The organism is Noviherbaspirillum malthae (assembly GCF_015352985.1).
Classification (GTDB): Bacteria; Pseudomonadota; Gammaproteobacteria; order Burkholderiales; family Burkholderiaceae_D; genus Noviherbaspirillum; species Noviherbaspirillum malthae.
Genome location: NZ_JACYXF010000051.1, coordinates 1 through 47,177, shown reverse-complemented (window position 1 = coordinate 47,177; position 47,177 = coordinate 1). Strand labels below are relative to the sequence as shown.

44 protein-coding genes and 1 pseudogene are annotated in these 47,177 nt (G+C 56.5%); 29 read left to right on the top strand and 16 right to left on the bottom strand.

Going from position 1 to position 47,177, the window contains the following annotated elements; translation table 11 throughout:
• Positions 1-122 precede the first annotated feature (122 nt).
• Positions 123-563: pseudogene (locus IGW03_RS28935) on the top strand (GGDEF domain-containing protein); the annotation flags it as partial.
• A gap of 230 nt (positions 564-793) precedes the next feature.
• Here IGW03_RS28935 and IGW03_RS28930 read toward each other — a convergent pair.
• Positions 794-2,059, bottom strand: a complete 1,266-nt coding sequence (locus tag IGW03_RS28930) for a type II restriction enzyme NmeDI-related protein (protein WP_151638618.1) — start codon at positions 2,057-2,059, stop codon at positions 794-796.
• A gap of 348 nt (positions 2,060-2,407) precedes the next feature.
• The gene (locus IGW03_RS28925) at positions 2,408-3,451 is read right to left on the bottom strand and encodes a YVTN family beta-propeller repeat protein (RefSeq protein ID WP_151638619.1); all 1,044 of its coding nucleotides are present in this window, start codon (positions 3,449-3,451) and stop codon (positions 2,408-2,410) included.
• Between the two features lie 559 nt (positions 3,452-4,010).
• On the opposite strand from IGW03_RS28925, the gene IGW03_RS28920 reads away from it, so the two are divergent.
• The gene (locus tag IGW03_RS28920; RefSeq protein WP_192805256.1) at positions 4,011-4,343 is read left to right on the top strand and encodes a DUF4148 domain-containing protein; all 333 of its coding nucleotides are present in this window, start codon (positions 4,011-4,013) and stop codon (positions 4,341-4,343) included.
• 108 nt (positions 4,344-4,451) lie between these two features.
• Entirely contained in the window at positions 4,452-5,171 is a 720-nt protein-coding gene (locus tag IGW03_RS28915) for a FadR/GntR family transcriptional regulator (RefSeq protein WP_151638621.1), read from the top strand.
• Positions 5,172-5,365: 194 nt separating this feature from the next.
• On the opposite strand, the gene IGW03_RS28910 is transcribed toward IGW03_RS28915, so the two are convergent.
• The gene (locus tag IGW03_RS28910; RefSeq protein ID WP_151638622.1) at positions 5,366-5,719 is read right to left on the bottom strand and encodes a copper-binding protein; all 354 of its coding nucleotides are present in this window, start codon (positions 5,717-5,719) and stop codon (positions 5,366-5,368) included.
• 236 nt (positions 5,720-5,955) lie between these two features.
• Between IGW03_RS28910 and IGW03_RS28905 the strand changes: the two genes are divergently transcribed.
• The 18 genes from IGW03_RS28905 (at position 5,956) to IGW03_RS28820 (ending at position 19,801) form a co-directional block, all read left to right on the top strand.
• Entirely contained in the window at positions 5,956-6,393 is a 438-nt protein-coding gene (locus IGW03_RS28905) for a YqaA family protein (protein WP_151638623.1), read from the top strand.
• Between the two features lie 351 nt (positions 6,394-6,744).
• Positions 6,745-7,074, top strand: a complete 330-nt coding sequence (locus IGW03_RS28900) for a DUF4148 domain-containing protein (protein WP_151638624.1) — start codon at positions 6,745-6,747, stop codon at positions 7,072-7,074.
• A 377-nt stretch (positions 7,075-7,451) separates the two neighbouring features.
• Positions 7,452-7,895 (top strand): hypothetical protein, encoded by a 444-nt coding sequence (locus IGW03_RS28895; RefSeq protein WP_194725962.1) that lies wholly within the window; start codon positions 7,452-7,454, stop codon positions 7,893-7,895.
• Between the two features lie 103 nt (positions 7,896-7,998).
• On the top strand, positions 7,999-8,328 hold the full coding sequence (locus tag IGW03_RS28890) for a hypothetical protein (RefSeq protein ID WP_151638625.1): 330 nt from the start codon (positions 7,999-8,001) through the stop codon (positions 8,326-8,328).
• An 11-nt stretch (positions 8,329-8,339) separates the two neighbouring features.
• Positions 8,340-9,758, top strand: coding sequence for a TolC family protein (locus IGW03_RS28885; RefSeq protein ID WP_225984882.1), 1,419 nt, complete (start codon positions 8,340-8,342; stop codon positions 9,756-9,758).
• A gap of 13 nt (positions 9,759-9,771) precedes the next feature.
• Entirely contained in the window at positions 9,772-11,169 is a 1,398-nt protein-coding gene (locus IGW03_RS28880; RefSeq protein ID WP_151638626.1) for a multicopper oxidase family protein, read from the top strand.
• Between the two features lie 35 nt (positions 11,170-11,204).
• Complete coding sequence (locus IGW03_RS28875) at positions 11,205-11,723, top strand: cupredoxin domain-containing protein (protein WP_194725961.1); 519 nt, start codon at positions 11,205-11,207, stop codon at positions 11,721-11,723.
• Between the two features lie 5 nt (positions 11,724-11,728).
• On the top strand, positions 11,729-12,172 hold the full coding sequence (locus IGW03_RS28870) for a DUF411 domain-containing protein (protein WP_151638628.1): 444 nt from the start codon (positions 11,729-11,731) through the stop codon (positions 12,170-12,172).
• Between the two features lie 22 nt (positions 12,173-12,194).
• Positions 12,195-12,542, top strand: coding sequence for a copper-binding protein (locus tag IGW03_RS28865; RefSeq protein WP_151638629.1), 348 nt, complete (start codon positions 12,195-12,197; stop codon positions 12,540-12,542).
• A gap of 228 nt (positions 12,543-12,770) precedes the next feature.
• Entirely contained in the window at positions 12,771-13,130 is a 360-nt protein-coding gene (locus tag IGW03_RS28860; protein WP_194725960.1) for a DUF305 domain-containing protein, read from the top strand.
• A 91-nt stretch (positions 13,131-13,221) separates the two neighbouring features.
• The gene (locus IGW03_RS28855; RefSeq protein ID WP_151638631.1) at positions 13,222-13,968 is read left to right on the top strand and encodes a DUF305 domain-containing protein; all 747 of its coding nucleotides are present in this window, start codon (positions 13,222-13,224) and stop codon (positions 13,966-13,968) included.
• A 92-nt stretch (positions 13,969-14,060) separates the two neighbouring features.
• Positions 14,061-14,267: a heavy-metal-associated domain-containing protein gene (locus tag IGW03_RS28850; RefSeq protein ID WP_151638632.1), complete on the top strand. Its 207-nt coding sequence runs from the start codon at positions 14,061-14,063 to the stop codon at positions 14,265-14,267.
• A gap of 53 nt (positions 14,268-14,320) precedes the next feature.
• Complete coding sequence (gene fdx, locus IGW03_RS28845) at positions 14,321-14,659, top strand: ISC system 2Fe-2S type ferredoxin (RefSeq protein ID WP_151638633.1); 339 nt, start codon at positions 14,321-14,323, stop codon at positions 14,657-14,659.
• Positions 14,660-14,791: 132 nt separating this feature from the next.
• A complete protein-coding gene (locus tag IGW03_RS28840) occupies positions 14,792-15,112 on the top strand; it encodes a hypothetical protein (RefSeq protein ID WP_151638634.1) in 321 nt (106 codons plus the stop codon).
• Between the two features lie 52 nt (positions 15,113-15,164).
• On the top strand, positions 15,165-15,458 hold the full coding sequence (locus tag IGW03_RS28835) for a DUF2933 domain-containing protein (RefSeq protein WP_151638635.1): 294 nt from the start codon (positions 15,165-15,167) through the stop codon (positions 15,456-15,458).
• 21 nt (positions 15,459-15,479) lie between these two features.
• Complete coding sequence (locus IGW03_RS28830; protein WP_151638636.1) at positions 15,480-17,852, top strand: heavy metal translocating P-type ATPase; 2,373 nt, start codon at positions 15,480-15,482, stop codon at positions 17,850-17,852.
• A gap of 90 nt (positions 17,853-17,942) precedes the next feature.
• The gene (locus tag IGW03_RS28825; RefSeq protein WP_225984883.1) at positions 17,943-19,214 is read left to right on the top strand and encodes a hypothetical protein; all 1,272 of its coding nucleotides are present in this window, start codon (positions 17,943-17,945) and stop codon (positions 19,212-19,214) included.
• Between the two features lie 71 nt (positions 19,215-19,285).
• Complete coding sequence (locus IGW03_RS28820; RefSeq protein WP_151638638.1) at positions 19,286-19,801, top strand: protein-disulfide reductase DsbD N-terminal domain-containing protein; 516 nt, start codon at positions 19,286-19,288, stop codon at positions 19,799-19,801.
• 104 nt (positions 19,802-19,905) lie between these two features.
• Here the strand turns inward: IGW03_RS28820 and cueR are convergent, their stop codons facing one another.
• Both cueR and IGW03_RS28810 read right to left on the bottom strand, forming a co-directional pair.
• The gene (cueR, locus tag IGW03_RS28815; RefSeq protein WP_151638653.1) at positions 19,906-20,322 is read right to left on the bottom strand and encodes a Cu(I)-responsive transcriptional regulator; all 417 of its coding nucleotides are present in this window, start codon (positions 20,320-20,322) and stop codon (positions 19,906-19,908) included.
• 78 nt (positions 20,323-20,400) lie between these two features.
• Positions 20,401-22,815, bottom strand: a complete 2,415-nt coding sequence (locus IGW03_RS28810; RefSeq protein ID WP_151638639.1) for a heavy metal translocating P-type ATPase — start codon at positions 22,813-22,815, stop codon at positions 20,401-20,403.
• Between the two features lie 198 nt (positions 22,816-23,013).
• Here IGW03_RS28810 and IGW03_RS28805 point away from each other — a divergent pair, with 198 nt between their 5' ends.
• Positions 23,014-23,934 carry an alpha/beta fold hydrolase gene (locus IGW03_RS28805; RefSeq protein ID WP_151638640.1) on the top strand — a complete coding sequence of 307 codons (921 nt, stop codon included), beginning with the start codon at positions 23,014-23,016 and terminating at the stop codon, positions 23,932-23,934.
• Positions 23,935-24,291: 357 nt separating this feature from the next.
• Here the strand turns inward: IGW03_RS28805 and IGW03_RS28800 are convergent, their stop codons facing one another.
• Both IGW03_RS28800 and IGW03_RS38375 read right to left on the bottom strand, forming a co-directional pair.
• Positions 24,292-24,621: a DUF4148 domain-containing protein gene (locus IGW03_RS28800; protein ID WP_194725959.1), complete on the bottom strand. Its 330-nt coding sequence runs from the start codon at positions 24,619-24,621 to the stop codon at positions 24,292-24,294.
• A gap of 547 nt (positions 24,622-25,168) precedes the next feature.
• A complete protein-coding gene (locus tag IGW03_RS38375; protein WP_500048345.1) occupies positions 25,169-25,519 on the bottom strand; it encodes a four-helix bundle copper-binding protein in 351 nt (116 codons plus the stop codon).
• A 999-nt stretch (positions 25,520-26,518) separates the two neighbouring features.
• On the opposite strand from IGW03_RS38375, the gene IGW03_RS28795 reads away from it, so the two are divergent.
• Positions 26,519-27,190, top strand: coding sequence for a heavy metal response regulator transcription factor (locus IGW03_RS28795; protein WP_151638642.1), 672 nt, complete (start codon positions 26,519-26,521; stop codon positions 27,188-27,190).
• A complete protein-coding gene (locus tag IGW03_RS28790; protein WP_225984884.1) occupies positions 27,187-28,593 on the top strand; it encodes a heavy metal sensor histidine kinase in 1,407 nt (468 codons plus the stop codon). Before IGW03_RS28795 ends, IGW03_RS28790 begins: the two co-directional genes overlap by 4 nt.
• Before the next feature lie 127 nt (positions 28,594-28,720).
• Here IGW03_RS28790 and IGW03_RS38370 read toward each other — a convergent pair whose 3' ends face one another.
• On the bottom strand, positions 28,721-29,470 hold the full coding sequence (locus tag IGW03_RS38370) for a cupredoxin domain-containing protein (RefSeq protein WP_225984963.1): 750 nt from the start codon (positions 29,468-29,470) through the stop codon (positions 28,721-28,723).
• Between the two features lie 286 nt (positions 29,471-29,756).
• Entirely contained in the window at positions 29,757-30,503 is a 747-nt protein-coding gene (locus IGW03_RS28780; protein WP_225984964.1) for a copper resistance protein B, read from the bottom strand.
• 29 nt (positions 30,504-30,532) lie between these two features.
• Here IGW03_RS28780 and IGW03_RS38365 point away from each other — a divergent pair, with 29 nt between their 5' ends.
• On the top strand, positions 30,533-30,679 hold the full coding sequence (locus IGW03_RS38365) for a hypothetical protein (protein ID WP_225984965.1): 147 nt from the start codon (positions 30,533-30,535) through the stop codon (positions 30,677-30,679).
• 216 nt (positions 30,680-30,895) lie between these two features.
• On the opposite strand, the gene IGW03_RS28775 is transcribed toward IGW03_RS38365, so the two are convergent.
• Positions 30,896-32,941, bottom strand: coding sequence for a copper resistance system multicopper oxidase (locus tag IGW03_RS28775; protein ID WP_151639337.1), 2,046 nt, complete (start codon positions 32,939-32,941; stop codon positions 30,896-30,898).
• Between the two features lie 433 nt (positions 32,942-33,374).
• On the opposite strand from IGW03_RS28775, the gene IGW03_RS38725 reads away from it, so the two are divergent.
• The 3 genes from IGW03_RS38725 (at position 33,375) to IGW03_RS28765 (ending at position 36,365) form a co-directional block, all read left to right on the top strand.
• Positions 33,375-33,500, top strand: coding sequence for a hypothetical protein (locus IGW03_RS38725; RefSeq protein WP_264158769.1), 126 nt, complete (start codon positions 33,375-33,377; stop codon positions 33,498-33,500).
• Between the two features lie 572 nt (positions 33,501-34,072).
• The gene (locus IGW03_RS28770; protein WP_228536161.1) at positions 34,073-35,200 is read left to right on the top strand and encodes a glycosyltransferase family 4 protein; all 1,128 of its coding nucleotides are present in this window, start codon (positions 34,073-34,075) and stop codon (positions 35,198-35,200) included.
• A gap of 214 nt (positions 35,201-35,414) precedes the next feature.
• Entirely contained in the window at positions 35,415-36,365 is a 951-nt protein-coding gene (locus IGW03_RS28765; protein ID WP_194725958.1) for a CAP domain-containing protein, read from the top strand.
• Positions 36,366-36,437: 72 nt separating this feature from the next.
• On the opposite strand, the gene IGW03_RS28760 is transcribed toward IGW03_RS28765, so the two are convergent.
• The 6 genes from IGW03_RS28760 to IGW03_RS28735 all read right to left on the bottom strand — a co-directional run bounded on the left by IGW03_RS28760 (position 36,438) and on the right by IGW03_RS28735 (position 44,596).
• Complete coding sequence (locus IGW03_RS28760; protein WP_151639339.1) at positions 36,438-36,860, bottom strand: transcriptional repressor; 423 nt, start codon at positions 36,858-36,860, stop codon at positions 36,438-36,440.
• A gap of 689 nt (positions 36,861-37,549) precedes the next feature.
• Complete coding sequence (locus IGW03_RS28755) at positions 37,550-40,726, bottom strand: efflux RND transporter permease subunit (protein WP_151639340.1); 3,177 nt, start codon at positions 40,724-40,726, stop codon at positions 37,550-37,552.
• Positions 40,723-42,339 carry an efflux RND transporter periplasmic adaptor subunit gene (locus tag IGW03_RS28750; RefSeq protein ID WP_151639341.1) on the bottom strand — a complete coding sequence of 539 codons (1,617 nt, stop codon included), beginning with the start codon at positions 42,337-42,339 and terminating at the stop codon, positions 40,723-40,725. The genes IGW03_RS28755 and IGW03_RS28750 overlap by 4 nt, the downstream gene beginning before the upstream one ends.
• Positions 42,336-43,670, bottom strand: a complete 1,335-nt coding sequence (locus IGW03_RS28745; protein WP_228536160.1) for a TolC family protein — start codon at positions 43,668-43,670, stop codon at positions 42,336-42,338. Before IGW03_RS28745 ends, IGW03_RS28750 begins: the two co-directional genes overlap by 4 nt.
• A 74-nt stretch (positions 43,671-43,744) precedes the next feature.
• Positions 43,745-44,155 carry a hypothetical protein gene (locus tag IGW03_RS28740; RefSeq protein ID WP_151639342.1) on the bottom strand — a complete coding sequence of 137 codons (411 nt, stop codon included), beginning with the start codon at positions 44,153-44,155 and terminating at the stop codon, positions 43,745-43,747.
• Between the two features lie 303 nt (positions 44,156-44,458).
• Positions 44,459-44,596, bottom strand: a complete 138-nt coding sequence (locus IGW03_RS28735; RefSeq protein WP_192805321.1) for a hypothetical protein — start codon at positions 44,594-44,596, stop codon at positions 44,459-44,461.
• A 469-nt stretch (positions 44,597-45,065) separates the two neighbouring features.
• Between IGW03_RS28735 and IGW03_RS28730 the strand changes: the two genes are divergently transcribed.
• Positions 45,066-46,763, top strand: a complete 1,698-nt coding sequence (locus tag IGW03_RS28730; RefSeq protein ID WP_225984968.1) for a multicopper oxidase family protein — start codon at positions 45,066-45,068, stop codon at positions 46,761-46,763.
• Positions 46,764-47,177: the final 414 nt, after the last annotated feature.

Genomic DNA, 47,177 nt, shown 5'->3' with positions numbered 1-47,177 from the left:
CCGTGGACGATATCGAGACGCTGCTGCCCTGGAAAATCGTCCTGCCGGATTGATCTCCCTATCACTGCAATTTACCTTACTCGTCTTAACTCTCGCCGGCAAGTACGGGTTTAACGGACCGCTTACAATCGAGACTGAAGCGACGCCCGATGTCGGTATTAATCATTGATCTCGACAATTTCAAGGAGGTCAACGACCGCCATGGGCATTTGACGGGCGACCAAGTGATTATCGATTTCTCATCGAAGGTGCGGCAACTTCTTCGCCGCGGCGACGCCATAGGACGCTATGGCGGCGAAGAATTCCTTGTGCTGTTGCCCGACACGACTCAAGACGATGCCTATTCAGTTGCCGACCGCATTCGTGCTATGGCAGCTGAAGTGTGGTCCAAGGAGGTTCCTGCTTATACCGTCAGTATTGGGGTGGCTCCGCTGGTGGCCGACTATACCGATTCTGCCACCCTGATCGACGCGGCGGATAAGGCACTGTATGCGGCTAAGAAGGCCGGCAAAAATCACGTAATGCTCGCCTGTAGTCAGTCGTACGGAATCACTCCCAGTTGAAACACGTTTCTGGCACCGGGAAGCATGCCATTACTGCCCGTCGTTATCCATCACACCAGCACCTGCCGAACCAAGGCGCCTATCGTTGCCAGTGCACCTCACTCAAGCGAGTCCTCTCGAGAACCAAGACCAGAGCGTCGACCGTCATCTTGACGGACACATTGTCTGAGCACGCAAACCGATGGCTGTCCTGCGTACTCCTGATGAGCAACGAGTCCAGTTTCGGAGAATCAGTGCAGGCCCTGTGAAATCTCCAGAAGCGGTTTAATACCTGTTCCAAAGCGGGCGATCGCTCCACGATGCTCTTTCAACTGGCTGTAAGGCAAGTACTGGATGTTCAGTTCGGACACGCGTGAGAATGCCGGCCGACGCAACTGCACCTTGACTTCATCACGACGATTGTCTGGAGCAACCAAAAATAGCGTGCAGTTTTTGCCGACCTCGGTTCCAAGGGCAAGATCAAGCATTCGAACAATGCCTGAGTAGATCGACGTCGAGTGTTCAACTTCGAACGCGCCGGCCACGTTGTGTTGGCCCTTGGTGAGCCAAACAACATCGATGAGCCGTACCGAATCCATGCCCTTGGTGACCCCATCGGGAAGCTGTGCGAGACACTTATCCCCGAGCTTGCCATCCAGGTAGGTGCGGCTCTTGTCATTGGCAGCGACCCAGACATCAAACCCGAGCGCCAATCCCAAATCGCGCAACCATCCCTGGATTTCCGTATGGGTTGCGTCGCTCTCACGTGCAGCCTCCCATTGTTTCTGGGCAGCCGCCGACTCCACTCTTACGCGCTCCAGATCGGCCTCCCATGCAGAAAAAGCGGCGGCGTCATCAAGACGAGGCGGTGCGGCGTAACGTCCTGCGCCCACATCAAACATCAGTCCGGCAATCGCGCCCAAATCATTGGATAGCAGCGTCCGATACTCTTCATTCAGGCGAATCAAACCTTCCCGCATCGATAAATAATGATCCCAGCGCCCCAGCTTCACGTTGCCGCCGGTGACGGCGTTGAAGCCTTTTACGATGGCTGTATTGAAGGGTGAGACGAAGGTGGGATGAATGAAGTAAAGAAGGTTGGCCACCGCGGGGCCGAGCCCTTTGATAGCCAGCGCATCGATGCGCTGTATTCCTGCGATAACTTCTTCAGCCGTATTGCAGCAATCGCAATGATGAAGTAATTGGGCGAAGGCCGCCTGATTCTTTGGGTTTTCGTAGATGTCCGGGATGCGGAGCTTTGGCTTCCAGAGAAAGGCATGGTCCGCACCCTTGAATACCTGTCGCTGTTCGGCAATAGACCCGACCACGGTCTCCAACGAAGAGCCGCGGTACGCGTTGCCAAAGGTACCAGCCTGTATGTCGCGCACGACTTGGCCAATGCCACGCCGGATGGAGCGGAAGTTCTTGATGCGCTCTTCCCAAAGAAACCACGTGTTATAAGTGCTGTGCGCATCGGCCTTCCAATGCTCAATCAGTTTTGCCAGCGCGTCACCCATCCGTCAATCCTTTATCGCTCTTGTTGTACGGGTGTATTGTAGCGATTTCCTCTAAAATCAGGCCGGCAAGCGTTGCCATTCTCCACGATGTGGCCACCGTTGTTGTCCATCGATATAGCTGCCCTAGCGGCCGCAGTAGCGTCAATAGCCTTCTCGGAGCGGCAGGATACGTCCGTTCGTCTCAAGATCATCAAAGTCAAGCACCTGTTGGTGCTCACCAGGATGAGGAGCGGCGACAGTCCAGTATAGTGGAGACACAGTGTCCGCCACACCGTGCAGGCACGTGCTAACTGGACCAGGCTGCGAGTTGGCCGCCTGACCCGGTCTCTAGCCACCTCAATGCAGCCTTCATGGCAGCACGCTTATACCATTGGGCGCTTCGCCAACCGGCGTCGTTGCGACGACTTTACCCGAACGGATATCGATTGACGATACAGTATTCGCATAGGTATTAGAAACGTACGCACGATCGCCTCGTTCATCCACGACTACGCCATGCGCGCCTTTCCCGGTTTCCACCGTTTTAACCACCCTTCGGGTAGCGATATCAATGAAGCTTACCGTCTTGCCTGGATTTGCTTTGGAACCTTGGTTTGCAACGATCACGGTCTTGCTGTCTGGCGTCGCGTACACCTGGATCGGCACCGATTCAACGCCAACTTTCGAGATCATCTTTCTCTGCCGTGGGTCTATCAACGCGACTTTTGCCTCGCCTGACAGTGACACAAAAGCGGCTGATCCATCAGGCGTGAAACCGACCTGCGCCGGCCCTTTCCCTACAGTGATTTCAGCCACCTGCTTCCGTGACGCCGTGTCGATAACCGAAACGGTACCGCTTTTCAGGTTCGCCACATACGCCTGCTTTCCGTCGGGGCTAATTCGTATTCCGTGGGGATAATTCCCTACCTTGACAGTAGCGATTACCTTCTGCGCTTGCAGATCGACGATGCTGACTGTACCCTCGCCGCCATTGGTGACATAGGCCTGAGAGCCGTCAGGAGTGAGCACCACATGCGCTGGATGAACCCCTACAACGATCTGTGCAACCACGCGATCGGTTTGCGTATCAATCGCCCAAATCTCACCGCCGGAGCTCTCGGTGGTCTGGCCGTGTTTGTCCGCGTCCTGATGTGTATTTCCATCAGGCTTGTGGGGCCCGTCATTGGTGACCCATGCGAACTTCCCATCCGGGCTTAACTGTACGTTGTGAGGATTCCGGCCGACTTGGATGTTTCTGACTGGCCTGAATGTCGCAATATCAACTACACTGACGGTCGAATCGCCCTCGTTCGCAACATAGATACTATTGGGGGCCGCGATCGCTGCATTGGCGAGGGTTAGCAATGCAACCTGAACTAATGATATCGCTCCGACTCGTTGTAGATTCTTCATAATGGATCGTCCTAAGTAAAATGATGCAAGGCCCCAGCCTGGCTGTTGACGCCGTTGCTCAACGCGTCGAATAGCGAACCGAGAATATCCCTTCACCAATGCTGGCGAATATGATTCAGATCAAGTTTCACCTTATCGGACGAGCGACCTCCTACCCATAGACAGGGGTCGCTTCCTGGTTATTCGGGAAGCGCCGTGATGCGCAGGTATCCCGTGCCTAAGCGCCGTCCACAGGAAATTGCGCTCGCCCACTTAGGTGAGCGTCGGCGAACGTCACGCGATGCCGGATTGAGATGCGCACCCGGCTTGACTGGCTAACGTCACTGGACGGCTTATTCTGCTTTGACGCGGTGACCACTACGCTTAGCAGCAGCATGGTCATGGTTAACTGGATCGCACTCTGCAGATTACAGGTGTGTAATGTTCGCCATTCCCATTTAGCGTGTATGACAAGGTTGTAATGTCGGTGTCACGTTGTCGTTGCCTTGCGGCTTCTATACTTCCTCCATCAATGAAGCAAGTCACGGGATTGATGATCTTATTAGCAAAGGAATGCACCATGAAAAAGAAACTGTTGTTCGCAATTGCAAACTTGGTAATGATTGCTGGCGTAAGCTCGAGCGCGCTGGCGGACGATAAATGGTTAGGTAACCGCGGCTCGAACTGGGAAGACCATGTTAAGTCGACGAAGTCCCGCGCGGAGGTGCGCGCTGAACTGGAAGAGGCCCGCAGAAACGGTACGCTCCAGGTCAGCAACGGTGCGTTCTATCCCCAAGCACCCCAAGCACCCCAAGCATATCAGGGGCGCTCACGCGCAGAGGTCCGCGCCGAAGCAGTACAGGCTAACCGCCAGGGGAACGAGATCTTCGATTCGATTTATTTCGGAAGCTGATCATCTTCTTCCAAAAGAATGGGCCGTCTACCGGCCGGATAGAAGGCGGGTTGGCGTTCCATCGAACTTGCTGCGGTGCTCGGCAAATGGATTAGACTATGTTTTGTTATGAGCCTCGACAAAACTAACCCTTTGTCCCTCCGCAACAATCTTGTAGACGTAGTCCATCATGCCATCCTACAGCAGATTGAAAGTGGCGGGATCAAAGCAGGTGAGCGCCTCCCGACCGAAGAGGCGCTATGTCACCATTATCGTGTATCCAGATCAACCGTACGCGAGGCACTTATACGCTTACGCGCCGCCGGCTTAGTGATTTCGCGACCGAGGGCAGGTACCTTTGTTAGTACGCTTGCGAAAGCAGCGACGCTAACCCTTCCTTCGATTGCCTGCGTCCAGGACATCCAGCGATATTACGAGTTTCGCTGCTGTCTTGAGACAGGCGCGGCGAAACAGGCTGCCTTGATGCAAGATTCTCGGGACATCACTTCAATTAGAAGTGCCTACCATGCAGTTTCCTGCTCATCCGCCTATGGGGATTGGTGCGTTGACGCAGACTTTGCCCTTCACAACGCTATTGCCGTTGCATCTAAAAACCCAATGTACGTTACGGGGTTGATCGCGCTGCGACCGCACATGTTATTTACGATGCAAATGTCATTCGAACTCTCGGCGCCGCAATGGACTCAACGGTCGTTCCAAATTTGCAGCGAGCATCATGACATAGTGGAGGCAATCATCAAGAGGGATTGTCGCGCGGCGTCGGATGCGATGCAAACACATATCAAGAATTCGATGCGGCGTATCCTGGGGGATGCGGTCAAGGTGTAACGATCGTCGCCCCGCCTAAGTGAATCTTTCTGGTCTAGCCAATTAGAACAGCCCATTCTACTGCGCCGCAGTGGCAGCCTTTGTCGATAACGTTGCGCCGTTAAGGTACATTGCAATCCCCAGAGCGCCTCAATGATGCAGTTGATGCGCGCAAAGTCCTTCAGTCAATGGCCCGAGAAGCATGCTGGCCCAACCTATCTCAGGACTTGCAGTGTAACTATCGTCGGAAAGCCATCAAGGTATTCGGCGATGAACTTGACTTTGTCGCCCGCCTTCACCCCCGCCAGCAATGCGGCATCCTTGACCGCGAACGGCATGGTCATTGGTTCCATTTCCATCGTTTTGCTCTTGATAGGTCCATGCCTGAGCGTGATGCTTGGGGTGGCCAGGTCCACGTCTTCTACTTCGCCCTCCGCCATGGTAGAGGCACTGGCCGCTTTTTTCATAGTTCGGCCGCCTTGGTCGCCGGCTTTTTGATCTGCGAGTGCTACCAGGGTGAATGACGCAAGGCCGACGATCCACAATGCCTTATATATCGACTTTTGCATGGCTTGACTCCTTGGAGCAAAAGAAGGAACGGCATGCGCCGTCCCAGCCTGTGCATTTGAATAACAGACTATACTGGAGCAATAACCAACGATAATCGCCAGATTACAGTCATCGTACCATCTATCATGATGAACATAGTACTGTGGACGTGCCGCCCCCTCCTTCGGCAATTACTTCTATCAATGAGCGATGTACGACAATGGTGAAAGGTTGAGCAGCTTGATGGTCCCAACGCATGAATGACTGGGCGGCCTATAGTGGCATGTTTTCGGCTGCCTTATTGGCAGCCACCATCCTGCCGGCGCAATCCGAAGCAGTGCTGGTTGCACTGCTATTGGCGGGCAAGCAGCAACCATGGTTGCTGATACTGGTCGCCAGTATTGGTAACACGATAGGGTCTTGCATCAATTGGTGGCTAGGACGGTATCTTGAACATTTTCGTGGCAGGAGATGGTTTCCAGCCAATGATGACGCACTCACGCGTGCGCAGCGGTGGTACGGGAAAGTTGGCCGATGGTCGTTGCTGCTATGCTGGCTACCGATCATCGGGGATCCGCTCACACTGGTTGCAGGTCTGATGCGCGAGCGCTTCTCCATTTTTCTGAGCCTTGTCGCAATGGCGAAGACCGTGCGTTATATCGCCTTGGCTGCCGTTACCCTAGGAATCACATAAAGCACAGATCCTACCGGTCTATTCCCGTCAACGCGGATGGCATTCGTCTATCGGTTGCGTTCGGATAGTTCCCCGTTATCAAGAGCCAGCCTGGGTCAAATGCCCTCCAGCTACAATGCCCGATTAGCGTTCTGTTATTACCGCATGATCACCGGGCCGCTGCTCGCCTAGCTGTCCCCCTTTGAAGATTGCAGTGTTGACACCTTGCTCAATGCCCCCCACACGCCCCTCGCTGCTACATTACATAGTTGTAATGTAGGCGTCACGTAACTGTTTCCCCGCGGCTCTTAAACTGGATGCATGGATTGAGATGACATGTCAGTCCACCAACCACCAGCGTAGGAGTGCAATATGAAAACGAAGCAATTGATGATGTCGGCTGTAGCCGGCCTGGTGTTAATCACTGGAATGAGCACCAGTGCCTTGGCAGATGACAAATGGCTGGGTGACATCGGCACAAACTGGCAGGATCATACACAGTCGACCAAGTCGCGTGCCGAGGTGCGTGCCGAACTGGAACAGGCACGCAAGGATGGATCGCTGTATGTTGGTAACGACTCCTCGTATCCGCCGGAACCCACTTTCGTCGCCGGCAAGACTCGTGTCCAGGTGCAAGCGGAAGCGGTGCAAGCCAACCGCTACGGGAATTCAAATTTCAATTCCATGTATTACGGTAGCTAACAGCTGACCGCGAAAGAAGGGCGCACTGCCCTTCTTTCCGGTTCCGAGCGCTTGAAATTTCGCCGGTATGACGCAATATCTATATGTTGAAAGTGCTAATTTTTCGTGGCTACGATTTCCTGTGAATCAGGTGATTAGTGTTTTACAGGCAGATCCGCCATCGAGAGCATCTTTCCAGTGCACGTTTATACGCCGGGCCCGCACGCTCCTCTTTTTCGTAGAACCAATACAGGAAAATGCTTTCGAACACATTATTCGTCACAAGCGAAAAGTGTCATCCCGCATTAAGATCGCTTGACCTTGCCACCGTTGGAAGGTCTACACTGACTGTGGTAAAAGTTGCTTTAAATCACGTACCCTTGTGCTAAACTGAACAAATGAACCGGGTCTTCAAGACATTTTTGCTTTGGCTGCTGATTGCCGCTATGCCGATTCAAGGCGTGGCGTCTGTCATCAAAGCGTCTTGCGGGCCCAATCATCACGCTATTTCACCGGCAATCATGTCAGGAGCAACTGAGCATCATCATATTGATGGTCAAGGCGCTCATGAGCATGGCGACCATGGCACAAGCATGGCCCTGCCAGACGTCTACAAGGTGGATAGTGGGGGTGACCAGGTATCTGACATCCAGCCCTTCCACAAAACATCGTATTGCAGCGCCTGTGCGGCATGCTGCTATGGTGCGACTGCACCTCCGGCCTCCGTCTCGCTGACGCCTGTCTTCAGTACCATCCACACTGTCGTCCTTCCCCCTGTCGTTTCCTTCACCGGCTTCATCCCGGCCGGGTTGGAACGCCCCCCAAGGCTCCTCTCCGTTTAATCACGACCGGGCGCCGACTACAAGCATTTACTGCTTGTTCGGTTAGTACCCAAGTAAGTTCGCGTGTCTTCGCACGTCTGTTCTGCCGATTTTGAGGAAAATAATGTCATCCAAGCAATGGCTTGCCGTCGCCGCATGGGTATGCGTACCCCTTGCCGCGTCTGCACAACAACAAACCCAACCGAACCCGCTCGACGCCAACGCACCGACTGCTGCGGTCAGCTATGAGTCCGCCTTTAAGAATTTCCGTGCATCAAATGACGAAGGCACGACTCCCGACAAGCTCTGGCGTTCGGCCAACGACGAAATGGGCAAGATCGGTGGCCATGCCGGGCACATGAAGGATGCCGGCAGCACACCAGTCGCACCAGCTAATGCCAATACCCCCGCCCCCCAGCAAGGCGGTGCGGTGGACCATAGCAAGCACCACTAAAGGGGGAATCCATGAACATGCAATATCAATTTCCTCGCCGTTCAACGCTGGCGGTGGCCGTACTGACCGTCTTCCTTACGGGCTGCGCTACATTTTCCGGCGATGGAGGACTGGATTCCGTTTCGACCATGACCAAGGAGCGTACCGGTCAAGCGGTTCAGTTTTCCAAACCGACAACCGATGCCAACGCAACCCCGGACACCGTTGGCCAGTTGCTGCAAAAGCCATTGACCCCGGATACCGCGGTGCAGATCGCATTACTCAATAACAAGGGACTCAAGGCATCGTTTGCCGAGCTCGGCGTGGCGGAAGCGGATCTGGTCCAGGCCGGCCGCATGCGCAATCCGAGCTTCTCCTTTGGCCGCATGCGTGCTGGCGAAGATGTCGAAATTGAGCGCAGCGTGATGTTCGACCTGCTGGGATTGCTGACGATGCCGATCCGTAGCGGCATCGAGAAGCGCCGCTTTGAACAAGCCCAGTTGCAGACCGCATCGCAAGCCGTACAGCTGGCTGCCGACACGCGCCGCGCCTACTTCAACGCAGTGGCTGCGCAGCAGACGGCCACATATATGGAGCAGGTTCAGAGCGCAGCCGATGCCGGCGCCGAACTGTCCCAGCGTCTGGCACGGGTGGGCAACGTGAGCAAACTCGATCAGGCACGCGAGCAAGTGTTCTATGCGGACGCAACGGCACAAGTCGCACGGGCTCGTCACAACGCGACAGCGGCTCGCGAGCAATTGACACGGTTGATGGGCCTGTGGGGCGCCAATGCGTCATTCAAATTGCCTGACCGGCTGCCGGACTTGCCCAAGGCACCGAACGAGATGGCCAACGTCGAGCAGATCGCGATGGACCAGCGCCTTGACATACAAATAGCCAAACGCGATGCCCACGCGACCGCGCGCGCATTGGGCCTGACAAAGGCAACTCGTTTCATCAACGTGCTGGATGCGGGATACGCAAACACCAGTGAGACCGGCGAACCTCGATCCAATGGTTATGAAATCGAACTGGAGCTCCCCATCTTTGACTGGAGCGGTGCGCGCACGGCGCGTGCAGAAGCCATGTACATGCAATCGGTTAACCGCACTGCAGATCTGGCGATCCGCGCCCGCTCCCAGGTACGGGAAGCATACTCCGCCTATCGCACCACTTATGATCTGGCGAAGCATTACCAGAGCGAAGTTGTGCCTCTTCGCAAGAAAATTTCGGAGGAGGTACTGCTCCGCTACAACGGCATGCTGGCGAGCGTCTTCGAGCTACTGACCGACGCACGTGACCAAGTAAGCAGCGTCAATGCCGCCATTGAAGCGCAGCGCGATTTCTGGATCGCGGAAACAGACTTGCAGGCCGCCATGAATGGCACTGGCGGAAGCAGCGTACAAATTCGCACGGCCGCCCCTGCCGAGGCCGGCGCAGCTGAACATTGAACAAGGAAGAATCATGGTATCGCGTAGAGATTTTTTTAAGGGCGCCACCGCGTTGGTTGGCGCGGGCGTAGTCAGTCGCGTTGGCGCGGCGTCACTGCCGGAAGCGCCGATCATGGAAGGCACCGCCACGCAGGCACCGCTGATGCCGCCCAATGGCCGTCCCTATAACCCTGTCGTGACCCTGAACGGATGGTCGCTGCCCTGGCGCATGAACAACGGCGTCAAGGAGTTCCACCTGGTGGCCGAGCCTGTCGTGCGCGAACTGGCGCCCGGCATGAAGGCGAACCTCTGGGGGTATAACGGCCAGTCGCCGGGCCCGACGATCGAAGTCGTCGAAGGCGACCGTGTGCGCATCTTCGTCACCAACAAGCTGCCGGAACACACCAGCATCCACTGGCATGGCCAGCGCCTGCCCAACGGGATGGATGGCGTGACCGGGCTGACCCAACCTGGCATTCCTTCTGGCAAAACCTTCGTCTATGAATTCGAGGCGAAGCGGCCTGGCACCTTCATGTACCACCCGCATGCCGACGAAATGGTTCAGATGGCCATGGGCATGATGGGCTTTTGGGTTACTCACCCGAAGAACCAGAATTTCATGAAGGTCGACCGCGACTTCGTCTTCTTGCTGAGTAACTACGACATCGAGCCGGGCAGCTTCACCCCGCGCACCAGCACCATGACTGACTTCAATCTGTTCACCTTCAATAGCCGCGTCTTCCCGGGCATTGATACGATGAACGTACGTCAGGGTGATCGCGTCCGTATTCGCATGGGCAATTTGACCATGACGAACCACCCGATCCACTTGCATGGTCACGAGTTTGTGGTCACCGGCACTGACGGGGGATGGACTCGTCCGGAATCACGTTGGCCGGAGGTGACGACCGACGTTGGCGTTGGCCAGATGCGGGCCATCGAGTTCGATGCGACCGACCTGGGTGACTGGGCGTTCCACTGCCATAAGTCCCACCACACGATGAACGCGATGGGACATGAGGTGCCGACGATGATCGGTGCCGACCACCGCGGTGTCGCCCAGAAGATCAATAAGCTGGTCCCTGACTACATGGTCATGGGTGAACGTGGCATGGCTGACATGGGTGAGATGCAAATGCCGATCCCGGACAACACGCTCCCGATGATGAGTGGCCAAGGGCCTTTTGGGGGCGTCGAAATGGGCGGCATGTTCACGGTGCTTAAAGTTCGCAAGGAGCAGAAACCGGGCGACTACAAGGATCCGGGCTGGTACAAGCACCCGGCGGGCACCGTTGCGTACGAATGGAAGGGCGAAGCGCCGGCCCCTACCCGCAGCGGCTCTGCAGGCGGGCAATCGATGCCCTCTGCGAACAAGGGTACCAACATTGAAATGACCGTACGCAAGCCATCCGGCCACGGCGGTCATCACTAACCTAACCAGCATTATCTAATCTAAGGGAAAACTATATGAACAAGCAACTCACAATCAAAGCCGTGTCGGCTGCGCTGTTGTCGATCGGTCTTGCGATGGGGGCCTCCGTGGCGTATGCCCATGGTGACGAAACCCATAAGAAGCCGACTGCGAATGCGCCCATCTCCACAGATGAGCATCCGTTCGGCAAGCAGGGCGACCCGAAAAAGGTCTCCCGAACCATCACCATCGACATGAGTGACACGATGCGCTTTACTCCAGGCGATATCACGGTCAAGGAAGGCGAGACGATCAAGTTTCTGGTCGCAAACAAGGGAAAGATCATGCACGAAATGGTGCTCGGCACCATGGATGAACTCAAAAAGCACGGGGAGTTGATGAAAAAGAACCCTGGCATGGAGCATGATGAGCCGTATATGTCGCATGTCGGCCCGAGCAAGAAAGAAGAAATGGTGTGGCAGTTCACGAAGGCAGGCGAATTCTTCTATGCCTGCCTGATTCCTGGCCATTTTGAAGCCGGCATGATCGGGAAAATCACAGTGAAGAAAGGATAAAGACGATGAGAAGGCACTTGCTCTTGAAAGCAGCGATGGTGAGCTTGCTCACTGCGCATCTTGGCGTGTCGGCCGCCACGCCCGTGGTGGAAGTCTACAAGAGTGAAAGCTGTGGCTGCTGCGCCGAATGGGTGAAACACTTGCAAGCCAACGGCTTTACCGTCAAGGCGCAGAACGTTGCGAACCCGTCCGACTACCGGGAAAAGTTAGGCATCCCTCAGGACCTGGGATCATGCCATACCGGACTAGTGAATGGCTATGCGCTGGAAGGGCACGTGCCGGCCTCTGACATCAAGCGACTGCTCGCAGAAAAGCCTAACGCCAAGGGCCTGGCTGTACCTGCCATGCCATTGGGCTCGCCGGGCATGGAAGGCCCGCGCAAGGACCCGTACGACGTCTTGCTGGTACAAGGCAATGGACGCTACACGGTCTACAAGCATTACAACTAGTGAACTCCGAAAGGAACGTACCATGAAGAAAATCGTGAACCTGGCTATTATCACCGCCCTCCTGTCCGCCGCGCCGTTCGGCGTCTATGCGGCATCCGATTCAGCTGCATCGGCATCTCCGTCGGCAACCTCCTCTGCTTCCGCCGATGCGATGTCGGAAGGCGAAATCAGGAAGGTCGACAAAGATGCGAAGAAGATCACCATCAAGCATGGTGAGCTGAAGAACCTCGATATGCCTGCGATGACCATGGTGTTCCAGGTAAAAGATCCAGCCATGCTCGACAAGGTCAAGCAAGGCGACAAGGTGAGCTTTGTAGCCGAGAAAGTAGGCGGTCAATTCACAGTGACACAAATCGAAGTCAAACAGTAAGTCCGCTTCCTTACAAAGGGATGCCTGTGCATCCCTTTGTAATGCGCTCGGATGGATCCCGGATCCAGGGGAGCGCTCGTCCTTTTACGCTCTAAGCTGGCGCATTTAATCTAAAAAATACGCATAGATACATTACAAACTGCGAACAAATTCTCTTATAGGTACTCCTACGGGATGTTATCGATTTTGCATTTCGATTGAATTAAACATCCCAGAAAAGGAGGAACTATGCGTATCACGTCCCTGGTCACTATTGCGGTGACCGCCCTCGCCTTCAGCGGCCCCGTCGCCTCGCAACAAAAAGACACCCAGCATTCGGGCATGCATGGCGGACAAGGATCCGGTGCCCAGATGGGGCACGCAGGTATGCAAAGCTCACCCGGCGCGGAAAAAGCGCCGTTTGACCTCCAATTTCTTGACACGATGTCGGCGCACCATCAAATGGCCATTGAGATGGCGCAACTCGCCGCCGGCAAGGCGCAGCACAAGGAAGTCAAGGATCTTGCCAAGAAGATCATCGATGAACAAAAAAAGGAAATTGCTCAACTGTCGAAATGGAAGAAGGAATGGAAGCTTGCCGGTAAGTAATGCATGAGGAAAGCAGCTATAAAGCTGCGTCGAACGCTCAAGGAGGATAAGTACCGCATCGTTCTGACACTCACTTCAAAGGAATCGCACCATGGCTTACCGATTCAAACAGGATGTAATTAGTGCCCAGACATTTTCTGGCGCACGCCGATGGATGAAAGGGGTCGCGCTAACAGTCTTGGGCAGCGCGGCGCTTGTCGTAACATCTGCGCAGGCAGAAGGACCTGGGCGAGGCCAGACCGCACAGTTCGAACGCGACTACCTTACTTTCATCATCGATCACCATTACTCTGCGCTGCGCATGACGGAACTCGCTGCTGGCACCGACCTCCAGCGTGACCCCGCAGTCAACAATCCTCAGGAAGGCACTTCCCCGACTCCCGGCACGAATGCAACTCCACCGAAGGCCGGCATGGAAGACATCAAGTCGATGGCGCGGATGGCCAACCGCATGCAGCGGGAAGAAATCGCGAAGGCCCAAAAATTTCTCAAAGACTGGTATGGTGCCACCCATACCCCGACCTTACGCACTGATGGGCAACAACTGATTCAGGTGCTTGAACAAACACCTGGAGGCGCACAATTTGAGCAAGCCTTCCTCCAGCTATTCAGCAATCACCACTATGCGGCCCTGCACCCCAGCCTCGATTGCCAAGTCAAGCGCGATATCGATCATCATAAGCTGAAAGAGTATTGCGAAGGCATTGTCCAGAGTCAGGTCAGGGATATCAATGACATGCGTGACATGTTGTGCAAGCAATTCTCGATCTGTGACTATCAGCCCGGTACCGGTGCGCGAGTACAAACCAGCGCAACTGCCTCTTCCACAAGGCAGTGATAACGATGCAGATACCTCGTTGAAATAGGTCTTGACCTTCCTATCGCTGGAAGGTCTATAGTGGGATCTCGTTCAACCATGGAGGTAACACTATGTACGAGCTTCAAGTGGAGGGCATGACGTGCGGTGGTTGCGCCAACAGCGTTACCCGGTCGGTGCGGGCAGTCGACAGCAATGCGAAGGTCGATGTGGATCTGAAAGCGAAAAAGGTCCGCATTGACACCAGTGTTCCACTGGAAAAAGTGTCTTCGGCAATCGCCGATGCTGGCTACCCAGTCGTCGCCAGCGCGACCCTGTAGACCGATGGTGGAGTGAGCTTCACTCCACCAACTTCAACTAAAGGAACCTAGGCATGGCCACGATCAAGGTACAGCCACATGCTGAATATGCACCGGGCGGCGCATCGATGGAAGTCGCATCCGGCACCTCGATTTGTGATGCTCTGCTCGACCATGGCGTTGAGATTGAGCACGCTTGCGGCAAGGTTGGCGCCTGCACGACCTGTCATGTCATTGTGAAGCAAGGATTCGATTCGCTCAATCCGATGGATGACAATGAAGAAGACATGCTAGATCAGGCATGGGGTCTTCAACCCCACTCCCGCCTGTCCTGCCAGGCCCGACTTGGCGCTCAGGATGTCGTCGTCGAGATTCCGAAGTATTCCATCAACCACGCTAAAGAGAATGCATAGCCGGGCGAGTTTCAGATTGCAGGTCGGCGGACTCATCCGGCCAAACTTGACCTAGGTCATTTAATTTTAAGGTGTCATTTTATACGATGGGTCAGGTAGCGCCACGTCAATCACTTGCCAAGGACTGTCGTCATGAATTCAAGATCTAATTTAATGCGCCGTCTCACCCCGATCATGTTGGCGGGGGTTCTCGCCGCTTGTGCCTCCCCGGACAAGGTTGGTACCGCGGGTACCGTAGACCACCTGGCACACCAGCGCGCCGGGACCAGCGGCCCGGGCCAAATGGGGATGATGGGACAGATGGACATGAAGTCGATGTGCGCCATGCATCACAACATGATGGCGAAGAAAACGCCCGAGGAGCGGGACGCCATGATGACTCAACACATGAAGTCCATGTCTCCGGAAATGCGAAGGCAGCACATGGCGATGATGGATGAGAAGTGCAGATAGCCCCACCCTGCGTTACACAAATCCCGATTCCTACGTGACCCAGGAGCCTACCATGAATACGCATCGCTACTCAGTACGTTTTTCCGTCGCCACCCGCGTCAAATGGATAGTCACCGCCATTCTGGTCGTGGCTGCCTATGTCGTATGGACCGAATACAAAGGTCAGGGCGCAGAGCTATTGCCCTATCTCTTCCTTCTGGCCTGTCCGTTGATGCATCTGTTTCATCATGGCCATGGGAGCCACGCGCACCACCATCAAAGGCGGGAGGCAGCGGACACGGAAGCGCTGCCGTCAGCCTCTGTCCCGCCAGTTCATACAAAACCTAACGAGTTCAACCGTCTATAACAACATGCCGCAGGAGGGTTCATGAATCGCCAATCCGACCGACCGCACCAAGATCATCATCACGGTCATCACCATGGACACGACGATGCCGTCACGGCCGTCGTTGCGGACAAGCCATTCACGGACCCGGTATGCGGAATGAAAGTCGGTGCGAATCCTGATAAGACCATCGAATACCAGGGGACCGCTTATCATTTCTGCAGCGCCAAGTGCATGGAGAAATTCAAAGCCCACCCCGACGCTTATCTGAATCCGGTCAAAGCCGAGCCCGCGCAGGCAATGCCGGAAGGTACCATCTATACCTGCCCGATGCACCCGGAAATCAGGCAGCCAGCGCCTGGCAATTGCCCGAAATGCGGCATGGCACTTGAGCCGATGATGCCGTCGCTGGATGAAGAAGACAATCCGGAACTGGTCGACTTTCGCCGCCGCTTTTGGTGGACATTACCGCTGACTGTTGTCGTCACCGTTCTGGCGATGTTCGGCCATCGGATTTTTGCGCAAGGCTTGCCCGGTCAAAGCTGGATTGAGCTGGCACTCAGTACGCCGGTCGTTCTTTATGCGGGCTGGCCATTTTTCGTGCGATGGTTGCAGTCGATTACGAACCGCAGCCCCAACATGTGGACGCTGATCGGCACGGGCACCGGAGCTGCCTATGCATACAGCGTCGTCGCAACGGTTGCCCCTGACCTGTTTCCCTCCACATTCCAGATGCACGGACGCGTCGGCGTCTATTACGAAGCGGCCGCGGTCATCATTTCGCTAACGCTGCTGGGGCAGATTCTTGAATTACGTGCACGCTCGCAGACCTCGGCGGCAATCAAATCACTCCTTGGGCTCGCACCGAAAACCGCCCGTCGGATACTCGATGATGGCACCGAGGAAGACGTCCCCCTGACGCATGTCCATATTGGCGACCGGTTGCGGGTACGCCCCGGGGAAAAAGTCCCGGTCGATGGCGAAGTGCTGGAGGGGGAAAGCGCCCTTGATGAATCGATGCTCACAGGAGAGCCTGTCCCGGTCACCAAGCGGCAAGGCGACAAGCTGATCGGCGCCACGATCAATACCAGCGGCAGCCTGGTCATGCGTGCCGACAAGGTCGGTTCGCAGACCATGCTTTCGCAGATCGTGCAAATGGTGGCCAATGCCCAGCGTTCCCGTGCGCCGATGCAGCGATTAGCCGATGTCGTGGCTGGTTATTTTGTGGTTGTCGTGGTCGGCATCGCCATCCTTACGTTGCTCGGCTGGGGTCTCTTTGGCCCGGAACCGAGCTGGGTCTATGGCTTTGTCAATGCCGTTGCGGTGCTGATCATCGCCTGTCCTTGTGCCCTCGGCCTGGCCACGCCGATGTCCATCATGGCATCCACCGGACGCGCTGCCACGCAGGGCATCCTGTTTCGTGATGCGGCCGCCATCGAGGAAATGCGCAAAATCGATACGCTCATTGTCGATAAAACCGGCACCCTGACCGAAGGCAAACCCGCTTTCGACCGGGTGGCTGCTGCACCGGGTTACACCGACACCGATGTGCTGCAGATTGCGGCCAGTATTGACCAGGGCAGCGAACATCCGTTAGCCCATGCGATCGTCGATGAAGCCCGTCGGCGCGGCCTTGCTCTGGACAAGCCTGAGACGTTCGAATCCTCGAGTGGGATCGGCGTGCGCGGCATCGTTGCCGGGCGGCGCATCGCCCTCGGCAATACGGCGTTGATGGACCAGGAAAACGTCAACTGGCAGATCCTTGGTAACCGTGCCGAAGAGTTACGCAATGAAGGCGCGAGCGTCATGTATCTTGCCGCCAACGGCGCGTTGGTCGGCTTGCTGGCGGTATCCGACCCGGTCAAGGCAACGACGCCGGAGGCACTGGAAGTGCTGAAGTCCGCCGGCTTGAAAGTAGTGATGGCCACCGGGGACGGCGTCACCACGGCCAAATCCGTGGCCCGGCGCCTCGGTATTGATGAGGTCTATGGTGAAGTCAAGCCCCAAGACAAGCTGACGCTGGTGGAACGGTTTCAAACCGACGGAAAGCGGGTTGCGATGGCCGGAGACGGCATCAATGACGCGCCGGCGCTTGCAAAGTCCAACGTCGGCATCGCGATGGGAACCGGCACCGACGTCGCCATCAACAGTGCCCATGTCACGCTGGTCAAAGGCGACTTGCGTGCGATTGCCCGGGCACGCAGCCTCTCCGTCGACACAGTACGAAACATGCGCCAAAATCTGGGGTTTGCATTCATTTACAATGCGATGGGCATTCCGCTGGCAGCGGGACTGCTCTATCCGTTCACGGGCCAGTTGCTTTCTCCGATGATTGCCGCGCTTGCGATGAGTTTGAGCTCAGTTTCCGTAATCACCAACGCGTTGCGGTTGCGTGGTACTGGGAGCCAGGCATGACTACCTTGGGGCTGGTCGCACGGCCGCCCGGCGCTATTCTGGAGAGACGGCCAATTGATAAGTCAACGGTTAAATAGCCATTGCTTCTGCGTGAGCCTCAATTCCGACACACTGAAACAAGCCTTAATCAGCGAACTGGGGTCACCGGATCTGACCGCTCTAGTCGAGGAACGCAGCCCTTACCTGTTCTCCGCACGCCCTGTGTTCATCTCGGAGGAGCAGGCGGCGCGGATGGCCGCCGTCATCCGCGCGGTGGAGGCCGTGGTTGCCCTGCCAGCGTATCGGGAACACGTGCTTGAGACTGCACCGGAGATAGCACGTCACGATCCCGGTGGCGCGAAAGGCGTCTTTTTCGGCTATGACTTCCACGTTGCGGGTGATAGCGTCGGCGTGATCGAAATTAACACGAACGCCGGCGGTGCAATGCTCAACGCGGTCATGGCGCGTGCCCACCACGCCTGTTGCCTCGATAACCAGACGATGGCATTAGCGACCGACCAGGCAGGCACGTTAGAAAAGCGCATCGTCAGCATGTTTCTTGACGAGTGGGCGATCGCTAAACGTGAACGGCCATTGCGCACGATTGCCATTGTTGACAAGGACCCTCGTCAGCAATACCTGTATCCCGAGTTTGTGCTGTTCCAGAAGATGTTCGCACGTAACGGCCTCCAGGCGGTGATTGCGGATCCGTCGGAGCTCAGCATCCATGATGGTAAGCTGACGCATGGCGCGCTGGAGATTGACCTTGTTTATAACCGGCTAACCGACTTCATGCTGGACGACCCGGCGAGTGCGGTCCTGCGTACCGCCTATCTGACGAACGCCGTGGTCCTTACCCCGCATCCGCAGGCGCATGCGCTCTATGCAGACAAACGCAACATGACCCTGTTCAGCAACGCCGACTGTCTCACGAAGCTGGGAGCCTCTCAGGAGGATCGGGATGTGCTGTTGCAGCACATCCTTCCGACCGAGGTGATCGACCCGGCACAAGCGGATCGCTTATGGGCGCACCGTCGCAATCTGTTTTTCAAGCCATCAGCCGGCTATGGCAGCCGGGCCGCATACCGTGGTGACAAACTGACCAAGCGCGTCTGGCAAGACATTCTGGCGGGCGGCTACGTCGCACAACACATCATGGCACCGGGGGACCGCGTGTCGGGATCGGCGGACGCGCCTGGATCCCTGAAATTTGACATCCGCTGCTATGCCTATCAAGGACAGATACAATGGATCGCTGCACGCCTGTATCAAGGGCAAACGACGAACTTCCGCACCGCGGGGGGCGGATTCGCACCAGTCTATCGTCTTCCTGATCAAGATGTTGCGCAGGCGACATCCGGCTGCACAAATAACTGCGGCTAGCCGAGATACGTTATGTTCGTTGGCCGAAAGCGCAATACCTTGGACCTCATCTATTGAATAATGACCTTGCCATGAAATTCTTGTTGCCTAAAACCCGGTGGCTTTACGCTGTCGTCCTCTCGACTGTTACGCTCATTCCCGCGTCGTACAGCCTTGCCCAGCAATCCTTGACGGCCGGTGTGCAAAAGCGTCTTGGCGACTTGTTCTCTGAATCCAAGGAAGAAGCGCTGCTGGAGCCAGACAAGGCATTTCAGCTGAAAGTCACCGCCTCGGGACCCACCACCTTGATCGCCGAGCTGATACCGGCTCCTGGTTACTATCTTTATCGCGAACGCATTCGCTTTGCACTCAAAAATACAAAGGGAATTGCGATTAAATCCGTCAAGCTCCCTGCCGGGAAGGTGAAGAACGACCCAACGTTCGGAAGGATGGAAACCTACGAGAAACCGACACAGGCCGAGATCACGCTCGAGCGCGCGCCGGCGGCAAGATCGCTGACGCTGGCAGCAGGGTATCAGGGTTGTAATGAGAAAACCGGAGTATGTTATCCGCCAATGGATAAGGAAATCAGCTTGAACTTGCCCTGACGGGTTACCAGGATCATGTGACCGAACGCTTGCAGGCGCGGGCTCCGCTCGCGCCTTTGCCATCGCCCCTGTCCGCCCCTACCTTCGATGCAAGGCTAACGGCCTTAATGATGTATTGCCAATGGAGCGCAATGGCTGGTCGCGAGATCTTCGATGATCGGGCAGTCCGGTCGCTGATCGCCGTTGCAATGCTCGACCAGATGCTGCAATTGGTTGCGAATCGATTGCAGCTTTTCGATATCCCTGTCGAGTTCAGCCATATGCTGGCGCGCGAGCGTCTTGACTTCGGCACTCTTGCGGGAACGGTCTTCCCATAGCGCGAGCAGGGATTTGATGCGTTCAATGGAAAAGCCGAGGTCGCGGGACCGCTTGATAAAACGCAGCATCTGGATATCTTGCTCTGTGTACTTCCGGTAGCCTGCATCGGTACGCGCGCTCGGGGGGACCAACTCGATGCTTTCATAATATCGGATGAGCTTGGCGCTGACACCCGAGGCTTTTGCGGCTTCACCAATATTCATCATCGACTTCCTCCGTTTCGATTTCCTGACGGTACAGGGCTAATTTCGCGTCCGATAGCATGTAACGTCGCTTTACCCTCAGTTCACAGCCGATCGTGGCTTCCAACGGCGAAGCAGCAATGCGTTGCTGACGACGCTCACTGAACTGAATGCCATTGCCGCCCCCGCGATCACCGGGTTCAGCACACCAAATGCTGCCAGCGGAATGCCGACCAGGTTATAGATGAATGCCCAGAACAGGTTTTGCTGAATCTTTCGGTAAGTCCGTTTTGACACGTCGATTGCGTCGGCAACCAGTGCCGGGTCGCCCCGCATCAGGGTAATGCCCGCGGTATGCATTGCCACATCGGTACCGGTCGACATCGCAATCCCGACGTCGGCAGCGGCCAGCGCCGGCGCATCATTGATGCCGTCACCGACCATGGCCACCTTTCGGCCATTGCTCTTGAGGTTAGTGATGACATCGGCTTTGTCGGCCGGGAGCACTTCCGCGCGAAACTCGCTGATCCCGACTGCCGCCGCCACCATCCTCGCGCTACCGGGGTTATCGCCAGTTAGCATCACTGCATGAATCCCCATGTCCTTGAGCCTGGCCACTGCATGTTTCGCGGACGGTTTCAATGTGTCTCCGAAGGCAAGCAGCCCCTCCACTTCCATCCCGGTATCGGACCGCACCGCAAGCCATGAGACCGTTCTGCCTGCCACCTCATGAGAGCGAGCGATTTCTTCCATCGCGGTCGTCGCCACACCCAGTTCCTGCATGAGCCGCCTATTGCCAAGGTAGACGCTCACGCCGCCAACCTCGGCCTGCACGCCGCGTCCCGGCAATGCCTTGGCACCGGTCGCAGCATGTAACGTAACGCCGCGGTCTGCCGCAGCCGCGGTAACGGCTTTGGCAAGCGGATGATCGCTGTATTGCTGCACAGCCCACGCATGCTCGAAAGCGTCCCGCTCGGACCCGTCACGGGCTTCAAGAGCGACCAGGGCTGGCTTTCCTTCGGTCAGCGTACCGGTCTTGTCGAAAGCGACTGCGGTGACCGCATGGGCGGTTTCGAGCGCCTCTGCATCCTTGATCAGGATGCCGTATTTGGCTGCAATACCAGTGCCCGCCATGATCGAAGTCGGTGTGGCCAGACCCAGCGCACACGGACAGGCAATCACTTGTACCGCAACGGCGTTAAGCAAGGCCTGCTGCCAATCACCGGTCAGTAGTCCCCAGCCAAAAAAAGTCACACCGGAAATCAGCAAAACCACCGGTACGAAGACCGCGCTGACTTTGTCGACCAGGCGCTGGATCGGTGCCTTGACCGCCTGCGCGTCCTCGACCATCTTGATGATCTGCGACAGCATGGTTGCGCCGCCCACCGCAGTCGCTTCTAAAATCAACAAGCCGTCAGCGTTCACGGCGCCGCCGGTGGCCTGGTCGCCGACTGACTTGGCTACCGGAAGGCTTTCCCCGGTGAGCAATGACTCGTCCAGGTGGCTGGCGCCTTCGACCACAATCCCGTCAACAGGGACACGATCGCCCGGCCGCACGATCACCCTGTCTCCAACCCGAACCTGTGCGGTCGGGATCTCAACGTCGAGCCCGTCGCGACGAACCATCGCCGTGGTTGCGCGCAACGATTCAAGTGCACGTAAGGCAAAGACCGTCTGTTGCTTGGCGCGGGCTTCCAGCCATTTTCCAAGCAGCACAAGCGTGATGACAACAGCGGAAGACTCGAAGTACAAGTGCTGCATGGCGCCATGGTCACCATGAGCGAACAACAGATACACCGATAGGCCATACGCTGCGCTGGTGCCAATAGCGACAAGCAGATCCATGTTGCCCGAACGTGAAAGCAGCGCCTTCCATCCGGCCTTGTAGAACCGGGCGCCGAGCCAGAACTGTACCGGGGTGGCAAGAAGAAGCTGTATCCAGCCGGGCAGCATCCAGTCCCTGCCGAAGGGAAGCATGAACATCGGCGCGATGAGGGGGAGACTCAGGGCCGACGACAAGGCAACCGGCCACCAGCCCGGAAGTGCGTGCGCCGGGGAAGGATCTCGCCTGTCGGAGGTAGGAGTCGCGGCTTCATACCCGGCCTTCTGAACGGCGGCGAGGAGCGCTTCGATGGCCACGCCGGTCGTCTTGATCTGTGCCTTTTCCGTGGCGAGATTGACCGATACACTGGTGACTCCAGGCACTTTTGTGATCGCCTTTTCAACACGAGCCACGCACGATGCGCAGGTCATGCCGGAAATTGCGAGTGTTACTTCCTCTTCGGGGACCGCGTAACCCACTTTTTTCACTGCAGCGGAGAGCGCATCGATCCCAACTGCGGCCTCAGACCGTACGGTAACTTTCTCGGTTGCAAGATTTACCGAGGCCGTTTCCACACCCGGGACTGTTTTCAACGCTTTCTCAACCCGTGCGACGCAGGATGCACAAGTCATTCCTTCGATTCTGAAAGTGACATCCGTCATCCCGGCCTTATTGCTTACGACTGTATCCATCTAATTCTCCTGAGGCGTTATCGTAACAATAGACCTTCCAGCGATGGCAAGGTCAAGGATTGTTTCGCATTCGCGACCGATGACACGCGACTGTGCGAACGCTCCCGTTTCGCTAATAAAAGCCGACTTCGCAACGCTTCAGAACCTGCAACTTTGTTGCCATGCTGGACACTAACCGAGATTTTGGGAAAACATCGAATGATTGGCACGATTTCAGGTACGCCTCAGCCGGACATGAGGGAGGAATGGGCGACAGTCAACGGCGTGAAGGTCCATTACGTCACCGCGGGCGCCGGGCCGGCCATGATTCTTCTTCACGGGCAAGGGGAAAACTGGGCAACGTGGCAGCACGTCATTCCCGAGCTGGCGCGTACGCATCGCGTCTATGCTATCGATCTACCAGGTGCGGCACAAAGCGGCAAGCTCGCTTCTGCGGTTACCCCACCTTCGTACTATTCTGACTTCCTTGCCGCATTTCTGGACGAGCTTGAACTATCGCGCGTGGCATTGGTGGGAAGCTCGCATGGAGGTCTGATTGCATTACGATTTGTGCTAGCTGCACAGGAGCGCGTTACGGCCCTTTGTCTCGCCGACAGCGCGGCGCTCGGGCGGGAAACACACCCGCTGCTGGTCATGCTTGCCCTTCCCTTTGTCGGGGAAACCATCAGCCTATGGTGCACAACGCCGTGGGGGGCAAGCCAATGGACATGGATGCTCGCATCGATTGCCTTTTCCCGGCCGCACCGCATTCCACTGTCCTGGTATTCGAACGCCTTCCGTCTGGCTCGCCAGCAAGGACATATCATGGGGGGCGTGGTGGCTCCGGTACGGGGGCAGCTTGGGCTGACCGGGCAAAGAGAGGTCCTTCTGGATCTGCTAGTGCAATTGGAGATTCCGACCCTGGTCGTCTGGGGCGAGGACGATCAAGTTGTCCCTAGCCGCCATGGCACTGCCGCCGCGCGCCACCTACGGCGAGGCAGGATGGTGCTGATTCCGGAATGCGGGCATTTGCCTCAGGTCGAACGGCCAGCGGAATTTGTGGCAGCCCTTAGCACATTCCTGCAGGATGATGTGATCAATGCCGTAGCCGAGCCGTCCTCTTCCACAAGCACCCGATAAATAGGCGTCAGTAACGGGAACGGGGGTATGTTGCCGTCAAGTCCGGTCTTGCGCGGCATAAGCCCTCCTTGCATGGCAGCGCTCCCGAGGTTGCGACCGTTAGCCTTGGCGCGCACATGGCTGGGGGTGGGGGATCAAGCTGTCCCCAGTCAAGATCAAACCATCGCGGTAGCACGCGTTGACAAATTCGTCAGCTGAACAGTCATCTCATTGATCAAGCCCTTTGCAGGGCATTGGCTTGATCAATGAGAGAGCGAGCCCAGAAATCGCTTACCCGCGTAAGTGCAAGTGGCTCCAGTACTTCTGAAGAAGAGAGCCTCTCTGCGCTCTTTCTGACAGCAGGTACGCCGGTCGTCCTTAATTGCCACCGCGGTAAAGCTCGTCAAGAGCGCCAATCCGATTGGCATTAGCCTGAATCGCTTCGGCCCTGACCTCCGCGCGGCTTCTCGAGGAGACGAACTTAGGCTGATAAGGATAGAATGGTTCATCACCGACACCAATGAGACCCTGCGCCTGCGCCTGCCTGAGTTCTTCCTGGACCTGTGCTCGCGATTTGGTTGAACGGATATGCTCCTGCCAGTTAGTGCCCTGATCGCCGATCCATTTATCGTCGGCCAGAGCTGTCGAGCCGATTCCAGCAGACAGCAAACCTACAATAACAGCAACGGACAGCGAGATCGATTTCATTTTGCACTCCTATGGATAATGGGGGAAAACTTCCGGATCGCTTTCTTACTGCATCGATCCATGAGTGCAAGTTTAGGAGCCGGGTGGCAACGCGAGTCTGACATGCCCATTACAACTGCGTAATGCTTTGCGCTACCCTCTCCTGAAGTATCGTTGGGCAGCCGCTGACCTGAGCGGTACAACAACCGGTGATGAGGGTGGAAACGAGGGATGGCGACTACGTCATACCGCGGGTGTCGCGCTGCCACGCCTGGAAACACGGCATGTGCCTGACGCGAAACCGTCCAGGCGCGAAGATGGCGCTACCTTTTCTTCTTCCGTATCGCCAATGACGTTGACGCGGGAGCCGCTTTGGATTTTCGACCCGAAGGCTTCGGCCGCTTGTGCTGTTGGCGCAGATAATAATAGAAGCCTAAAACAGTCAATAAGATGAGGGCACCCACAATGCCTAGGGTTGGTAACATTGATGAAGGCAATGGCCCACCGGTGTAAAACATGTCTTCTCTCTGAAAATTGAGCGGAGCACTGATAGCCCCGCCCGGGAACATTAATGCATCGCTGTCCGCATCGATGCCATCGCACTGCAAGACTGAGCGCAACGGCGGCAAGCTTCCACACACTCTTGCATCATCGTGGCGCTCTGTCCGGAATGCGATCCGGCCATCCGCTCGCAAATATCGCCACATGTTGTGCAGATCTGGGCGCACAGAGCGCACGTGTCAAAGTGCATTGGTGAATTTCTGCTCATCAAACGCGCATCAAGCAAGCAAATATCGGCGCAATCCAAGCATGCAGCGATACACTCTGCCATACCGGGCATGTCCATTCGAATGCATTCGGCGGCACACATTTCACAGGCGCGCGCGCAATCCAGACAGTTCTGGATACATTCCATCATGTGCTGCTGCATTTGCGGGTTCGCCTGCGTTTGAGACTGGGTAGTCATAGTCATGGTTTTGCTCCAAAAGAGTTAATGTTGGTACGCTTGGTTCTCCCTGATGCAAAGGACAAGGTCAATCTGCCATGTCTCTGGTTAATGTATATAGACTCGCTGGGTCGGCCATGTTCCCCGATGGCTTCTTATTTACCGAACAAGTCCAATCAGCTTGTTCCTGCGGTCGAACCACCTCGATTCTGCGCCCTGTCGGCCCACTCACACCGGCGGGACAGGATGCAGGAGGGCAGCATGTCAAGCAACGAGTCAGCAAGGAAGCCTGTCGCAACTGGATGCATTCCGTTGATCAGAGTACGAGATGGAACCTTCACGGTCAGGAAGAACGTGGAGGTCGCTCCAGGCGAGCTGGAATGTAACTGGTGAAAAGTGTTATAGGATGAGCGCCGAAAGCGGCTTCATGTCCAATGGCTGGACGCCACGAGTTCCGGGTTGGAAGAACTGAAGCGCTGATGCAGCACATAGCGCATGCACTGCTGCGCACATCCTGACTGGGGGACGTGTCGCGCGATTGTCCAGGTTGCAGGGCGACCTTGTCGGCACCGATGCCGACATCATGGCCAGCAAGCGTCACGGTGACCTTTTTATTAGCCGAATACGCCGCACGTTGGTTCTTTGCAATAGATGCCGCCGCGTGGTGCCAAGGACCGCAAGACACACTGTTCGCAGAGGCTACTGCTTGCACAGGTAGCACAAGGATTAGCATCCATATCCATAGCATCTTGGCGAATCGGCCCATCATTTTAGTCTAGCATATAAAAAAGTCACGGCAACGCCCCTCCTTCCCATATCGAGGAGGTCGATATCAGCCGCGGTCATGACGGCGAAGTGCTTGCTGTGTGCATGCATTCTCTTTGGCGCCTGAACATTACAGCTTTGTAATGTGGAAATTGAGGTTTATCGGTGAAAATATGCATCAACTGATAGCGAAGAATAGGGAGAACCATGCGGGTCCTAGTAGTGGAAGACGAAACCAAAGCCGGGGAATACCTCCGTAAAGGACTCTCCGAGTCCGGCTTTGTCGTCGATCTGGCACAGAATGGGTTGGATGGCCTGAATATGGCGCAGACCAACACCTACGATGTCATCGTGCTTGACGTCATGCTTCCGGGGCTTGATGGCTGGAAGGTCATCCAGGAGCTGCGTAAAACAAAGGAAACGCCAGTGCTGTTCCTGACTGCAAAGGACCAGCTTGAGGACCGCGTCAAGGGACTGGAACTCGGCGCAGACGATTACCTCATCAAGCCGTTCGCGTTTGCCGAACTTCTTGCCCGCATCCGCACCCTGCTCAGGCGCGGTCCCATCCGCGAGGCAGAACTTCTCAAGATTGCGGACATGGAAATTGACGTACTCAAGCGGCGAGTGACCCGCGCCGGCGAAAGGATCGACCTCACTGCCAAGGAATTTGCATTACTGCATCTGCTGGCGAAGCGCAAAGGAGAAGTTCTCTCCCGTTCATTGATCGCTTCGCAAGTCTGGGATATGAATTTCGATAGCGATACCAACGTCGTCGATGTGGCGATACGACGGTTACGTGTGAAGGTGGACGATCCGTATTCCAGCAAACTGGTCCATACGGTGCGCGGCATGGGTTATGTGCTGGAGGAACGTGGGTGATTCGCTTTTTGCCGCATTCGCTTACTACGCGTTTGGCATTGCTGTTTGCCGCCGCAGCCTTGCTCACGCTCAGCGTCGTCGGCGCCTATTTGTATCGCTCGCTGGCCGTTCAGTTGCAGTCCAGGGATGAACATGAACTGATTGGAAAGATCGAGCAGTATCGGCATATCCTCATTGAGACGCCCTCGGTGCGCGCGATTATCGAACACCAGCATCGCTTCGTCGACGTCGCCACCGGCCACGACGGCTTGATCGTGTTTCTACGCGCTGCAGATGGACAGATACTGATGCGCAACCGGAACGATGCCGTTTCACTGCCTGACATTGAAGTTGTGCCCGCTGATCGCGTCCCCGCGGAAAGCGCATTACAGGTATGGAGGTACGCGCCCGGGAAAGTGGCGACGACGATATCAGCGTGGGGCAGGCTTGCCGATCCAACGACGCAGGTGCAGATCATCGTTGCGCGCACCGCGTCAGAGCGCATGGAATTGCTGGGCGAGTACCTGATGGACATTCTCGGAGCCGTTCTGGCCGGCGCGGCGTGCGCAGCCATGCTTGGCTTCATCGTAGTGCGGCGTTCGTTGCGACCAGTTAAAGCGGTTGCGCAACAAGCGCATTCCATTACGGCGCGCCGCCTGGACAAGCGCCTTGATGCGAGTGCCGTCCCCTCTGAGCTGCAGGCTCTCGTGAAATCCTTTAATGCGGTACTCGATCGTTTGCAGGAAAGTTTTCAACGGCTATCCCAGTTTTCCGCCGATCTTGCCCATGACCTGCGTACTCCGTTATACAACCTGACCATGCAGACGCAGGTGGCGCTTTCCAAACCAAGGGCCGAGGAGGAATACGTTGCCTTGCTCGGTTCCGGGCTGGAGGAGTATGAGCGACTGACCCGCATGGTGGAAAGCATGCTTTTTCTTGCCAGGGCCGACAATGCGCAGGTGGCGCTCAGCCGTAGCGCCCTCGATGGCAAGGAGGAGCTGCAGCGTATCGCCGAGTATTTCGAAGGTATTGCTGAAGATGTTGGCGTCCGTCTTGACGTCGAAGGCAGTGCCACCGTCAACGCCGATCCCGCGTTGTTCCGCCGGGCGGTCAACAACCTTGTCTCCAACGCGATACGCTATACCCCTTCCGGCGGCACGGTGTCGTTGCACGTGGAACAGAAGCCAACGAGTACCCTCATTAGCGTCAGTAACCCCGGCCAAGGCATCGATGCCGAACACCTGCCACGCCTGTTCGACCGGTTCTACCGGGTGGACGAGGCGCGCAGCCAATCCACATCTTCCACCGGGCTCGGCTTGGCCATCGTCGCTTCCATCATGAAACTCCATGGTGGTCAGGCGATGGTGTCGAGCACCCCTAATGAAATGACAACGTTCACGCTTTTGTTTCCCGTGAAGCACTGACCCGACGCCATGACCTGGCTCTCCAGGAAGGGAAGATGCCGCTCAAGGAACCATCGCCCCCTCGCTGTCGGTAAATACTGGCAAGGAGCCCGTGGTAACGCCGTGCTGCAGATGCGGCCGAAGTAACCTATCGGCTGCCGGCCCCGCTGACGGTGACCTTGCTCACCATGCCCGCCGGGTAGTGTCCTGGGATATGGCAGCCGATTTCGACATTGGCGCTCCGGCCGAATTGCCAGATGAGGCTCTTGGTTTCCCCTGGCGCCAGCGTGATGGCATTCGGGTCATCGTGTTTCATGCCCGGCATCTTTTGCATCATTTGCTCATGTTCCTTTTGCTCTTCCGCCGTGCCAACGACAAACTCATGTGGCACCTTTCCCTTGTTCGTCACGACAAATTGGATCGTCTCGCCAGACTTCACAGCGAAGGTTGACGGATCAAACCGCATGGTATCAAGCGCGGTGACGTTGACGGTGCGGGTGACTTGCCCTGCGGTGCCAGGCCGTCCCGCTGCGGATTCGCCGTGCCCCCCGCTGCCGTGTCCCATGGAATGGTTGCTGGCCGATGTCTGGCTGCCGCCCTGGGCCGTCCCGGCGCCTTGCATATGCTGGGAGTGATCCATTCCCTTCATGTTGGCCATCGATGAATGGTCCATCCCCGCCATGGAGCCAGTGCCGTGGCTCATACCTTGCATATTCGTATTTGCAGTGCCGGCGGAAGACGTGGCAGAAGGCCTTGGTGCCGACGTCGCTGCCCCACGTACGGCAGCAGACGTCGAGGACGAACCTTGAGCGGTTGACTGCGGTGCATTGCCCGCACAACCGACAAGCAGCAAGACGACGGCCGTCGCGGTACACGTTTTCAAATAAGGTATCTGCATAGTGTTCTCCATCTGGATTTATAACGCTCGGGATTGTTGGACCTGCAATGCCCCTGTACCAACCAACTCGCTTTGTCGAAGGCATCTATCGCCACGGCGTGGATCGCATCGACGCTTTCGTTATCGGGCTTACCAACGTGAATTGGACTACCAACCTTGCATCTGCCGGTTTGAACGCAGGTCGAGTTTCAGCAAGACCGCGACAACACCTGAACACAGGCCGTTCCTGGCCAGCGCAACAGAGGTTGCGCAAGCCGTTAATAATCATTAAGTCTTGAGGTTAGGGTCAGAACCAGATACGCACTCCTGCGACCACTTGGCGCTCAATGGGTGATTCACCTTCCTCGCGCGCGAAATCCGCTGTTCGACCGAGCTTGCGCCCCCACGTCACGCCAATATAGGGAGCCACTTCTCTACGGAGTTCGTACCGAAGACGCAATCCGAATTGGATATCCGACAGGCCGCTCCCGATGCCACGTGCACGATCAGACTTGTTATAGGCATTGACTTCGACTTCCGGGGTAAGAAATGCCGTTTGACTGAGCCGGAAGCTGTAGTCGGTCTTGAAGCGTGCGCCAACCCTGCCGGCGGACCCCAGGTAAAGCGCACCTTCAACATCGAACCAGTAGGGCGCGGTACCCTGGATCGCCAGGGCCAGCCATTGACGGCTCGGCCCCTCCCCAAAGTCATGTCGGACTCCGACTTGCGCGTCCCAGAACGCGGCAATGGGCTTGGAATAAAGCGCTTCGATCGAGCCTTCCGATCTACCTTCAATACGCTCGCCTTCTGTTTTGAGCCAAAGCCTGCCGTAGTCACGTCCCACCCATCCTTCGGCATCCCAGGCGATACCATCACTATTGCGCCTTTTGACATACTCCAGCTGATCCAACAGCACCATATAAAAGATATCGTTGTCGGCCATGACCATTTCCGAGCCCGGAATCTGGTAAGAACCATCCGGATTGCGCTTGTATTGCGATGCGGAGGGGACGGTCGACGAGCGAAGCATCTGCTGTTGGCTCGGCGTTGCCATGTTGTGGTTGCCGTGCATGGGCATCGGGGTTGTTCCGGACGAAGGATCACCAGGGATGCTACGACCAGCGCCTGCCGGCGCCGGCATGCCAGACGCCGGGCTGGAGAGGGCTGGATGTGACTCATGCGATGGCGCTGGAGCGCGGGATGGCGGCTGTTGCGCAGGAGCGGGCGTGACAGCCGGTGCGTTTGACTGGGTATTCCCGGAGCCATGATCCATACCGGGCATGGCACCATGATTCATGCCCGGCATAGATCCGTGGTCCATTCCGGGCATTGTCGATTGCGCAAAGACGGCGGGGCCAGCGAGGAGCAAGCCGATCGCTACGCCAAGAGTAGGCAACGCAGGCAACCGCCGGCGATGAGTTTCACGACAGGTTGGCAGGTAAATACTCATGCGACGATCACCTTGCGGAACATACCCGCTTCCATATGATATAAAAGATGGCAATGAAACGCCCACTGTCCAATGGCGTCAGCGGTGACCTGAAAGGTCAATTGCTTGCCTGGCTGGACATTGACCGTATGCTTGCGAACCTGGAACTGCCCATTCTCGTTCTCGACCTCGCTCCACATGCCGTGCAAATGAATGGGATGGTTCATCATCGAGTCATTGATCAGCGTGACCCGAAGCCGCTCACCATATTTGAAATAGACTGGCTCGGCTTCATGGAATTTTTTGCCATCAAATCCCCAGATAAAGCGCTGCATGTTTCCAGTCAACCGCAGCGTAATTTCGCGCGAAGGGGGACGTTGGTCAATAGGGCCACCGATGGTACGCAGGTCTGCATAAGTAAGGACCCGACGCCCGTTGTCGCGCAATCGGGGCCCGGGATCACTCAGTGACTTCGAAGGCGCCATTGAGCGGGAATCGACGCCAGGTTCAGTGCCTAGCATCGTCATGTCCTGCATAGAAGACATGTCATGGCCCGACATGCCTGCCATTCCCTCCATGGTGTGACCCGCCATGTTGCCACCGCCTTGCGCGGAGGCCGGCGTGCTCTGGGAGTTCATGGCAGACATGTCATGTCCGGCCATGCCGGACGGCGCGGCCTGCGCTGCGCCTGGAGTTGCCCCTCCCATCGTATGGCCTGGCATGTCATGCATCGCGTGACCGGCCCCGGGCGACGGCGACGTTGCTGTCGTACCCGCTGCGCCGCCATGTTGACCGCCGGGCGGGTGCGACTGCCCCATCGCTGCAGAAGGTTGGGGACTTCCCTGCACGTTCATCGCGCCCATGTCATGGCCCGGCATGTTTCCCATCCCCATGTCGACCATGGATAACCAGGTTTTCGGATCCATTTCCGGGACGGCCGCTGACATTCCCAACCTGGGAGCGAGTGTTCCCCTGGTATAGCCGCTCCGGTCAATGGATTGCGCAAAGATCGTGTAGGCACGGTCATCCGGCATCTGCACCACCACATCATAGGTTTCTGCGACTGAAATCCGAAATTCATCGACCGTCACCGGCTCAACGTTTTGACCGTCCGCGGAAACCACGGTCATTTTCAAGCCTGGAATACGCACATCAAATATGGAGGTTGCCGCGCCGTTAATAAAGCGCAAGCGGACCCGTTCGCCAGGCCGTGCAATCGCTGTCCAGTTGCCGGCAGGCGAGGTACCGTTGGTCAGGTAAGTGAAAGTGGCGCCGGAGACATCACCGAGATCGGTGGGGTTCATCCGCATCTGGTCCCACATGCGCCGTTTCTCAAACGCCTTGGACAAACCCATCTGTCGTACATCCTGAAAGAAATCTCCCACCGTCGGCATCTGATAGTTAAAGAAGTCCGAGGACTGCTTCAGTCGCCGAAAAATCCACTCGGGTTCATCGTCAGTCCAATCGCTTAGCATGACGACATAATCTCGGTCTGCCTGAATCGGATCCGGGCCGGCGGGATCGATTACGATCGGCCCGTAAACCCCTGTCTGTTCCTGGAAACGACTATGGCTGTGATACCAGTAGGTGCCGCTCTGTTGCACCTTGAACTGGTAAGTAAAGGTCTCGCCGGGACCAATGCCCGGAAAGCTGAAGCTGGGAACCCCATCCATTTCAAACGGAAGGATTAGCCCATGCCAGTGGATGGAGGAGTCCTCGGCGAGGCGGTTGGTCACCCGTAAGGTAACTGTTGTCCCTTCACGCATGCGCAGCAAGGGTCCCGGAACGCCTCCGTTGACCGTCGTTGCGTGGCGTTCTTTCCCAGTGAAGTTCACCGGCGTACTTCCGATAGCGAGATCAAACTCGGTCCCCTGCATTGTCTTTATCTTGCCAGTATCGGAAGCGGCCCATGCAAGACGCCCGAATGGCCCGGCGACTGCCAATGCCCCACCTGCGGCCAGGCCAGTGACGAACCGCCGTCGCGACCGGCTCGCAGGGTTAAGCGCGCCCTCTTTTTTATACCTATCCACACAACCCCCGTCTTCTATCGTGTCATTTGCCATTCAGTATCGATTACTACACCCACTCCTTCGTCATCCAGCGCACAGATGGCGTTCCATGCAGCGCAAGAACTTCGCTCATGGCACCTGTCCACTCACAGCAAGTGCTATTCCACAAAGCACATTGCCACGGCGCCATCGCATTCCACTTACGCGCGAACACAGCGACGCATAACGCTTGAGGGCACTTATGCGATGCCATGTCCTCCGTCCAGGCTGCGTTTTGCGCAAATGTCCTTCGGCGAAGCGCGGGGATGATGAAGTACCTCTGTATCGACTGAGGCGATGCTTGAAAAGTTTATATCGCCCTTCTGACTTAACGCATACCGGCACGACATGTAATCCTCTTGTCATCTGTTTGTAATGTCCATCGCTCAAGATGAAGAGGCCAAGGTGCTTAAGCGCCGTATCTCCAATTTGAAAAACAGGAAATGACATGAAAGCAATTTCTACAGTGCTGCTTGTTCTGCTTGTGGCTGGCTGTTCCGGCATGGCAACACGTGGTGGCGGTAATAGCCCCTACGGCAACCCACAAGACATGACTTATCGCAGCGGACAATAGGTGCAAACTCCTTCGTTCCTCCATCATTCCTGGGGTGGGATATCGGGCTGGGAAGACATCTGCCATTGACCGCGATCGCACCCTGTTGGGTGCACGTTGCGAACGATTCGACTCGCCGGTCGACCACCACATCACATTGCGCTCAACAAGGCGTGGAAGGATTTGCCTATGCATTGACGACATGAATTGCGTCTCATATACCGTTGAAACGACGCGACACTCCAGCTTCGCCATGTCTTCCTCCGTATCGACGCGAATCGATCGGTGTTCATCGGCGAGTAGCCGGCACCATCACTATTGCCGGCTGCCACTTCCTGTAAAGTCGATGCTCTGGATGATGTCGTGCCTGGCGCGCCTTTCTTTTCTGACGTGATCCTGCGTGATGGCGGCATTATCGTTCGACATCCCCCTTACCTCAAGGGGTGGTGGCAAGCGTGCTATTGCCTTGTAGGTTCGCAAGCCATGTCAATGAAGTGTTTTCATCCCGAACGCACCAGAACCGCCAACGCGGCCTTGCCCACGTGTGACCCATAGCGTTACTTTCTTACGCACCCCTGAACACGAGTCCAAACATGCTTCGTATCGCTATTGTGACCAATGAGCTCCCGCCCTACCGTGTACCGCTATTTAGCCTTCTTGCCAAGATGCCAGGCGTTACCCTGCAGGTTATTCTCTGCACGATGCGCGAGCCGAACCGACAATGGGTGTTGCCGCCGCTGGACTTCGGCTATGTCTGTCTGCGTGAAAACGTCATCGAAAAAAGCGGCCGGTATATACACAATAACGTAGATGTCATCCCGGCATTGCATCGCTTTGCGCCTGATGTCGTCATCACCGGAGGATTCAACCCCACGCATCTGTATGCGCTCGCCTATGCGCTGGCTAAGCGTATCCCGCATGTTCCCATGACTGACGGTACCGACTGGTCTGAGCATTCCCTTAGCCGAATCCATAAGAGCATACGGCGCTTCGTCTTTGCCAGATCGAAGGCTTTTCTGGCTGCAAGCGACGGCGGGGTCCGACTATTCAGTCATTATCAGATCCCTGCAGAACGCTGCTTCAAGGTCCCCCTCTGCATTGACAATGAATTGTTTGCTGCCAAGGGTACCCCTATGCGAAGGCCTTTTGATTTTGTCTTTTGTGGCCGAATCGAAGAGGTCAAGAATCCCAGGTTCGCACTCGAGGTTGCCATCGGGGCCGCAGGCGTACTCCGCCGCAGGACCCGCATCCTGTTTATCGGTGCGGGCGACCAGGAAGCGATGCTTAGGCAATACGCAGCGGCCCATGCCGAGGTAGTCGATGCGCAATTCCATGGATTCAAAGATCATCGGGAACTGCCACCCTTCTATTGGAAGGCCCGCCTTTTCCTGTTTCCTACCCATTGTGATCCTTGGGGCGTTGTCGTGAACGAGGCTTGCGCCGCAGGCCTGGCTGTCATTTCCTCTCCATACGCAGGTGCGGCAGGCGAACTCATCCGTGATAGGGAAAACGGCTTTGTGTGTGCGCTGGACCCAGAACAATGGGTTTCCCGTGCGGCGATGTTGCTGACGAACGAAGAGACATGGAAGAATTGTTCAAGGATGAGCGTGGCCCGTGTGCGCGAGTACTCCTATGAACGGGCTGCATTGAACGTCGTGGAAGCATGCCGGCTTGCTGTTGCCAATCCACCCGGCGGCCTTTTGCAGCAGAGTCAGAGTTGAGCCGGCTCCGACTGACTGGATCGATCGATGGTTATCTCCTGCGGCATTGCATATGGGATGAACCACTTCTATGGCTATCAGTCATACCGGACATTGTCATTTGCAAACAAAGCGTTCTGCCACATGACATCGCCATGCCATCTCACCCGTCGGTCACCACTGGTGACTCAGGCTGAGCGCCCCCTGAATCCGAATCGCTCGCTGGAGGTATCGCTTGCATACTGCCCTCTCAAAAAAATGGCTCCTTGCTGTTCTGCTCTCCATCGCCCTGGCTGGTTGTGGTGGTGGAAGTGGCACTGACAACGTCGCGTCCAGTACCGCGGCCGCGTCGGCTGCACCCACCCCAGAGCCAGGAGCACCGCAAGCGACGGGAAACATCGCAACGGACGGTTTCAACTGGTTCAATTTCAGACGTACTCAGGTGGGCCTGGCCAGCGTGACGCGCAATAACCGTATTGACACTGCTGCGCTTGGGCATTCGAGGTACCAGGCCACGAATAACATCATTTCGCATGAACAAACACGGACAGATGCGGATTTTACCGGTGCCACGCTTGGCGAACGCCTTGCCAATGCCGGCTACGAGCTGGGGACGGCGGGCTATATGTACGGTGAGATCATCTCCAGTACCAGTTATACCTCCGGCTTCAGGTCTGCGGAGGAGTTGATTGCGGCTATCTATCACCGGTTCGTGGCATTCGAACCTATGTTTAAAGAGGCAGGCAGCGGCGCTGTAACATCGGCGCGCGGCATGACCTATTTCACCACGAACTTCGGTGCAGTCGGGCTAGACAGAGGACTTGGCGCCAGCGACATCGTTACCTATCCCTTTAACGGGCAGCAGCAAGTCCCCCAAAATTTTCAAAGCGATAATGAATTGCCCGACCCTGTTCCTGAGCAGAATGAAGTCGGCTACCCCATCAGCGTCCACGCGAATGTGACGTCGACTGTACAGGTAGAAAGCTTTACCATTCAGCCGCGCGGCAGTGCAGCGCTCCCCGTACGATTACTGACAGCCGGCACCGACCGTTACACGCCAAGCTCCGCGGCATCAATCATTCCTCTTGTCCCGCTTGCGCCTGCCACCACCTATGAAGTCACGTTTCGAGGCCTCATTGATAACCGTGCCGTCAGTCGGACGTGGACGTTTGTCACTCAGTCGTAAGCGACTGGCCTGCCCCTTGTCGGTAGGTTGCGCCCAGCACTGCGAATACATGAAACCGGCGAAGGCCCTGCTTTAACGAACGCGTGATGCACATTGCGCGCAGAGACCATACAGCGTAAGCGTATGTGTCTGGAGCACAAATCGCCTTTGTTGGGCGACGGCCTTTTGGCGGCGCTCGATCGCCTCATCAATGAACTCGTCTACTCGGCCACACTTGGTACAAATAAGATGATCATGATGCGAACCCTCATTGAGCTCAAAGACGGCGCGCTCTGCGTCGAATGTGTGACGAATCAGGATATTCGCATCAGCAAACTGCATCAATACCCTGTACACGGTAGGCAAGATGACGTTAATCTTCTCATTCGCAAGCAGGTGAGAAATATCATCCGCAGAAAGATGCTTTCCCGGATGTTCATGGAACAGCTGCAGCACCCGTACTCTAGGAAGCGTAGCCCGCAGACCACAGTCTCGAATCTGTTTTGGTATATCCATGATATCAATGGGCGATCAGGTTAGAGGATTAACCCTAATATGATAATAGAATGCCCATGCCACCATGTCAGACACGTCGTTGATCTCCAGATCAGGGGCAACGCCTGCTGCAAAACACGGTCACGTCCCCCCTGAATTTGTAGACGATACCGTTGCTACTCGGATTTGCAGGATCTCTTGCAGCTGCATTGACGGTCAAAGTGAAATCGCCGAGCAGAACGCCATTCGTACCAGGAGAACGGCTGGCCGCATGCGACTCGTGGACGGCAAGACATTGCTTTCCAATTCAGCGGTACGCTGGTCTATACGCGTACCTAGATGATGATCTTGCCGCTAACGCGTATCGGAAGCTCGCAACCTCAGGCACGCTGTCAATGCCGTGTGCGTTTTTTGCGTTTCCGTCTTTCCGGCCGCGCCAGGCGGCCATGGCGCCTGGCTTTCCACATGCCCCAGAAAATATAGACCAGCATTGGAACTACCGTCAGGCCCCATAGCAGAATGTAGGTGTTGACCACCTCCTTCGGTATCCATTTTCCCAATAAAAACATAGCACCTCTAAGCTTTATAACGCCTGCAAAGACACAATCTCGACGCATAGACGCCAATGCGCGTATCCATGGCGCCCTTGCGCTTCCCACGCCTCGCTCACGCTGGACGACTTACACACGTTACTGTGAACTGCGAAATCGTCAGGCGGCCTTCAACCGCGTTTCCTGCGCCCTCTGCTCGCGGCGTTGTGCGCTTCGCAGCTCGCGCCGTCGCAAGAGCAAATAGACTACCGGCACCACGAACATCGACAACAGCGGGGCTGTGACCATGCCTCCTACCATCGGTGCGGCAATGCGTTGCATGATTTCCGAGCCGGTTCCGGTGCCGTACATGACCGGGACGAGGCCGGCAATAATGACCGCCACCGTCATCGCCTTGGGACGCACCCGCAGCACCGCGCCCTCGCGGATCGCATCGAGCAGGTCTGCTTCACTCGTCTTACCGAGCATGACCCTATCGTTCCATGCGTGCTTTAGATAAAGGAGCATGATGACGCCAAACTCGGCGGCAACGCCGGCAAGTGCGATGAAACCAACGCCGCTTGCCACTGACAGATTGTGTCCGAGTAGCCAGAGCAGCCAAATACCGCCAGCTAGTGCGAATGGCAGCGTCGCCATGATCAGCACTGCCTCGTCGAAGCGCTGAAAGGTCATGTACAGCAACACGAAAATAATTAGCAAGGTGGCCGGTACGACGACCTTCAGCTTGGCCGCCGCGCGCTCAAGATATTCGAACTGGCCGGACCAGGAAAGCGAATATCCGGCAGGCAGCTTGACCTCCTTTGCCACTGCTTGCTGCATGTCGGCCACGACCGAGCTTAGGTCCCTGCCGCGAATATCCACGTAGACCCAGCCTGACAAGCGGGCATTCTCACTGCGCAGCATGGGCGGACCGTCGTTAATTCGGATGCTGGCAACGTCGCTGAGCCGAATCTGGGCTCCGCGCGCCGTCAGTACTGGCAGCTGACGCAGCCTTTCAACCGAGTCACGCACCTCCCGCGGATAGCGCACGTTGATCGGAAAACGCTGCAGTCCCTCAATTGTCTCACCGATGTTGTCGCCGCCAATTGCCGCCGACACGATGCTTTGTACGTCCGCAATGTTCAATCCATACCGTGCCGCGGCGTCGCGGTCGATGTTGACATCGACGTAGCGCCCTCCTGTCAGCCGTTCGGCCAGCGCGGAGCTGACACCCGGTACCTTTTTTACAGTACGCTCGATCTCGCCGGTAATACGGTCGATTTCCTGAAGCTGGGTTCCGGCGATCTTGATGCCAACCGGACTCTTGATGCCAGTCGCGAGCATGTCGATCCGGTTGCGGATGGGAGGGACCCAGATGTTGGAAAGTCCGGGTACCTTGACAACACGGTCAAGCTCCTCGACCAGCTTGTCGGGCGTCATGCCAGGTCGCCACTGCTCCCGTGGCTTGAACTGGATCGTGGTTTCAAACATTTCGAGCGGGGCCGGGTCGGTCGCCGATTCGGCACGTCCTGCCTTGCCGAACACGGTATGCACCTCGGGGACGGTCTTGATCAGCCGGTCGGTCTGCTGCAAGAGTTCCGACACCTTGCCAGCCGATAGTCCCGGCAGTGCAGATGGCATATAGAGTAGGTCACCCTCATTCAACGGCGGCATGAATTCTCCGCCCAGCCGGCTCAACGGCACCACGGTCAATGCGACGATGGCGGCGGCGGCCACCAATGTCATCTTCGGAAAGCGTAGCACGCCATCGAGCAGCGGACGGTAAAGCGCGATCAGGAAGCGATTGAGTGGATTCTTCTGCTCCTCCGGGATGCGCCCACGGATCAGGTATCCCATCAATACCGGTATCAGCGTCACCGCTAGGCCCGCCGCTGCCGCCATCGCATAAGTCTTGGTGAATGCCAGCGGCGAGAACAAGCGCCCCTCCTGGGCTTCGAGCGTAAACACCGGGATGAACGACAGCACGATAATAAGCAGCGAGAAGAATAATGCAGGACCGACTTCTGCCGAGGCATCTCCGATGACACGCCATTGTTCATCACCGCTGAGCTTGCGTTCTGGATGGGCTTGGTGCCAGGCCTCGATATGCTTGTGCGCATTTTCGATCATCACCACGGCCGCGTCGACCATCGCGCCGATGGCAATTGCAATTCCGCCAAGCGACATGATATTGGCGTTGACCCCCTGGTAGTACATCACGATATAAGCGCTGAGGATCCCCAGCGGCAGCGAAACGATGGCGACCAGCGCAGAACGAACGTGAAACAGGAATATCGCGCAGACGATCGCCACCACGATGAATTCCTCGATCAGCTTCTCTTCGAGATTTGCCACCGCGCTTTTAATCAGTCCGCTGCGGTCGTAGGTGGGAATGATTTCCACTCCTTGCGGCAGGCTGGGTTTTAGCGCATGTAGCTTGGCCTTGACGGCATCGATTGTTTCAAGGGCGTTCTTACCCGACCGCATGACGATGATGCCTCCCGCCACCTCGCCCTCTCCGTTCAGCTCAGCGATACCGCGACGCATTTCCGGTCCGAGCTGTATTCGCGCGACATCCCCCAGGCGCACGGAAACACCGGCAGAGGTGGTCGTCAATGGAATCTTGCGGAAATCATCGAGGGACTGGAGATACCCCGATGCGCGTACCATGTACTCGGCCTCGCCCAGCTCCAGCACCGAGCCGCCGGTTTCCTGATTGGACTTTTGCACTGCCTCGATCACCATTCCGTGCGGGATGCTGTAGGCACGCAGCTTGTCCGGGTCGAGCACAATCTGATATTGCCTGACCATGCCGCCCACGCTGGCGACCTCGGAGACGTTGGCGACGGTCTTGAGCTCATACTTGAGGAACCAGTCCTGCAATGCGCGCAATTGTGACAAGTCCATTTTTCCGCTCCGGTCAATCAGCGCATATTCATAGATCCATCCCACACCGGTTGCGTCGGGTCCCAGGGATGCCTTCGCCTGGGGTGGCAGCCGCGCTTGAACCTGGTTCAAATACTCGAGCACGCGCGAACGCGCCCAGTACGGATCGGTGCCATCCTCGAACAGGATATAGACGAAGGAATCGCCAAAGAACGAATAACCGCGTACCGTCTTCGCCCCCGGCACTGATAACATGGTGGTGGTCAACGGATACGTCACCTGGTTTTCGACGATCTGTGGTGCCTGTCCGGGATAAGTGGTTCGGATAATCACCTGCACGTCGGACAAGTCAGGCAATGCATCCACCGGGGTACGCGTCAGTGACCAGATGCCCCATGCAGTGAGCATGATCGTTGCCAGCAACACTAAAAACCGGTTGGCGATGGACCAACGAATCAACTTGGCAATCATTTGACGGCTCCTGCCGGCGCTGCGGGCATGCTCATGCCGCCTTTCATTTCACCCTTCGCGCCTGAAGCAGCGGAAGCGCCCAACGGACCAATAGACGTGACTTCATAGGTGCCATCCTTGCGAGGCCGGATCTCGAAGGTGACGCTATCACCTTCGGCAATGCCCTTTGGCAGTCCTTGTGGTGGAAGCTTGAATCCCATGGTCATCTCTCCCCACTGCAAACTGGGGATAGGCTCGTGCGAGAGAACGATTTCGTCCTTGTCGATGACTTCCACCTTGCCCTGTCCGCGATGGAGTTGGTCGCCGCCTTTGTCACCCTCGGCTGCCGCAGGTACTTCGCCCAGGCGCGTTATGGTGCCCTTCAGGCTCGCTTCCGAGTCGATCAGGAACTGGCCCGACACCACCACTTTCTGGCCTGCCTCAAGGCCCTTTCGTATCTCGGTCTTGCCATCCACCTCGATACCAACCTCCACATCGACCGGGGCGAACCTGCCATCGCCCTGCGCAATCATCACGACGCTTCGCTTACCCGTCGCGATCACCGCCTCGCTCGGTACGGTCAACACGTCTTGGCGGGTATGTGGTGTGAAGTTGACGGTCGCAAACATCCCGGGAACGAGTTGGCTGCCCGAATTGGCAAGCTCGACCCGTGCTTTCAGTGTTCGCGTCGTGGGATCCACTTCCGGCAATATCGCACTCACCTTTCCTTTGAAAACGGTTCCGGGCAACGATGGCGTACGTGCCTCGACGACGTTACCGGGACGAACCTGCGCCGCGACATTTTCCGGCACTTCGGCGTTGACCCACACGGTTGACAAGCCGTTGATGCGAAACAGCGGCGCGCCAGACATCACGGTCATGCCTTCGCGCACGGACAGTTCCGCCACCACACCGGATACCGGTGCCGTAAGTGTCATCCTGGCCTGAACTTTTCCCGTCGTTTCTACAAGGCGGATGTGGTCATCCGTCATGCCGGCCAAGCGCATCCGTTGGCGCGCCGCGTCGACAAATGCCTCCGCACCCGTGCCATTCATCCGTTTAACGGAAAGATATTCCTCTTGGGCCGCTACCCAGTCGGGAACGTAAAGCTGAACCAGAGGTTGGCTCTTACGGACTGCATCGAGCGGGGCACGCACATACAGCCGTTCTACAAAGCCGTTGCTCCGCGCCTGTACCATGACCAAGTCACGTTCGTTATAGGCAACGCTACCGACCGCTTCGAGCGCCGCTGCGAGATTCGCTTTCGTCACCTCTGCCGTGCGAATTCCAAGATTTTGCTGGATCCGTGGGTTGATTGAGACGCTGCCTTCATCACCAGCATCCTCGGCATAAACCGGCACCAGTTGCATATCCATGAAGGGAGATTTGCCAGGTTTGTCGAATTTCTGTCCGGGTACCATGGGATCATGCCAGTACAACACTTTTTTACCAGTGGCAGAGTCCACCAAGCCGCCGCCTGACGTACCTCCGGCCGCGCCGGCAGGCGCCGTCCCGCCCTGCGCTGGAGCCGCCAACTTCAGTCCTTGATCAATGCCGGCCGAGTACAAGCCATATCCTCCGGCTCCAACGACGCCAACTGCAACCAACGCGAGCACAATTGCTTTTGCTTTCATTTGAATTCCTTGTATTGCGTAGTGGCTGGATGACTCAAGCCACTATCTGGAAACAGGAAATTAAGCTCGGCCCACTGCCGGGCTGTTTCAGCTTCCCGCTCCAGCGCCTCCAGGCGCACATCGATCTCGTTGCGCCGTGCCATTAACACATCGTCCAAGCCCGCCTTTCCGCCGCGGTAAGCCGCTAGCGCGGCAAGCGTGCGTTCCTTTGCCAGCGGGACCAGTTCCTCTGTGTAACGGGCCAGTCTCTCTTTTCCGTTTTCCCACTCGTTGAGCATGGCGCGCGTTTCTGCCACATGCGCACGAAGCATGTCGTCGCGCTCGGCCCTGACCTGCTCGACCATGGCCAGCTTGGCTGCAAGTTCCCGATCCTGACGGTTCTTCTGGTCCCATTGCAGCGGCACGGAGACGCCAAACGAGATCATGTTGTCATACGCGGAACCACGCTGCTGATACATGACTTCCACGCTCCAATCCGGCTGCTTGTTGGCGTGCGCCAGCTTCGCGTCCGCCACGGCCATGGCTTCGAGCTGGTTCAGAACGGCAATACGGGGGTGATGAGCGAGCTGGGTATCGAGCGCACCCGCGTCCAGACGAACCGTATCTGTGGCAGGCTTGCCGGCAAGCGGTGAATCGGCGGCGGTGCCAATCCAGCGTGCAAGGGTGACTTTCGCATTCCGGATGCGACGGTTGACTTGACTAGCCCGGTCACGATAGGTCGACAAGGCGCTTTTAGCGGCGAAAATCTCAGCCTGGTTGCCGCGTCCAGCCCGGTAAGCCCCTTCAGCGGCTTGGATTTCGAACTCCGACTGTGTCGCATTCTCGTCCACGACAGCAGCCATCGCTTCGGCGTAAAAGCGCTCCAGCCAGGCAAGTGCGGTGTCGCGCTGAATATTGGCGACCACTTCCGTTTTCTCCGCGGTGGTTTTGTCCGCCTCTCGTTGATAGCGTTCGGCACGAAATTTTCGCTTATCGGAGCGAGTAATTTCCTGCATGACGCCGACATAACGCATGGTCATGAAATCGGCCCCCAACCGGAAGCGGTCGGATCCATTGACCGGCAGATTATCGACCCCCGCCTTCAACGTAGGATCTGGTAGTTGAGCGGCGGCAACCGACATTTCCTGGGATGCAGTGACAGCATAGTCCTTGGCCTGCAGCTGACGTGACCGCTCAACAGCCAGGTGCTGTGCTTGAGTCAGCGTCAGCGGCGCACCTGCCGCAAAAGCGGTCGTTGAAGTCGAGACCAAGATTGAAACGAGAGCCATTCCCGGTACAAACCGGCGAGCGACGCGGCGCATGGATGCATGCGCAGGGGTGGGGAATAACATGAAATCTCCAGATAGCAACGAACAGCACTGGTCCCGCCAAGCGGGTACAGCGAAGGTCTACGCAATCTGAAGCGTCAAATTCTGAAGCAGCAGTGGCGGATGGATAACGGCGGCGCGGTAGTCCGCGCCAATATGCCTGCTGGTGAGGTGGAAGGCGCAGAAGGAATGGAAAGATGAACTGGGATGACTATCGCTAGTAACTGCGCTGGCGCAAACGACGGCACATTGGGCAGCTCGGGCTTGTCCAGGGAAAGCTTTCCTTTGTGACTGTCTGCTTGACAGAGGTTAGGCTTCTCAATGTCCACACCGGCGCAGCCCGACATGGTCGCCATACCATTGACGTCAGCGCTCATGTCCATCGTGTCGTTGGCCTGTCCAAGATGCAGTGTCGGGCAAGCGTAGGCCGCTACTGCGAACTGCATAAACAGCACGCTGAACAGCGCTACAAGCGCGGCAACAATTCTGGATGGACGGGATTTTCTCATGGTGCGGTAATGGGCGGCTTTTATCCTATGCAATTCGTTGGCGCGTTGTCAAGCGCAGTTTCGCCATTTCGACATGAATACTCTAGCAGGATCTGACGAACACAGTGCTGACTACAGATGCCAGACGGTAATGAGTTTTCTCCTTTTCAGTTGCTTTCAGTGCTTGCGAAGTGTGATTCGCCGCTGCTTGATCGCAGCACGGCTCATGGACATGGAATCGACAAAGGTATCGTTATAGGCGGTACCATTGACTCGTTGCAGAACTCTGGTTCAGTTACAAGGAATGCTGAGGACGGATTGCTCTTATTTGTAGCCGTCGCGCCCCAGCATCTTCTGGACGGCGAACTGGTCCTTGCCGATGGTGGCAATGGATGGGTTTTCCGCCACGAACTTGCGCAGCGATTCGAGCGCCGGATTGGACACCACAGCGGATTTGACCACCGGCGACTCGTATCCGTGGTGACTTGTCTTCTGCCTACCACTTGCATTTAACGGCATAGCCGCAGCAACATCCCCCCTTGCCAAGGAAAGTGCTTGCTGAGCTTCGGGGTACTGTTTGGGGCTAGCTGCCCAAAGCCGGTGCCTGCACTTCCCTGTTGAGTTCATCTCAGACAATTGATAACGGGCACAAACTCAGAACGACAATGCTGCATGACAGCCGCCTGCTAGAAGGCGAAAAACGAGGGCTGCTTTATTCTTAGTACCGCTGCGGCTGTTGAGCTAGCCATTGCGATCCGCAGCCTTGTACGGCATTTGTACTATTGGCCGTCATTGCCAAATTGGCTAATCTCGTCACAAACGGAACGTCGATGTAGCAGCAGGCAGAGGCGGCCAATGAAATGGTCGGGATCCGGGCACAACGCCGTTATCTACACATACATTTTTACCATGTACAGAAAGGGTGTCGACCATGTCGTCTTCCTCTACTAAAGAAAGCGGGCTCAGCCGCAGGAACCTCCTGAAACTCGGCATGGTAGCAACCGGTACCAGTATCATTGCGTCCCGCATCGGGGATATCCAGGCCCAGACCACTACGCCTAGCGGCGGCTATACCACCACACCATGGATGGACCCTCTGCCTGTCAATAGAGCACTGGCGCCAGTAGGTGCCTTAGCCCCCGCTCCTGCGGCAGACTGCGATGAAGCAAACGGCGAGACTGGACGCCTCCCACACCAGCGCTGGACCGAGTTTCAGCCCCGAGTGCTCTACGATATTGATGTCAGGCAGGCAGAACATCAGTTCCATGCGCAAGGGCCCAAGAACCTGATCTGGGGCTACAACGGCACGTTGCCCGGATCGACGATCGTAGCCCGGTATGGAGAGCCCGTCTGCGTCCGCTTTCGCAATAACTTGCCTGGCGATGCCGTCGGGTATGGTTCTCCGGAGATCTCCACTCACTTGCATAACCTGCACTGTGCCTCCGAGAGTGACGGTTTCACCGGTGACTACTATAGCGCCACAAAGGCGGGCCCATCGCTTACCGCACCAGGACGGTGGAAGGACCATTTGTACCCGAACACCTATGCCGGCGGTGACGCGCGGGAAGCACTGGGCACATTATGGTTTCATGACCACCGGATGGATTTCACGGCCGGGAATGTCTACCGGGGACTCGCCGGATTCTACTTGTTGTTCGACCATATCGACTCTGGCAATGAGACCGACCCTAGCCCGACAGCGCTGCGCCTGCCCAGCGGCGTCGGCGACTTCGACATTCCGCTGATGGTGCAGGACAAGCAGTTCGACGCCAGTGGTTATGTGAAGCTGGATCAATTCAATAATGACGGCATTTTGGGCAACAAGATCTGCGTCAACGGAAAGATCCAGCCGTTCTTTGATGTCAGGCGCCGCAAGTACCGTTTCCGTATCCTGAACGCCAGCCCGTCCCGGCAGTACGAGTTCTACCTCATGTACAAGGGACGTGCACAGAATTTCACCTATATCGCCAATGACGGCAACCTGCTGCCGGCGCCATTGACGATGCAGAAGATTCGCGTTGCGCCGGCCGAGCGTGCCGACATCATCATCGATTTCAAGGCCTTCGGCAATATCGGTGCTGACGATGAGGTCATCCTGGTGAACCGGCTGGAACAGGTCGACGGCAGGAAACCGACAGGAAAACTCCTCACCCCCGGTGACGAGATCCTGAAGTTTAAAATCAAAGCTGGAGCGGTCGATGACCCGAGCCAAGTCCCGGCGAAATTGCGCGACCTTCCGCCGATTGATACCAAGAAGGCTGTGCGCAGACGCAACTTCGAGTTCGATCGCTCCGGCGGCAGCTGGACTGTCAACGGCAACCTGTTTGACGTGACCAAGCCGCTGTTCACCGTAAAAAAAGGGACGGCTGAGATCTGGACGCTGGAGAGCAAGGGTAGCTGGCTGCACCCCGTACACATCCACATGGAAGAAGGACGGATCCTGTCACGGGACGGAAAATCACCGCCAGCTCATGAGCGCGGCCGCAAGGACGTGTATCCGATCATTGACGGTGAGGAGGTGGAAGTATTCATCCAGTTTCGTGACTTTATCGGCAAGTACATGATGCATTGTCATAACATCAGTCACGAAGATCACGCAATGATGGTGCGATTCGACGTAGTTGACTGAGCGGGGACATGCACGCAAACTATGCGTACCCTTATCACGCTGATTCAAGGCTCGCAAAGTCGAGCGGGTCTACCAAGCGCATCATGAGGCTTGATCCGCAGCACGGTTAGAGATCGTGCATTGGATTGAACGTTAACGGTCATCTAACGACGTCTATCCCGATGTGCATTAAAGCAGTTGTCGTATAAAAATCGTATTCGAGCCTCACCTTCACTGTATGTTGACGCCCGTATTACTGCGACACCAAAATAAGCGTGGGCTATTTAACATAATTGAATTTCTACTGCGGACTGGTAGTATTAGGAGTGTTGCGTTTTTAGGGAGGCTCTTCATCTAGCTACTGCAACATTGAATGCGTAAATGGTATGTTCCGGCGTTGCTTAATTTCCAGGACGCAGGAATGCTTATCCAACT

What these genes read in the sequence shown, in the direction of transcription:
- IGW03_RS28730 (WP_225984968.1), top strand. Translation starts at nt 45,066, where the DNA reads ATGTCGTCTTCCTCTACTAAAGAAAGCGGGCTCAGCCGCAGGAACCTC.
- IGW03_RS28750 (WP_151639341.1), bottom strand. Translation starts at nt 42,339, where the DNA reads ATGAAAGCAAAAGCAATTGTGCTCGCGTTGGTTGCAGTTGGCGTCGTT.
- IGW03_RS28830 (WP_151638636.1), top strand. Translation starts at nt 15,480, where the DNA reads ATGAATCGCCAATCCGACCGACCGCACCAAGATCATCATCACGGTCAT.
- IGW03_RS28810 (WP_151638639.1), bottom strand. Translation starts at nt 22,815, where the DNA reads ATGGATACAGTCGTAAGCAATAAGGCCGGGATGACGGATGTCACTTTC.
- IGW03_RS28775 (WP_151639337.1), bottom strand. Translation starts at nt 32,941, where the DNA reads ATGGCAAATGACACGATAGAAGACGGGGGTTGTGTGGATAGGTATAAA.
- IGW03_RS28875 (WP_194725961.1), top strand. Translation starts at nt 11,205, where the DNA reads ATGAACAAGCAACTCACAATCAAAGCCGTGTCGGCTGCGCTGTTGTCG.
- IGW03_RS28910 (WP_151638622.1), bottom strand. Translation starts at nt 5,719, where the DNA reads ATGCAAAAGTCGATATATAAGGCATTGTGGATCGTCGGCCTTGCGTCA.
- fdx (WP_151638633.1), top strand. Translation starts at nt 14,321, where the DNA reads ATGGCCACGATCAAGGTACAGCCACATGCTGAATATGCACCGGGCGGC.
- IGW03_RS28895 (WP_194725962.1), top strand. Translation starts at nt 7,452, where the DNA reads ATGAACCGGGTCTTCAAGACATTTTTGCTTTGGCTGCTGATTGCCGCT.
- IGW03_RS28760 (WP_151639339.1), bottom strand. Translation starts at nt 36,860, where the DNA reads ATGGATATACCAAAACAGATTCGAGACTGTGGTCTGCGGGCTACGCTT.
- IGW03_RS28890 (WP_151638625.1), top strand. Translation starts at nt 7,999, where the DNA reads ATGTCATCCAAGCAATGGCTTGCCGTCGCCGCATGGGTATGCGTACCC.
- IGW03_RS28880 (WP_151638626.1), top strand. Translation starts at nt 9,772, where the DNA reads ATGGTATCGCGTAGAGATTTTTTTAAGGGCGCCACCGCGTTGGTTGGC.
- IGW03_RS28850 (WP_151638632.1), top strand. Translation starts at nt 14,061, where the DNA reads ATGTACGAGCTTCAAGTGGAGGGCATGACGTGCGGTGGTTGCGCCAAC.
- IGW03_RS28860 (WP_194725960.1), top strand. Translation starts at nt 12,771, where the DNA reads ATGCGTATCACGTCCCTGGTCACTATTGCGGTGACCGCCCTCGCCTTC.
- IGW03_RS28870 (WP_151638628.1), top strand. Translation starts at nt 11,729, where the DNA reads ATGAGAAGGCACTTGCTCTTGAAAGCAGCGATGGTGAGCTTGCTCACT.
- IGW03_RS38725 (WP_264158769.1), top strand. Translation starts at nt 33,375, where the DNA reads ATGAAAGCAATTTCTACAGTGCTGCTTGTTCTGCTTGTGGCTGGCTGT.
- IGW03_RS28900 (WP_151638624.1), top strand. Translation starts at nt 6,745, where the DNA reads ATGAAAACGAAGCAATTGATGATGTCGGCTGTAGCCGGCCTGGTGTTA.
- IGW03_RS28855 (WP_151638631.1), top strand. Translation starts at nt 13,222, where the DNA reads ATGGCTTACCGATTCAAACAGGATGTAATTAGTGCCCAGACATTTTCT.
- IGW03_RS28780 (WP_225984964.1), bottom strand. Translation starts at nt 30,503, where the DNA reads ATGGCAACGCCGAGCCAACAGCAGATGCTTCGCTCGTCGACCGTCCCC.
- IGW03_RS28795 (WP_151638642.1), top strand. Translation starts at nt 26,519, where the DNA reads ATGCGGGTCCTAGTAGTGGAAGACGAAACCAAAGCCGGGGAATACCTC.
- IGW03_RS28930 (WP_151638618.1), bottom strand. Translation starts at nt 2,059, where the DNA reads ATGGGTGACGCGCTGGCAAAACTGATTGAGCATTGGAAGGCCGATGCG.
- IGW03_RS38370 (WP_225984963.1), bottom strand. Translation starts at nt 29,470, where the DNA reads ATGCAGATACCTTATTTGAAAACGTGTACCGCGACGGCCGTCGTCTTG.
- IGW03_RS28820 (WP_151638638.1), top strand. Translation starts at nt 19,286, where the DNA reads ATGAAATTCTTGTTGCCTAAAACCCGGTGGCTTTACGCTGTCGTCCTC.
- IGW03_RS28805 (WP_151638640.1), top strand. Translation starts at nt 23,014, where the DNA reads ATGATTGGCACGATTTCAGGTACGCCTCAGCCGGACATGAGGGAGGAA.
- IGW03_RS28865 (WP_151638629.1), top strand. Translation starts at nt 12,195, where the DNA reads ATGAAGAAAATCGTGAACCTGGCTATTATCACCGCCCTCCTGTCCGCC.
- IGW03_RS28755 (WP_151639340.1), bottom strand. Translation starts at nt 40,726, where the DNA reads ATGATTGCCAAGTTGATTCGTTGGTCCATCGCCAACCGGTTTTTAGTG.
- IGW03_RS28915 (WP_151638621.1), top strand. Translation starts at nt 4,452, where the DNA reads ATGAGCCTCGACAAAACTAACCCTTTGTCCCTCCGCAACAATCTTGTA.
- IGW03_RS28835 (WP_151638635.1), top strand. Translation starts at nt 15,165, where the DNA reads ATGAATACGCATCGCTACTCAGTACGTTTTTCCGTCGCCACCCGCGTC.
- IGW03_RS28920 (WP_192805256.1), top strand. Translation starts at nt 4,011, where the DNA reads ATGAAAAAGAAACTGTTGTTCGCAATTGCAAACTTGGTAATGATTGCT.
- IGW03_RS28840 (WP_151638634.1), top strand. Translation starts at nt 14,792, where the DNA reads ATGAATTCAAGATCTAATTTAATGCGCCGTCTCACCCCGATCATGTTG.
- IGW03_RS28745 (WP_228536160.1), bottom strand. Translation starts at nt 43,670, where the DNA reads ATGTTATTCCCCACCCCTGCGCATGCATCCATGCGCCGCGTCGCTCGC.
- IGW03_RS28770 (WP_228536161.1), top strand. Translation starts at nt 34,073, where the DNA reads ATGCTTCGTATCGCTATTGTGACCAATGAGCTCCCGCCCTACCGTGTA.
- IGW03_RS28925 (WP_151638619.1), bottom strand. Translation starts at nt 3,451, where the DNA reads ATGAAGAATCTACAACGAGTCGGAGCGATATCATTAGTTCAGGTTGCA.
- IGW03_RS28740 (WP_151639342.1), bottom strand. Translation starts at nt 44,155, where the DNA reads ATGAGAAAATCCCGTCCATCCAGAATTGTTGCCGCGCTTGTAGCGCTG.
- IGW03_RS28800 (WP_194725959.1), bottom strand. Translation starts at nt 24,621, where the DNA reads ATGAAATCGATCTCGCTGTCCGTTGCTGTTATTGTAGGTTTGCTGTCT.
- cueR (WP_151638653.1), bottom strand. Translation starts at nt 20,322, where the DNA reads ATGAATATTGGTGAAGCCGCAAAAGCCTCGGGTGTCAGCGCCAAGCTC.
- IGW03_RS38375 (WP_500048345.1), bottom strand. Translation starts at nt 25,519, where the DNA reads ATGATGGAATGTATCCAGAACTGTCTGGATTGCGCGCGCGCCTGTGAA.
- IGW03_RS28885 (WP_225984882.1), top strand. Translation starts at nt 8,340, where the DNA reads ATGAACATGCAATATCAATTTCCTCGCCGTTCAACGCTGGCGGTGGCC.
- IGW03_RS28905 (WP_151638623.1), top strand. Translation starts at nt 5,956, where the DNA reads ATGAATGACTGGGCGGCCTATAGTGGCATGTTTTCGGCTGCCTTATTG.